We start from the raw sequence: 56,032 nt of genomic DNA, 5'->3' as shown, positions 1-56,032 counted from the left end.
CGGGCATATGCGTCGCCCTGTGCAGCCGACAGCTCAAAGGTTTCGCGCCACACTGTCTGTTTGTGAAACCGACGCGTGCCGCCAGTGGCGCGGGTCCTGGCCAGGGGGCGGGGCCAGAGGGTTGGTTCGATGGCGGTGGGTGCCAAGGACGCAAGGGTTGCGTCAACGGCATCTGTCGCAAGCGTGTCGGACCCGCCGCCCGGCACAAAGACCGGGGCGATGCCGCGACGCTGGAACGCGACGGCCTGGCCCAGCAGGCGGGCCTGATCCGTTCCGCTCGCGCTATCCGACCACGCAATGCGCGCCGTTTGACCCCAGCTGCTGATACGGTCGCGCGGCGTTTGCAGCGGTTGATCGAGGGTCAGGAAAAGGGCGCTGGTCGTCTCGATTTCGACAATGGCGGCGATGCCGTCATCTGGACCACAGGGCACACTGGGGGAGGTGCCTTGCAGTGAAAAGGAGACGACCAGCTGGTGCCTTGCAAAATCCATCGGTGAAAGAGGAAGCTGCAAGGACCGCTCCGCCTCGCCTGGACGCAGCAACATCTCGCCCCGGCGGGTGTTGCGGATGGAGATGCGCAGCACCCCTTCCACACCGTTCAGGACTTGCGATGTTGCATCGATTTGGAGGTATCCAGACGTCGGGCGTGCATCCAAAGGAAGAGAGAAGGCAACGCTTTGATAGGCGGGCAAACCGGACAAAAGCACAGGATGGTTCGGCGTCGCACGCGCAAACGTGGCACTGTGTGTGCCGTCAGCCGCCGCGTCGTTGCGCTGTTCGAACACCAGTTGGGGACCCATGGTGATCTCACGCACATAGCGTTGGCCGTTTTCGAGGACGTTCATCGTAGACAGCAGGAGGGCGATGCCTGCGAGGAGAAATCCCATTAGCCCGATACCGATCATGCGCATTTTGTTCACCGATTGAGAGAAAGTTGGTCACGCAGGCCCGCACCGGATCCACCTCCAAGCAGATCCGGTGCGAGGTTTCCGTGTGACCTCAGGCCGCCTTGTGGGTTGCCGCAGTGACAACGCCGGGGCGTTGGTTGTCCGTCCACGTGGACACGCAGGGGATCATCTTGTGGATGCAGCGACGCGCATATTTGGCCGCGATTTGCTGTGTTTCATCCATCAGCCCTTCGGCCAGCGTGATCGGTTTCAGACCCAGCGACAGGAAGGTCTTGTTGGACACACGCAGATCGTTTTCCGCCGCTTCGTTGCGCGGGTTGTCGACATTGGCGATCTTGGCGCCGGATGCTTTGGCAACCAGTGCGGCCAACTCGCGGACTGTGTGGGTCTCGGTCATCTGGTTCAGGATTGCCACCTTGCCGTCACGGGCGGGCGGGTTTTCGACTGCCAGAGCGAGGCATTTCACGGTGTCCTGGATGTGGATGAACGCGCGGGTCTGGCCGCCTGTGCCATGCACGGTCAGAGGGTGGCCGACCACAGCCTGCATCAGGAAACGGTTGAGCACGGTGCCATAGTCGCCATCATAGTCGAACCGGTTGATCAGACGCTCGTCGAGCTTGGTTTCCTCGGTCTGTGTGCCCCAGACGATCCCCTGGTGCAGGTCCGTGATCCGCATCCGGTCGTTCTTGGCATAGAATTGGAACAACAGCTGATCCATCGACTTGGTCATGTGATAGACGCTGCCCGGATTGGTCGGGTAGAGGATGTCACGCTTGATGATCTGCTTGTCATCGGCGGGGATGTAGACGGGCAGGTAGCCTTCGGGGATCTCGAGCCCGTCATCGTCGTAACCGTAGACGCCCATGGTGCCCAGGTGAACGAAATGCGGGTCGAGGCCCAGTTCAACGGACGCGGCCAGCAGGTTGTGCGTGCCCGAGATGTTGTTGTCCACGGTGTAGCGTTTCTCGCCCACACCTTTCATCGAATAGGGTGCGGCCCGCTGTTCGCCAAAGTGGATGACTGTGTCGGGTTGCTTGGTCGCCATCAGGGCGCAGATCGCGTCAAAGTCGCGGGCCACGTCGATGTTTTCAAAACCGATGGTGCGGCCTGTCTGTTCTTTCCATGCAGCCAGACGGTCTTCCATGGATGCGATCGGCGTCAGGCTGTCTGCGCCCATCTTGGCGTCGATGTCGCGGCGCGACAGGTTGTCGACGATCGTGACGTTGTGGCCGAGGCCCGACAGGTGCAGTGCCGTGGGCCAGCCGCAGAACCCGTCTCCGCCAACCACGATGATTTCTTTTGTCTGTGTCATGTCTTTCTTCCTTTGCTTGAGGACCCCTCCAGGCGGTCCGTGTTGATGAACAAAGGTTTAAGACGCCCCGACCCTCAAAAGGGCGGCGCGGGGGGATAGGTTGGGGCGCATTGGAAGTGGTGATCTATCCCGAAGGATAGGGGGTCACGTCTTTGGGTGTGTTGCCAGGGCCTGATCAAAGGCATTGCGCGCCTGCGCGGCAATCTGTTCGAGCGCATCGGCGCGGGCCGACGAATCGTCGAGAGCGCCTGCGCGCGCTGTTTTTTCAAAATCCGCGAGGGGCGATTCGAGGCTCGATTGCCCTAGAAGGGCCGCCGCCCCCTTCATCTTGTGCGCGTGTTCGGCCAGCGTGTTGCCATCGTCTGTCGCGCGCGCCGCGGCAATGAACGCGGCCAGTTCGGCAAAGAAACTGTCGGCGATATCGCTGACCTTGGCGGTGCCAAGCGCGTCCATCAGTTCGGTCAGCGCGTCGGGCACGTTCAGCCCGTCATTGGACGGGAACGCCGCCGCCGTGATGTCCGCGAGGATGCTGTGCAGCGCATCGAGGCGAATGGGTTTCGTGTGGAACCGGTTCATCCCAACCCGTTCGGCGGCATCACGATATTCCTCGCGCCCATGCGCGGTAAGGCCCACGATATGCGTCAGCGCGTTGGGGCCGTCGCCTGCGCGCAGTTTCTGCGTGGCCTCGATCCCGTCCATAACGGGCATGCTGATGTCCATGAAGATCAGGTCAAAGGTCTCTGTCGCGGCCAGCTCCAGCCCTTCGGCGCCGTGCACGGCTTGCAGGACACTGTGCCCCATCCCCTCGAGCATGTCGCCCAGCACCTTGCGGTTGATGGCGTTGTCCTCGACCACCAGCACGGAACAGGCGCGGACCGGTTCGGCAGGCACCTCGGGCGGGACGGGTGCCTCGGGTGCGTCGGACTTGGGCCGCGTGACCGGCAGGGTCAGGGTAAAGGTGGACCCGCGCCCCCTTGCGCTGGTCAGTGCGATGTCGCCGCCCATTTCACGGGCGATGCGCCGCGAGATCGACAGGCCCAGACCATCCCCGCGCGTCTGCCGTCCCTCGCCATGGGCAAGCGCCACGAAGTCCTCGAATATCTGGTCCTGCTGATCGGGCGCGATGCCGGCGCCGGTGTCCAAGACCGCGATGCGCAGCGCAGTTTCGCCGGCCCCGTGAATGCCGCTGACATGGACAGAGACCCGGCCCGCGTCGGTGAACTTGATCGCATTGCCGATCAGGTTGGTGAGGATCTGGCGCAAGCGGTTGCTGTCGCTGTGGAAGGCCATTTTGACCGCGTCATCCATCTTGAGCGATAGCCCAAGCTGCTTTTCGCGCGCGAGCGGCCCGAACACATCCATCAGGCCCGCCATCAGGTCGGGCAAGTCGAAATCCTGTGGCGTCAGTTGCAAGGCGCCGGTCTCGATCCGGGTGATGTCGAGCGCCTCGTTGATGTGTTCCAGCAGGACCTCGCCCGAAGACGTGGCGATATCGGTGTAGCGCTTTTGCCGCGCATCAAGTGTCGTGGTCTTGAGCAAGTCGAGGACGCCCAAAATACCGTTGAGCGGGGTGCGCATCTCGTGGCTCATCACCGTGAGGAACTGGGATTTTGCCCTGTCCGTGCGCTGCGCCTTGTCGCGGGCATCGATGAGTTGTTGTTCGTTGATCTTGCGGGCGCTGATGTCACGGATATAGGCGATGAACGTCGTACGGCCGGCATCTTCGGCGGTTGTGATGTTCAGCTCGACCGGGAATTCCTCACCGCTTTTGCGCAAGGCGGCCAGTTCGACGCGCCCGGCATCGACCACGCGCGGCTTGCCCGTGGACAGATAGCGTTTCATGCCATTGTGATGGGCGTCGCGCATCCGGTGCGGGATAAAGGTGTCTTCCATTGTCAGGCCAAGGATCTCGTTGCGGGACCAGCCAAAGACCTGTTCAGCGGCGGCGTTGAAGCCGATGATCCGGCCTGCGTCGTCGGCCGTCACGATCGCGTCGAGGGATGCGCCGACGGTCGCTTCAAGTTGGCGCGATGAGGTCAACAATTCGGAATCGCGCCGTACCGCGCGCTGCAAAAGCCGGTCCAGCACGATCAGGAACGCAGCCATGGCGATCAGAAGGGCGATGGCGATGCCCCCCGTCCGCGACAGTTGCTGCGAGAACTCGGCCCGCCGTGCCTTGGATTGTTCAGCGCCCAGCCGCACACCTAGCAGCGCGATGCTGCGCACTTCGGGCCGGACTTCCCTGACCTTGTCGCGGATGATGCGGATGTCTTCGATGGCGAGCGGGCCGGGGCGGTCGACAATGTCGATCACCTCCGCTGCGAACTGATTGATCGGGGCGATCAGGGCCGGGGCGTCGTCGTTCTTACCAAAGATCTCGGCGGCCCGCCCGGAATTGATGATGGCCAGACGGCTGAGCGCGATGTCGATGCGCAACCCGATATCGTCAGCGGCGAGATCCTGATCGGACAGCTGATCAGACAGGGTGGCGTTGAGATTGGCAAACTCGGTGTCGAGTTGCGCAATGCTCCATTGTGTGTTGTCGCCTGCCGCCATCGACAGATCGCGCAGTTGCGACACCAGATTTGTCGCCATGATCCCCAACAGCAAAATCAGCAGGCCGAAGCCTGCCAAGATCGCCACGCGGTACCGGTTTGGTCCTGCCTTCACACGCGCCCCCTGTTTGCGCGTCACATTAGGCGGCATTGCCCGGTCAATCCACGACCTTCAAGCGGTTGAGCTGCCAAATACTCAGCGCATATATCGGCTCGCTTCGGTATTTGGGATCGCTATCATAGGGGAACACGACCCAGTAGGGCCCCTTGTCACGCACCGACATGGTTTCGCCATTCATGCGGGTGGCGACGATGGGGGCGGTGTCCTCGAGTGCGTCGATCGGCATCGAGACCGCATAGTCGTTCAGCGCAACCATTTCGACCGTGCTGCCATCGGCCTCGACATGATCGAGTAGCGCCTTGAGCGGCACGCCGGAGAACTCCACATCGCCATCCGTCCAGATGGTCGTTGTCGTGAACGTCACCTGGTCCATGGCGTCCAGCGCCTCGAGGCTCAACTCTGTCGGTTCGGTGTGTGATGGGGAAGCAGTCACCTGCAACCCCATCACGTTTTGCGCAAATGCGGGAAGTGTCCAGCACATGAGCATACCGAAGACAAACGCCCATGTCCGTGAGTGGTGATACTGAGCCATAACCGTTCCTTCGATTCAGGGTTTCAATTGTAGATAACCCGACCGGATCGCTTGCGCTTGGGGCATTGGCATAGTTACCTATACCAAAGTATAGGACCGCCTCTTTTTTGATGCGGTTTGTTGTTATGCGTTGTGCAAGATCAAGGACCGCCGCCATGCCCAATATTCTTCTTGCCGACGACCACGACCTGGTGCGGGACACCATCGCGGCCTATCTGGAGGCGAGTGGTGAATTCAAAGTGCTGACCGCCCCCAATCTGGACACGGCGCTGGAAAAGATGGGCGGGCTCGACGCGATTGACCTGCTGATCCTTGATTACAATATGCCGGGTATGAACGGGTTGGATGGTCTGGACCGGGCGCACAAGGCCTTTCCGGCGGTCAAGCTGGCGCTCATGTCGGGGGTCGCCAATCGCGAGGTCGCCAATGCGGCGATGACGCGCGGTGCCAATGGGTTCATTCCGAAATCGTTGACCGCGGCCTCGATGGTCAATGCCATTCGCTTTGTCCTGTCGGGCGAGCGGTACTTTCCCTTCGACTTTGCAGCACCCGAAGCGCCGACCGCCCGCGATGAGGCGTTTGCCGATCTGTCGGACCGCGAGATGCAGACGCTGGAGCAGCTGTGCATTGGCCTGTCCAACAAGGAAATCGCCCGCAACCTCGGGATTCAGGAGGTCACGGTCAAGCTGCACGTCAAGAACCTTCTGGCCAAGCTGGGCGTGTCGAACCGGACACAGGCCGCGTTGCTGGCCAAGGAACGGCAGCTCTTCTGATCAGGGTGCGTGTGTGTGTGCCGGCTCCGTATCGGGCGTGTCCAGCGTCGACCATGTGTCATCCACCGACGGCGGCGGGGGCATGTCGCAGGCCCGGCGATGAATGTTCACCTTGGCGATGAAATTGGCCGACACCGGCGCGGTCACGAACAGGAAGGCCATGATCAGCAGCTCGTGCAGGGACGTCTGCCCCAGCGTGAAGGAATGGATCATCGACGCCAGAAGCAACATACCGATGCCGACGGTGCCCACCTTGGTGGGTGCGTGCAGGCGCGTCATCGGGTCGTTGAACTTGAGCAGACCGATAACGCCCACGATGACAAAGCCCGACCCGATCAGCAGGCACAGGGCGGTTGCATAAAGTCCGATCACATCACCCGTCATTCGATGATATCCCCCCGCAGTACAAAGCGCGTCAGCGCAACAGTCGAGACAAAGCCCAGCATCGCAATGAGCAGCGAAACCTCGAAATAGATCTGCACACCCTGCCGGATGCCCAGCACGATGACCATGCCCAGCGCGTTGATCACCATGGTGTCCAGCGCGAGGATCCGGTCACCCATGCTGGGGCCCAGAATGAGACGGATCATGGAAAAGATCTGCCCGATCGCGAGGGCTGTAAAGGCCACGATGATGGCGATGTCCAGAAATTCGACAGCAGACGTCATGTGAAGATCTCCATCAGGCGCGCCTCGTAGCGGGTTTTGATCTCGTCCCGGATGGCGTCCGGGTCATCGGTGTGCAGCACATGGACCAGCAGGCAGTGCCCTTCGTCCGACAGATCGGCAGAGACCGTGCCGGGGGTCAGGGTGATGGTCCCGGCCAGCACGGTGATCGCTTCGGGCAGGCGCAGATCAAGCGGGATGTCGATCCACGCAGGCTTTAGTTTCGAATTGGGCACGGTCAACACGATCCACGCGACCTGGATATTGGCGACCATGATGTCCCACAACACGATCACCATGTAGCGCACCAGCTTGCCCATGCGCAGACCCGTCGGTGCATCGGGCCACCAGATCGCTGTGCCGCGCGGGATGATGATGCCGAGGATGAGGCCAAAGACAACCATGCCCGCCGAGACCTGATTTTGCAGCAGGATCCAGACCAGCGCCAAAAGCAGCGTCAAAAGGGGATGTGGCAGCAGCCAGTTATACAGGCGCATCATGTCAGTATCCCTCCTTCGGTGTGCTCAGCTTGCCCGGGGTGTCCACTACGGTCGAGATATACTCCTGCGGCGCAAAGAGCTGCTGGGACATGGTGGTTGTGTATCCGTGGACCTGTCCGGCAAAGACCGTGTGCGCAATCAGCAGTGACAGAAGCGCACCCACCGCCACATAGGACAGTGCGGCGGGTCGGGTCATCTCGGCCTCGGTCGCAGGCATGCTCTGGGCCTTCCAGAACACGATGCTGCCTGCGCGGGCAAAGCCCAGGATGCTGATCAGGCTGGAGCTGAGGACAATCACCCAGACCCAGACCATGCGGTCGCTGCCAAAGGCGGCGTCAAGCACCAGCAACTTGCCCAGAAAGCCCGACAGGGGCGGCAGGCCCGCCATGGCAATGGCGCCCGCAAAGAACAGTGCAGCGGTCAGAGCGGCCCCGGCCATGGCCGGTTGCGCAGTCAGGTCCAGATTGCCACGCCCCGTGCGCACCAGATCCGAGATCAGGAACAGCGCGGCACCTGCAAGCGTCGAGTGCACAATATAGTAGAGCGCCGCCGCGATCCCTTCGGGGGTAAACAGCGAGATCGCGACCATCACCATGCCCATGGAGCCAATCACCGAAAAGGCCACCAGCCGGTCCAGCTTGCGCGCGGCCAGCACGCCGGTCATCCCCAGCGCAAGGCTCACAAGTGCTGCGGGCAGCAACCAGGTGTCGTGCAGCCCGGCGGTTACTTCGACCTCGGGCGGGAAGACAAGGGTGTAGACACGGATGATCGCGTAGGCTCCCACCTTGGTCATGATCGCGAAGAGCGCGGCCACGGGGGCGGGTGCCTCGGCATAGCTGGAGGGCAGCCAGAAGTGCAGCGGCACAAGGGCGGCCTTGATCGCAAAGACCAGCAGAAGCAGGACGGCGGCCACGCGGATGCCCACCGTCTCGTCCGGGTCGATCAAGGCCACACGATTGGCGAGATCGGCCATGTTCAGCGTCCCGGTCTCGGCATAGATCGATCCCAGCGCAAACAGAAACAGGGTCGAGCCGATCAGGTTGAAGAGCACATATTGCACGCCCGCGCGCAGCCGGTCATTGCCGCCCGCGTGGATCATCAGCCCGTAGGACGCAATCAGCAGGACCTCGAAAAAGACGAAGAGGTTGAACAGGTCGCCGGTCAGGAACGCACCCATGATCCCCATCAGCTGGAACTGGAACAGCGCGTGGAAGTGCCGCCCGCGATTGTCCCAGCCCGATCCGATGGAATAGAGCAGAACGCAAAGCGCCAGAAGTGCCGTCAGCAGGACCATCATCGTCGACAGGCGGTCGCCCACCAGCACGATCCCGAACGGTGCGGCCCAGTCACCCAGTTGATAGAGCATGACCGTCCCGTCCGAGGTCTGCCATGCCAAACCGATGGAAATCGCGATCAGGGCCAGAACGCCCACGACGGAAAACACCCGCTGGATGCCGATGTGATAGCGCGCGGCCAGCACCACGGTAGGCGCCAGCAGGGCAGGCAGGATGACGGGGGCAATGATCCAGTGCATCATGTCCGGTCCTCCGATCCTGCGGGCTGGTCATCGACATGGTCGTCGTTGGAGCCCAGGAATGCGCCGAGACCGATCATCACCACCACCGCTGTCATGCCAAAGGAGATCACGATGGCTGTCAGCACCAGCGCCTGCGGCAGCGGATCGGCATAGACCGTCATGTCATCGCGCAGCACGGGCGGTGCCCCGACCGTCAGCCTGCCGGAGGCAAAGAGGAACACGTTCACCGCATAGGTCAGCAGCGAGATGCCGAGGATCACCGGAAAGGTCCGCAGCCGCAGCATGAGGTAGATGCCCGCGGCGGTCAGGATGCCGATGGCGGATGCAACAAGCAGTTCCATGTCACACACCCTCCTTTGCGGCGTCGTCGGGCGTGGTGTCTTCGTTTCGAGAAGGGTCAATATCCATTGGGTGATCAGGGTCGTCCGTATGAGCGCGGCGCGCCAGCCGCGAGAAGCTTTCGAGGGACAGCATCACGGCGCCCACGACGGCCAGGAACACGCCCACGTCAAAGAGGGCAGCGGTGGCCAGTTCAAACTCGTTGAACGGCGGGATGCGCACATAAGTAAAGTCAGAGGTCAGGAATGGTTTGCTGACGAACCACGACCCGATGCCGGTAAAGCCCGCCACCAGAACGCCCGCGCCGATCACCCCGTGGTAAGGGTACTTGAGGCGGGCAGAGGCCCAAGAGAAACCGCTGGCCATGTACTGCATCACCACGCCGATCGACACGATCAGGCCGGCGATAAACCCGCCGCCCGGTTCATTGTGGCCGCGCAGGAAGATGTAAAAGCCCACCATCAGCACGACCGGCATGATGACGCGGGTCAACACGACCATCATCATCGGGTGCATGTCACCCGCGCGTGGCTGATCCGGGATGCGGTTCAGCAGCCGCGCACGCACCGGCCCGTCCAGCAGGGTTTCGGTCAGGGCATAGATCAGGAGCGCAGCAATCCCCAGCACGATGATCTCGCCATAGGTGTCAAATCCACGGAAATCGACGAGGATCACGTTGACCACATTGGTGCCGCCACCGCCTTTGTAGGAATTGGCAAGGTGGAATTCAGAGATCGGTGTGTCGACCGCATCGCGCAGCAGGTAGTGGAACGCCAGAGCAAAGGTCGCAAGCCCGCCCGCAACGGCGGCCGTAACATCACGCACGCGCCGCAGGACAGAGCTTTCCACCGGGGTGCTGTTAGGCAGGAAGTTGAGCGCCAGCAGCAACAGGATGATCGTGACGACTTCGACCGTGAACTGGGTCATGGCAAGGTCCGGCGCGCTGAAGAACACAAATCCGATGGACACCATCAGTCCGACAATCCCGATCAGGATCAGCGCGAGGAACCGGTTGCGATGCAGGAACAGGAGCGCGACGGTCGCCGCCACCAGCAGCGCCCAGCCCACGACAGGCACCACGCCCGCAGGCTGGATCGCCCGCGTCGGTGCCCCCACGGTACCGGTTGTCCATGCGTAGAACCCGGCACCCACAATTGCCACGGTGCCCACGGCGGCATAGCGGGTGAACGACCCGTTGTGCAGCGGCAGGATGATGCGCTGCGCCAATGCGGCGGCGGCTTCGACGATGGCCTCAAAGATGGTCTTGGCTTCGGGCCGCGGTGTCGCATCCCACAGGCGCAGGGCAGGGTTGAAGATCGCCATCATCAACAGGCCACCAACGACCGCCGCGATGGACATGAACAGGGCCGGAACAAGCCCGTGCCAGATCTTGAAATAGGCCTTGGGCACCTCGGCCGCGTCACCCAGAACGGATGCCGTGACCAGTTTGACAAAGGGCTCGGCCAGGAACGGTGCCACACCGATCACCACGACAAGCGTGACAAGGAAGGCAGGCGGCAGCCACAGACCCGCGCCGGGATCGTGCGGCTTGGCCGGATAGTCATCGCGCACGGGCCCAAGGAACGTGTGACCGATCAGGCGGAAACAGTAGGCCGCGGAAAAGAGCGAACCGAAAGTCGCGAGCGCAGGCACCAGCCATGGGGAGCCGAAGAGCACCGTATGCGTGGCCTCCTCAAGCATCATTTCCTTGGACAGGAACCCGTTGAGCAGCGGTATGCCCGCCATGGACAGGGCTGCGAGGGTCGCGATGGTGAAGGTGATCGGCATCAGGCTGCGCAGGCCGCCCAGTCGGCGGATGTCGCGCGTATGTGCTTCGTGATCGACGATGCCTGCGGACATGAACAGCGCGGCCTTGAACGTCGCGTGGTTCAGGATGTGGAACATGGCCGCCATCGCGCCAAAGGCCGTGCCGGTGCCTAGCAGCATGGTGATCAGGCCCAGGTGACTGACGGTGGAAAACGCCAAAAGCGCCTTGAGGTCATGTTTAAAGAGCGCGATGACCGCGCCCAGTACCATGGTTACCAGACCCGCCGTGGTGACGATCACGAACCATTCCGGCGTGCCCGACAGAACGGGCCACATCCGCGCCATCAGGAAAATCCCCGCCTTCACCATCGTGGCCGAGTGCAAATAGGCGGACACCGGCGTCGGCGCGGCCATCGCATGGGGCAACCAGAAATGGAACGGGAACTGCGCGGATTTGGTGAAACATCCCAGCAGGATCAGGATTAGTGCGGGCAGGTACAGCGGATCGGCCTGAATCAGTTCGCGGTTTTGCAGGATGACGCTGAGGTCATAGCTGCCTGCGATCTGGCCAAGAATCAGCATCCCCCCGATCATCGCCAGCCCGCCCATGCCGGTCACGGTCAGTGCCATCCGCGCGCCTTGCCGCCCCTCGGGCAGGTGTTTCCAGTATCCGATCAGCAAGAAGGACGACAGCGACGTCAGTTCCCAGAACACCAGCAAAAGCAGGATGTTGTCGCTGAGCACGATGCCGACCATCGCCCCCTGGAACAGCAGCAGGTAGGTGAAAAATTCACCCATGTTGTCATTGCGGCTGAGGTAGTGGCGGGCATATGCGATGATCAAAAGCCCGATGCCGAGGATCAAGAGCGCAAAAAAGAAGCCCAGTCCATCGAGCATCAAGGTAAAGTTCAGGCCCAGCGTCGGCATCCAGTCGACCCGCGCCATCACCACGTCTCCGGCCAGAACAGCGGGCAGGTTCGTCAACAATCCGATGAAGGCGGCCAGCGACACTGTAAACGTCACGCCAGCACAGGCCGCACGCCCCGCTTGGTTCATCAACCCGGGCAACAATGCGCCCAGGAATGGCAAGGCAACGATGATGAAAAGGGACACGGACGCTCCTGATCCAGAAATTTTGGTGACATGCAAGAAACTGCATCAGAATGCGGCGAGTGCAAGGGCAATCGACCTTGTTTTGTCCAATATTGCGACGCTCGGTCGCGCCGGACTGTGTGTGGGCTGTTGAAACGCTTGGGCAGGGCGCGATGCCATGACCCAGCGCCGCAGACGCGTCCGTCTGGCGACACGGCAAATCCGACTTGCGCGGAAGTGGCGGAGAGACAGTCCGAAAAGCGTTTAACACATAGTCTTAAGTTATTGTATTTGTTGCAGAAAACTATTTTGGGTGCTGCAACTTGTGCAGCAAAAAGTGCAGCAAGAAGTGGTAAAGATGGTGGTCCAGCGAAATTCGGCTGACGCCAACCATGGCTTGGCATGCACCGCACTCTCAATGCTCGGCTCCAAACCAGCCTTTCAACTGTCGCGCAGCTAACGACTGCCCCGAGCCGATTGTGTTGAAAACTCTTGTTTTTGCGAAAACTGGCGAAAATCCTGCCCGTTCAGAGGCTGTCGAGGTTTGGGCCAGGGTGTCGACCAAAGCGCCGGTTTGGCGATGTGAAAGGCAGTCTGGCCTGCTCGGGGCAATTGGCGTCACTTCCGATGGCCGACACACAAAGAAATGAACGGCAAACTCGAAAAATGCGTCGTGAACCATTGTTGGTGCCGCTTTTTGAACAGACGCGCAAAGAGCACTGCGCATGCTCGGAGGCATACTTCTAGGCCCCTTAAGAGATGTTTGAGCGTCGAATCCCCGAATGGCTGCGACACGCGCCTGCACCATCTGTGCAGGGTTTCGCGACCTTGGCTGCGTTTGAGGCGGTTGCACGCGGCATCCTGATTTCCGTCTTTCCGATCGCGATGTACGACGCGCTTCAGGACGCGGCCCTGATCAGTTCAGTTTATTTCTTGATCGGGATCATCTCATTGCTGACTGGGCTTCTCGTTCCCTTTCTCAATCGCTGGATAGCGAGGCGGTGGATGTACGGCATCGGGGCGACGGGATTCATTGTCGGATCGGGCCTCGCAGCTCTGGGGTCCCCGGAGATGGTCGTTCTGGGGCTTGTTTTAAACTCGCTGGCCACTGTCGTCACCTTTGTGTGTTTCAACGCCTATGTGCTGGATTACATCTCCCGGATTGATCTCGGAAAATGCGAAACGCTGCGCATGTTCTATTCGGCCCTTGGATGGACCGTTGGCCCCATGCTGGGCGTACTTTTGTGGGAATGGTGGCGGCCCGCTCCATTCGTGATTTCCGGCGTGGCCGCTGCAACCATGCTGGGCGTGTTCATCTTTCTACGGCTGGGGAATGGCAAACTGATTACCCGGGCGCAGCATGCACCAGTTAATCCGTTGGCATTTCTGGGGCGTTTCTTACAACAACCCCGCCTGATCGCAGGTTGGCTATTTGCGGTGATCCGCTCCTGCGGGTGGTGGGCCTATGTTGTTTATCTGCCCATCTTCGCTGTTGAGAATGGCCTTGGAGAAACGCTGGGCGGGACGCTCTTGTCCATCACAAATGCTGGATTATTTTTGTCGCCGGTGATGCTGAGATGGATGCAGAAACACTCCGTGCGCAGCTCGGTTCAAACCGGCTTCATGGCTTTCGCATGTCTGTTCTGTACCGCCAGCTTGGTTTCAGCAGCCCCGTCTGCAACAGTATTTGTTCTCTTTGTCGGCAGTTTCTTTCTGATCCTTTTGGACATTTGTGCCGGATTGCCGTTCCTGATGGCCGTCAAACCATCGGAACGCACCGAAATGTCGGCAGTCTACTCATCCTATCGGGATGTGTCCGGCATCCTGACACCGGGTGTGGCCTGGCTGATCCTTTTGGTGGCACCGATATCCGGCATTTTTGCCGCCGCCGGAGCGGCAAGCCTGCTGGCCTGGGGCATTGCCGGGCGGCTGCATCCGCGTCTGGGCGAAAATCGTTTGAAGCCTGTTCCACCATTGCAAGTAGAGCGGCAGGTACCTTTTCCCGAGACCTGAGGCCAGTCTCCAGCTGACCCCTATTCGCCATAGCGGTGTATCGGCACAATGGCCTATGCGTTGGTCTGCCGCGCGTATTTGATAGCCAGTGCCAGAGTGACCGCACCCTTCGGCTTAAGATGTTGGGTTCAAGAGGAGCGTGGGCGGCTGAACGCTGATGTCGGAATGTGGACGACACCAAAATTACTTAACAAGGCGGGGGTTCTAGGAACTCTCATTCAGGTAAGTCTTCCAAGGTAGAGAAACCAAATGCAGGTCAGTGTTCGCGACAACAACGTCGATCAAGCACTCAGAGTTTTGAAAAAGAAGCTCCAGAGCGAAGGTGTTTTCCAGCAAATGAAGCTGAAGCAACATTTCGAAAAACCCTCTGAGAAAAAGGCCCGGGAAAAAGCTGAAGCAATCCGCCGTGCCCGCAAACTGGCGCGGAAAAAACTGGAACGCGAAACGTAACTCTACGTTCTTCTATCTACCGAAACTTAGGGCCGTGCGCCCAGACGGTTAAAGAATGTCGGGTGCCTCGTGACACAGGCGTCACTTGATGCAGATGAAAACTTGGGAAAATAGTGATAGACCCCTGCGTCCGGTTTGCCGCGATAATGTGCGCGCCCGGCATAACTTCCAGATCACCGCCATCATAGCTTCCGGGCTTGGAAAGCTGCGCGACCAATGTCAGTTTTCGTTTTTGTGCCATTGGGCCATCACCGATGTCGGAATGCCATGTAAAATGACCGCCATCCGTGGCATCGTAGCTGGCAACCTGTGGGCTCTCGGCAAATTCTCTGAGATCAAAGTCGAACCAGTTTCGGTTTGAGGTTCTCACAACGTCGATAAGTCGCTCCATGACCCACGCCATGCCGTCGATCTCATCCAGCCAAACGAGCTTGGCGCGGCGCAGATTATGATCCCGGTTCTGGCCGACAAGCAAAGCTTCTCTCGCTGGAGCTGATGCCATGGCGTTGACGATTGCGCTGCATTCGGCAGGCGTAAATCCATCGTCAATAGAATGTACGTTCACCTGCTAAGCCCCTTGTCCTGAATTGTACTCGACAATGCAGGTCATTTTGCACGCCATGCTTATCCATTTTCGACCAAAGCGCGGGAATACGACCTAAATCCAAAGCAGTACCCTGCTCTTTAAGTGGAAAGAGATTGCTGGCGGCTGATGAGGTGACGGCGGCCTGGAGCGGCTGCAGAGATCAATGGTCGGGCGCGTCCAACTCTGTACTAGGCCCTAAAATATTTACGACTAGTCTATTGTAGCCGACCTCAACGATAGCCATCTCAGTCGTATTGGCACTCAGGTGTGGCGAGTGCCAATGTGTCCCTACGCACGCCATCCACCCCCGTAAATCTTGAAAGGCAGCATATCTATGTTGTTTACCCCACTCCACGACCGCGTTCTGGTTCGTCGCATTGAAAGTGACGAAAAGACATCAGGCGGTCTGATCATTCCCGATACCGCCAAGGAAAAACCACAAGAAGGCGAAGTGGTATCTGTTGGCGCAGGTGCAAAGGACGATGCTGGCGCGCGTATCGCAATGGACGTCAAAGCTGGCGATAAGATTTTGTTCGGCAAGTGGTCCGGTACAGAGATCAAGATTGACGGTGAAGACCTCATGATCATGAAGGAGAGCGACATCTTGGGCATTATGGCCTGAACGACGCTGAACCCTCCCCCATTTTTCATTTAGGAATCCCGACATGTCTGCAAAAGACGTCAAATTCGGCACGGACTCCCGTAACCGCATGCTCAAAGGCATCAATACGCTCGCAAACGCCGTCAAGGTCACGCTTGGCCCCAAGGGCCGCAACGTGGTTCTCGACAAGTCCTATGGTGCGCCACGCATCACCAAGGACGGTGTTACGGTCGCCAAGGAAATCGAGCTTTCGGATGCGTTCGAGAACATGGGCGCACAGCTCGTCAAGGATGTTGCATCGCGCACCAACGATGAGGCAGGCGACGGCACAACAACCGCCACGGTTCTCGCTCAGGCCATTGTCAAAGAAGGCATGAAATCAGTCGCAGCGGGCATGAACCCGATGGACCTCAAACGCGGTATCGACAAAGCGGTCACCGCCGTTGCGGCGGAAGTAAAGGCAATGTCGCGGCCAGTGGGCGATACGGCCGAAATCGCCAAGGTCGGCACCATCTCGGCAAACGGTGAAGCTGCTATCGGTCAACAGATCGCGGACGCCATGGCCAAGGTCGGCAACGAAGGTGTCATCACTGTCGAAGAGAACAAAGGGCTGGAGACCGAGACCGAAGTGGTCGAAGGCATGCAGTTCGATCGTGGCTATCTCAGCCCGTATTTCGTCACGGATACCGCCAAGATGACGGCGACCCTGGAGGACTGCGTGATCCTCCTGCACGAGAAGAAGCTGACGTCTCTGTCCCCCATGGTGCCGCTGCTTGAGGCTGTCATGCAGGCGAACAAGCAGCTTTTGGTGATGGCCGAGGACATTGACGGCGAAGCACTCGCAACCCTTGTTGTGAACAAACTGCGCGGTGGTCTGAAAGTGGCCGGTGTCAAAGCGCCCGGTTTCGGGGATCGCCGCAAGGCGATGCTGGAAGATCTTGCCGTCCTGACAGGCGGACAGGTGATTTCCGAAGAACTGGGCATCAAGCTCGAAAACGTCACGATGGACATGCTTGGCGATGCCAAGAAGATTACAATCACCAAGGACACTACAACTGTGATCGACGGAGCAGGTGACAAAGAAGCTATCGCTTCGCGTGTCACCCAAATCCGTTCGCAGATCGAAGAGACCACCTCAGACTACGACAAGGAAAAACTGCAAGAGCGACTGGCCAAACTGGCGGGCGGCGTTGCGGTGATCAAAGTTGGTGGTGCGACCGAGATCGAAGTGAAAGAGCGCAAGGATCGGGTTGATGACGCCTTGAACGCAACACGTGCGGCTGTACAAGAAGGCGTCGTACCAGGCGGTGGCGTTGCACTTGTCCATGCAGGCAAGGTTCTGGAAGGTCTCAAAGGAGAAAACGCGGATCAGGATGCGGGTATCAAGATCATCCGCAAAGCTCTTCAGGCCCCGTTGCGCCAGATCGCTGAAAACGCCGGTGTCGATGGCTCAGTCGTTGCTGGAAAAGTACTTGAGAACACCAGCAAGACGTTTGGTTATGATGCACAACTGGACCAGTACGGCGACATGTTGAAGGCCGGTGTCATCGATCCGACCAAGGTCGTTCGGATTGCGTTGGAATATGCCGCATCGGTTGCAGGCCTGCTGGTCACCACCGAAGCGATGGTGGCGGACAAACCCGCCAAGCCGAACCGCCACGGCATACCCGACATGGAGGGTATGGAAGGCATGATGTAAATCGCGAACCACTGGCCCGCAGGCAAATGCCTGTGGGCCAACTTTTGTTCTTCAATGCACGCGCGGTTTTGAAGTCAATCCTGCTCAGGAACAGACCCAAGTCTCACTAAAAATGTAGGGTCTCCTACTTCGCCGCTACTGCTGTCTTCAACCACCATATAGGCATCGGCACCGACGCAATTTTCCGCGCGAAATTCCCGTTCTGCCCGCTCTTCAGCTTCACGGGGCGTAGAATACTGCAACTGCTTGTCGATTTTCAGGGGGCCTTGCTGCCCCCGCGCAGTCGTCTTGGCAATATATGTCTGGCAGATATAGTGAATCTTTGTGCCGGACTCTTCTGTTTCGCTCATTGGGTCTTCCAAATCTAAATTATAGGCGTTTTGGGACAAGTCTCGGACGCCGCCCGTGCCAAGGTGCGCAACTAAAGCAAGCTGAATACCTCAGACGGACGAAATCCGAAACGTTCCGGCTACTTTACCTTTTTGCCGCCAATTGCGAGCGCGGGTTTTCCAGCCAGAGAATTGGCCGTCGCAGAAACCTTTGGTTTCTCTTGCTTGGGTTTTTTGGCTTCTTTGTTGCCACGTTTGCTGTTGTTGCCTTTGGCCATGAGAGGTCCTTTCAAATGCAGCGATCCTGTGCCGGGATGGCAAGGGCTTCACTGCGCCGTACACCGCGCGCCGGAATTGCGGCGCAGGGCAGTAGATGCATCAGACGTGCGTCTGAATGGCCGCTTCTTCCACAGCCTCGTCCAGCACCTTTTGCTGGCCACGGGATATGGTAGTGACAGGGCTGCTGAACATCGCATTTGCAGCGACAAAGTCTTCGGCTGTGTCGATCTCCGTCCAGTCCAGGCCGCTGATATCAAGAGCATGGAACTGCGTACCTTTGTCGACCAATTGCGCGTAAGCCGCCTCGTAATACGCCTGAAGGTTTCCACGGCTCTCCATCATTTCTGAAAGCTCTGCGAACAGCAGTGCACCCGTACCGGCGCTGATCTTCTCAATGCCGATTGATTCACCCAACGCGCGCTTCGGATCGACGGACTTGCCAACTTCAAGGACCTGCATCTGTTCGTCTGCGATGACCTTAACTTCTTCGTCCTCAAGCGCGATGTTGCGGTCAATGCACAAGACGTTTGCGTGGTCGCTGTCCAAAAGCTGGCGCAGGATTTTGACATCAAACACGACGTCCGCATCGAATTTGACAAACTCAGCTGTGCCAATCGCTTTGGCCGCCAGCATCAGGGAGTAGCCTGTGTTCGTCTCGCGGTATCGGTCGTTGATCACATAGGTGACACGGATGCCGCGAAATGCCTTGTCTACAAATTTCTCAATCTCATCAGCCCGGTGACCCAGAACCAGAACGAATTGCGACATTCCGCAGCTCAGGCAATTGCGGATCATGCGTTCAAGGATGATCGATCCGCCCACAGTCAGCAGGCTTTTGGGGCAACTGTCGGTCAGTGGGCTGAGGCGCGAGCCAATGCCAGCGGCCAGAATGACGGCAACCGGTGCACGGTGTTTTTCGTATTTCATTATGCTTCAATCCTGAATGAGCCGCGTCGAAGCGGGCTATTTTTGCGTTGGAACCCTCAGATTTTCGTCGATGTTTTTTCCGCGAAGCCATGATTTGTAGAGGCCCAAGAACACCTGGCTTGCCGCAAACACCCAAAGCATCGGAATGAGTTGATCAAAGATCAGCGCCGCAGAGAGCATGAAGATGAAGACGCCTTCATCAAAGGCGAGCACCTTGCTTTGTTCTCGCCGGAACCAGACTAGATTTGCCTTTAGACCAAACCCTGGTCCTGAGGTGGTCTGTACCTGTTTCATTTGCGCGATCTGAGCAGGATAATCCGGGTTGCGTCCCGTTTCGATCTCCAGTGCCACGTATTTGGCGTATCCGCGCAAGCCATAGAACGCGATGCCGAGCAGCGACAGAAACACCGGCGTGACGCTGTTTGTCTGCGCAAATGCAGCAAAGCCTGCCGCCCCGAACCATAACGTGACCTGTACCTGATCCGTGATACGGTCGTAATAACTGCCGACGGGGGACGAAACCATTCTGTAGCGTGCCAACTGACCGTCCATGCAATCAAGGATATGGCTGACATGGATCAGGATGGCCGCCGCGATGAAATACGCGGTCCCTCCGATCAGAATTGCAACGGTTGCCGCGATGGCCACAAGGAACGACGCCGCTGTGATCCGGTTGGGCGTGATCCAAGCGATGTCGACAACGCCACAATTGGCAACGATGGCGATCGGTGCCGTGACAAAAGACGACCACCATTCGTCATCGCGGGTCTTGGTCGCCCACAGGCGTGTCAGCATATCGTTCATGACACTACCCGCACACGCGCGGGCACCGGCACTGGCACTGGCACAGGCAACAGGGCAGGGCGCGCGCGTCAGCCTGACCGGAGTGACAAGGTCTGCCGCATCCGCTTGAAGCGTCAGCAACACGTCCTTGAGGGTCGACAGGAAGTACAGGATGTCGCCATCCGCAAGCTCCCCGAAATTACCGACCTGAAAAACCTTGCCCGCAAAGCATCCCTTTCCTTCGTAGATGATGATGGACTTTTCACGCAGACGGGCACGCAGATCATGCACAGATACCGATGCTGGAATGTGCACCGTCGTCAGCATCGAACACATGTCCGCCTCATCAACCAAAAAGTCGAGATTGAGCCTGCGCATGCCGTTCCGCAGCAGATCAGCCCGCGCCTTGATGCGGGCATGTCGCTTAAGGACGCCCTCGCTCAGTATGTCCGTGAGCGCTTGGTTCAATGCAAAAAACAACGGTACGGCCGGTGTGTTTGGCGTCTGACTGTGGGTCTTGAGGAATGCGTAGAACGTTGCGAGATTCAGGTAAGTGGTCTTGGCTGCGTGGTGTTTGAGCCGTTTGAACTGTTTCTTGAGCCCCACGACAAAAGACAGGCCGGGATAGGAGCCCAAGGCCTTGGAGCTGGAACTGGACACAAAAGCGATATGACACGCCTCCATGTCGATCACCTCGGTGCCAACCGAGCTGACCCCATCCACCACAAAGAGTGCGCCGCTGGCTTTTGCCAGGGCCCCGATCTGCGCCGGCGGATTCAACATTCCCGAACAGGTCTGATGGTGGACCATGGCCACTAGGTTGATCTTATGTTTTGCAAGGTAAGTTGCGATTTCCGGTACATCGAAGGCGGTGCCCCAAGGCATTTCGATCAGATGGGCCTTCTTGTCATGGATCACCGATGTCTTGTGCAGTCGCCCGCCAAACTCTCCGTTCGACAGGATCAAAATGGCACCATCTCCGACCACCGAGGACAGTATCGCCTCATTCGCCGCTGTCCCGGAGCCGGTGATCACCACCGCGCGGTAGCGTCCTCTTTTTCTTATCTGAAAAAGGGAGAGTAATTTGTGCTCAATACCTGCAAGAAGGGCATCAAAATCAGTTTCCCGATGGCAGATATCCTCTTTGCAAATCGCGGTATGCAGGGTCTCGGCCACATTCACAGGGCCGGGGGTGAAAAGCAGATGTTTATCCAAATTCAGGCCATGCTCCAACGACGCTGCAACCCCTTGGTTGCAACGCCGGTACGCCCATGATGTGCCTCTGAGCGCGAACCGCGCAGAGACGTCGAGAGGGCACAAATCGAGTTCGAAAACACAGCCCGATCAGGGGGCGGTTGTTGTGTCGTCCGAAAATTGAACGGGTATGGAAAATTTGGGAAATCTGATCCTGTAAATGTAAGCGGACCAGAAGCGCGACAGGTGCTGCTTGGCAGCATCTTGGCAACGGTATCGTAGGGTCGAACAGAAATGGTCGTCAGCTATGCGGCCAATTTATCGTCATCTGACCAGCGTCGCCCGGGTGCAAATGCTTGGGTCAACGCTGGACGAGAAGGTGAGCGATCAAGATTGGCCGAAAAAATATTGTCTCACGGCGTATTAGCGATCCAGAAATAAAGCCGTAGGGCTAAAGCCGCGCAAAAGCAACACGTATCATGCGCACATGGATCGGATCACACATGCAACGCACCCACCCACGGCAGCTCCATCAGAAATGAGTTGTCCCCGATCCCCTATGGTGAGGTGATCGGCGGCGGCTTGCGTCGCTTGCCTGACAGCGCGTTTCCAGCGATGGCCGCAAGCAAAACTGCGCCTCCAGACAATGTGTTCAGCGTGGCCGTTTCGCCGATAAACAACCAGACCCATAGAGGACCAAGCAGAACTTCAGCCAGTGACAACAGCGCAAGTTCCGCAGCGGGAAGGCTGCGAGACCCCAGAGTATACAGGATCAACCCTGCGCCGACCTGAAACACCCCCATGCCCATTGCAATGCCGCCATCCCGGACCGACAACACCAGAGACAATTCCAAAAACAGACATATGCCGGATGTCACGATGATGCCGAATATTCCGGACAGAAAAACCGACGGCAGCATTTCACCTGATTTCCCCCACCGAAGCGCCACGGTGAAGACCGCAAACCCAAAGGCGGACCCCAAAGCCGCAAGACTGCCCGTCAAGGCAACGCCTCCGGATTTATCTGCGACCATGATCGCGATACCGGCAATGGCAACGGCGATCGCCACCCAGGTGGCAAGGCGTACAGGTTCACGCAGGACAATCCACCCCAGAACTGCCGCCATGAAGGGTGCTGTTGCAAACAAAAGCATGGCGTTTGCCACGGACGTCGACTGGATCGCGTATATCCCGCCGGAATAGGCAGCAACGAGCGACAGCCCCGCGATCACCGCTGGAAATCCCGTGCGGCGTATCTGGGCAAAGGGGCTTTCTCCGGACCGCATGCGAATGAACACGTACAGTAGAAGTGACAGGCTGACCGAACGGTAAAGCAATATCTGCCACACAACTGCGTCTTCGATCAGCCGTATTCCAAGCCCGACGGTCGACCAAAGCACGCCAGCGCCAAAGACAAACAGGACACCGAACCGGTGCCCGTCAGTGCCGAGTGACGATTGGTTCATGGCAGTCATTCAGGCTCCGTAAGACATTTCTGTCTCATTGCTAGCGATACGGCTGCCGCATTAGCCTTCCATTTGCGACACCGAAACTGTTCGTGGAACATAGATGCCAAGGAATGGCCTCAAACCAAGCATTTGCTGCCGACTGACCTACGGAACAGTACAAGAATGCCTACGGGTTTAGGCCGAGGCAACCGATGGAGAATTGAAAAGATTGTCCCTTTGCATCAGTGTTTTAACCGCTAGTTGTTTTTGCTTCGTGTGCAATCCAAGGTGAAGGTCTGCAAGGCGTGTGGAAGCAGCCTTCTGCGCAAACGCAGCGAATTCACCCTTCGTCCAGCCATGCGGGCTTTGACGCGGATCACGCCGAAGGTCCGCAACCCGCGCTTTCGTGACAAACTCCGAACCTTCCTCTAGCCTGGCGTAATGTCGAGCCAAGCGTGGACAGATACTGAAAATGATCTGATCGTCGCGGATTACTTCGCGATGCTGGCTGACGATGTGGCGGGCCGTCCCTACAACAAGGCTGCCCATCGGCGGCAGCTTCTACCGCGCCTGAACGACCGCTCGGACGGATCGGTCGAGTTCAAACATCAGAACATCAGTGCCGTTCTCAAGGGCCTCGGCAAGATTTGGATCACCGGGTACAAACCGGCCTTCAATTTCCAGACCAGCTTGATCGACGCCGTCGCACGATGGCTGGCTATTAACCCCGGCTGGACGCACCGCACCCTCTCTTCCCGGCCCGTTGATGGCATGGCCGAGGCGGCGCAACTCTGGGTCGGGCCTGCACCGACGTTGACCAACCAACCGCCGCCGGACGAGCTTGAGCAGATGCGCCACATCGCCAAGAAGTTCGACGTGGCCGCGCGGGATGAACGCAACCGCGCCCTTGGCAAGGCTGGAGAAGAGCGCGTCTTGAAACACGAGCGTAACACTCTGACTGCAGCAGGGCGGGAGGACTTGGCGCAACAAATCCGCTGGGTTTCCGAAGAAGAAGGGGATGGCGCGGGCTATGATATTGCCAGTTTCGATGCTGACGGACGGCAGCGTCTCATCGAGGTGAAGACCACAAACGGGTGGGAACGCACGCCGTTCCATGTCTCGCGCAATGAACTTGCAGTGGCAGATGAACGGCGCGAGGAATGGTGCTTGTTTCGCCTTTGGAACTTCGCACGAACGCCCAAGGGTTTTGAGTTGCGCCCACCGCTTGATGCGCATGTGTCGCTCACGGCGACCAGCTTTCAAGCTAGCTTTCACTGAATTGTTTTGGCGAGAGATGGCCTGAAAGCAGCGCATCAATGGAGCGCGAGATAAAAGGGGTGCCGCATTCGGCCCGCAACTGATTGTTGTGACTAACTTTATTCAGCCGCACCCCGGTACGCGATGCGGCAACGATACGGTTAACGCACTAACTTCGCGGGAATAATTCAGCGGCACATTTCCAATGGGCGTTTTTGGGCGGCGTCAAATTTAACGCTAAATTAAATATTTAGGTGCCATTAAGCGGCAAGGGTTGGAGGGTAGTCGTGCGATTTCTTCATCAACATCAGACACCGAGGCACGTGTTGCCGCACCTCTTTTATCTTGCGCTCCCATTGTTGGGCGCAAGATACCAACTCTTGATGCTCGGACTCGTCGCCTCGCCGAGGTGAATCAGATCCTTTTTGGCCGAGTTTGCCGTGACGTCACCCGCCTCGATCCGGTCGAGCCAGTGCCGGCGGAAGTCCAGCATGTCGTCGCGGGTGATGTTGGCGATTTCCTTGTCGCCGACGACCGCGACGAAGTTCTTCACCGCCTTCTTGCGCGGCGCTTCCCAACGGCGCAGCTGGTCCTCGCTCTTGCCGAGGGTCTTTTCCTTGGCGAGGCCCCAGGAGAGCTCCAGTGCCTTGGTGATCGACATCCGGGGTTCCGGGGCGGTGCCGAGAAGGGCCGCGGCCTCTACCGCATCGGGCTGGTTCGCAGGCGCAGGAATGGCCTCGACGCGCTCAATTACATCCTCGATCGGCAGCTTGGCCACAACCCCCGCATCCAGATACCGAAACCCACGCTCCCGGGCGAGGTCTCGCGCGGCTTCGTAGCGGGCCTCTGGATCTTCACTGTTCCCGGCCAGCCGCGCCTCCCAGGCCTCGATCATCTGGCTCCACGCCCGATCCGCCTTGCTGGGGGCGACTGTCTCCGAGTCGGTGTGCAGGCTGATCCAGACAGTTTCGCGCGGCTCGATACCCCGATACCGGCGCGGGACGCGGCGGCGGAGGTGGTAGAGACGGCCTCGTTTGGCAATGCTTATGGCGGAGAACCCACCGTTTGTGCAGCAAATCAAGCGGACTAAGGACCGACATAAGCGCGAAAACGCCGAATTACGTTCTACTATCAGTATGTTGGGAATGGTCGTCTAGAGCCGAAAATGGCGGAGAGACAGGGATTCGAACCCTGGGTGGGCTTGCACCCACAACGGTTTTCGAGACCGCCCCGTTCGACCACTCCGGCACCTCTCCGCGGGGGTCTGGTGCGCCCAATTAGAACCAACGCGGTCCGAGGGCAAGGCAGTTTTTGCGCAAACTGACGCACACGGGAAATTTGGTGGACCTGCGGGCCAAATTGCATACGGTACGAGGGACCTGCTGCGCGAATTGCACGTGGCCTGGGCTGACCGAAGGGATCATTATGCGCGTTTTACGTCTGTGTCTGTTGTCTGTGTGGTTCGTGGCGGCCCTGCCGGGACTTGTTCTGGCCGCGGACCGGACCAAGCTTGAGGAGTTCCTCGAAGTTACGGGATTTGACGTGGCCCTTGAGAGCATCCGCCTGACCGCCGGATCTGCGCCCCAGATCCTGGGCATGCAGGCCGAAACCTTTGGCACAGAGTGGGCGCGCCTGACCGAAGAGGTCTTTGCCACCGACATCATGCACGACATGGCGCTCGATATCCTCGAAGAGACGCTGGACGACGAGATGCTGACCCATGCGGCGGACTTCTATGCCTCGGATCTTGGCCAGCGGTTGGTTGTGGCAGAGAACGCATCGCACATGACCGAGGATGATGGCCTCAAGCTGGAAAGCGGCGCGGACATCGTGGCGGCACTGGAAGGTATCGACAGCCCGCGGCTTGACTATATCCGCCGGATGAACGCCGCCTCGGACAGTGCGGGAACCGCCGTTCGGGCCATTGTGGAGGTGCAGGTGCGGTTCATCATGGCCGCCGCCGGGGCGGGCGTGATCGAGTTGCACCGCGACGAGGACGGGCTGCGCGCGCTTTTCAAGGCCGACGAAGAGGCGATGACCGCCGAGATCGAGGCGGGTGCGCTGACCGGTGCGGCCTATACCTACCAATCCTTTTCCGATGCCGAGGTGCTGGCCTATGCCGAGGCGCTGGAACATCCGCGCATGCGCCATGTCTATGACCTGATGAACGCGGTGCAATACGAAGTGATGGCCAACCGGTTTGAGGCGTTGGCCACTGCGATGCAACGCCTGCAACCCAGTCAGGAACTGTGATGCGGGGGCTTGCACGGACCGCGGCTGGCCTCTGGGTCGCTTGCGCCAGCACCGTTGCCGCGGATGTGGATGCGATGGTGGATGCGCTTGGCGTGCCGCAACTCATCGCCATTTTCGCGAGCGAGGGCGCGCAATCCGGTGCGTTGATCGATCAGGGCATGCTGAACGGGCAGGGCGGCGATGTCTGGGCCGAGACCGTGCGCCGTCTGTATGACCCCGCGCGGATGGAGCAGGAAATGCGTGCCAGCATGGCGCGGGAAGTGGACCCGGATGTTGCGGCTCAGGCGCTGTTGTTCCTGCAAAGTGACATTGGCACCAAGGCAATCGACCTGGAGGTGCAGGCGCGCCAAGCCTTTACCAACCCGGATGTGGAGGCCGCCGCACGGGCCGCCCCGGCGGTACAGGCAGACGCGGTCACGGACTTTCTTGCCACACGCGACCTGATCGACCGGAACACCGATGTGGCCGTCGATGCCCGCATCGCTTTCTTCGAGGGGCTGATCGAGGGATCGGGGCGGGGTGAAATGCCGGACCTTGACGGTCTGCGCGCAGGCATTGCCACCGAAACCGAAGGGTGGCTGCGTGGCTATTACGCGCTGACGCAATCGGCAATGACTGCCGACGAAGTGGCGGTTCTGACAGCGTTCTGGGAAACGGATGTGGGTCAGGCGGTGGATGACGCGCTGTTTGTCGCCTTTGGCCAAAGCTATGTGACGCTGTCCTACGGGCTTGGGCAGGCCGCAGGACGGTTGATGCCGCAAAACGAACTCTAGCCGCTTTGGCCCTTGACTTGACCCGGTGATCTGCGGATAAGCCCGCATCTCTGGCCAGCACGACGCTGGCCGGTTTTGATTCAATGATGTCCCCGCGGGGACACGCTGTTCGAGGCGGTCGTGCGCAAGGCACGCTCACAAACACCGGGACCCCGGGGCCACAGGACGCGGTAGACAAAGGAACGACCATATGTTCGCGGTTCTGAAAACCGGCGGCAAACAGTACAAAGTTCAATCGGGCGACACGCTCCGCGTTGAAAAACTGGCCGCAAATGCAGGTGACAAAGTCCAATTCAACGAAGTTCTGATGATCGGTGGCGACAGCCCCGTTGTCGGATCCCCCGTTGTTGACGGTGCAGGCGTGCAAGCCGAAGTCATCGAACAGATCAAAGGCCCCAAGACGATCAACTTCGTCAAGCGCCGCCGGAAGCACAGCTCCAAGCGGACCAAGGGCCACCGCCAGCAACTGACGCTGGTGCGCGTGACCGACATCCTGGCCTCTGGCGCGGACAAGTCGGGCGTGATGGCTGCTGAAAACGGCGCAGGCTTTGGCGTGGCCGCCGTGGTTGCCGCTGCTGCTGCACCGAAGAAAGCCAAGAAAGCCGACGCTCCCAAGGCCGAAGCACCCGCCGAGGCCCCCAAGAAAGAGGCCAAGAAGGCAGCCCCCAAGAAGGCCGCAGCCGCCGCAGGCGCTGACGATCTCAAGGAACTGTCCGGTGTGGGCCCCGCGCTTGAGAAAAAGCTGCATGAAAACGGTGTCACCACGTTCGCACAAATCGCGGCATGGACGCCCGAGGATGTTGCTGATATGGACGAGAAACTGTCTTTCAAAGGCCGGATCGAGCGCGAAGGCTGGATCGCTCAGGCCCAGGAAAAGACCAAAGGTTAAGGAGAGAGACGCATGGCACATAAAAAAGCAGGCGGTTCATCCCGTAACGGTCGCGACTCCGCTGGCCGCCGTCTTGGCGTGAAGAAATATGGCGGCGAAGCTGTCATTCCCGGAAACATCATCGTGCGTCAGCGCGGCACCAAGTTTTGGCCAGCCGAAGGCGTTGGCATGGGCAAGGACCACACGATCTTTGCAACTGTCGACGGCGCTGTGACCTTCCACAAGGGTCTCAAGAACCGTACGTTCATTTCCGTGCTCCCAGTCGCGGAGGCCGCTGAATAAGCCGGACCCAAAAGGTTTTGAAAATCAGGGATCGGCGGACACCGCCGGTCCCTTTTTCTTTTTAAAGCGAGGGCACATCATGGCCCAACACGACAAACCCATTCTGACCGGCCCGCGCGTAACATTGCGCGACGCGCGCCCCGATGACGTTGACGCACGCTTTGCCCTCGGCAACACGCCGCAAATTCAGGCGATGTTCGGGGCTGACCCGAGCCAGGTCCGTGACATCACCCGCGAGGCGGCCGAGTTCTGGGTGCAGTCCCAGATCAACGAGGCCTATGCGTGGATCATCGAAGTCGGCGGCGCGCTGATCGGTGCGATCCGGTTGCATACGGTCAACCATGCAGACAAGCGGGCGCAGATTGCCATCGGCATTCTGGACCCCGACGCGCTGGGTCAGGGCCATGGCACGGAGGCGATGCAGCTTTTGTCGATGCATGCCTTTGACACGATGGGCCTGCACCGTCTGGGCTGCCGGGTGCTGGATTTCAATGCGCGCGCCATCGCGTCCTATGAAAAGGTCGGTTTCGCCGTCGAAGGGCGCGAGCGTGAAGCGGCCCTTATCGGCAACGCGTGGCATGATGACCTGATGATGGGGCTGCTTGACCGTGATCTGGTGCGGCTGGGATGAGCGTCGCGGTCGCCACATTCGCAGTCTTTGCCGCCAGTCAGGTGGGCACGCCCGGCCCGGCCAACATGGCCTTGCTGGCCACAGGCGCGCGTTATGGATTTCGCGCGGCCCTGCCATTCGTGGCGGGCGTGGCGCTTGGCAAGCAATTCGTGATCTGGCCCGTGGGCTTTGGGCTGATGGAGCTGGCAACACGGGCCCCTTGGGTGTTCGAAACGCTCAAATGGGTGTCGGCGGCCTATATCCTGTGGCTGGCGTGGAAGGTGGCAAACCTGCGTCTGGGCCCGTCGGATGCGGCCGCAAAGGCACCGGGCTTTGCCGCGGGCCTTATCGTGCACCCGCTCAACCCCAAGGCGTGGGCGATGATCGTCGCGGGCTTTACCGGCTTTGTCAGCCCCGGCACGGATCCTGTTATCGCGACCGCAACAATCGCCGCGGTATTGCTGGCGACACAGCTGGTTTTGCATCCGCTCTGGACACTTGCAGGCGATCGCATCGCGCGCACCCTCGCAGGAACGTCCGCGGAACCCTATCTGATGTACACCCTCGCAGGGCTGACCGTCGCGTCGGTGCTGTTTGTTCTGTTCGGAGGAGGAACATAACAATGGAGATGGAGAAGATCGTGACCCAACCCGTGATCGAAACCGAGCGGTTCGTGCTGCGTCCGCTGCGCAAATCGGACATGGGGCTGATCGACATGTATGCAAGCGACGCACGCGTGGCTCGCATGACGACATCGATCCCGCACCCGGTCCCGCCGGGCATGACGGAGGCCTATGTCACCCGCGCTATGGCGGACGAGCGTGACGAAGACGTTTGGGCGATGGATGGGCACAAGACCGGCGGCGCCGAGGTGATGGGGCTGATTTCGCTGGAACGGATGGACCGGAACCAGTCCGAGGTCGTCTATTGGGTGGCGCCGCCGTTCTGGAACACCGGCCTTGCCTCGGACGCGGTGCAGGCGCTGGTCGAGGCGAACCCGATGCAGCATGCCAATATGTTCGCATCGGTGTTTCAGGACAATCCGGCCTCGGCGCGGGTGTTGACCCATTGCGGGTTCGAATACCTGGGCGATGCGGAATCGTTCTGCGTTGCGCGTGACGCGGCCGTGCCGACCTGGACCTACAGTCGCAAACTCTGACCCCAGCACATCCGCCGGGGGGGAGGCGCGCGAAACGCCGTTCCCTTTGGCCGCGATCTGCACTAGGACGCACGCCATGAAGTTTCTTGATCTGGCCAAAGTCTACATCCGCTCCGGTTCGGGCGGGAACGGGTGCATCTCGTTCCGGCGCGAAAAGTATATTGAATACGGTGGGCCCGATGGCGGCGATGGCGGCAGCGGCGGGTCGGTCTGGGCCGAGGCGGTCGACGGGCTGAACACGCTGATCGATTTCCGCTACCAGCAGCACTTCTTTGCCAAGAACGGCGTGCCCGGCATGGGACGGCAGCGCACGGGCAAGGATGGCGACGACATTGTGCTGCGTGTCCCCGTGGGGACAGAGATCCTGGACGAGGATCAGGAAACGCTCATTGCCGACATGACAGAGCTGGGCCAGCGTGTCGAACTGGCGCGCGGGGGCAATGGTGGTTGGGGCAACCTGCACTTCAAATCCGCCACGAACCAGGCGCCGCGCCGCTCGAACCCCGGACAGGAGGGGGTGGAGCGCACGCTGTGGCTGCGTCTCAAACTGATTGCCGATGTGGGCCTGCTGGGCCTGCCCAATGCGGGCAAGTCGACCTTTCTGGCGACCACATCGAACGCGCGCCCCAAGATCGCCGATTACCCGTTCACCACACTGCACCCGAACCTGGGCGTTGTGGGGGTGGACAATGCGGAGTTCGTGGTGGCCGACATCCCCGGCCTGATCGAAGGCGCGTCCGAGGGGCGCGGCCTGGGCGATTTGTTTCTGGGCCATGTCGAACGCTGTGCGGTGCTGTTGCACCTGATCGACGGCACATCAGAGACGGTGGCCGAGGATTATGCGACCATCATCGGCGAGCTCGAAGCCTATGGCGGCGATCTGGCCGACAAGCCGCGCATCACCGTTCTGAACAAGATCGACGCCCTTGATGACGAGGAACGCGCCGAGGCGCGCGCCGCTTTGGAAGAGGCCGCGGGCGGCCCGGTGATGATGATGTCCAGTGTCGCGCGCGAGGGTGTCACGGACGTGCTGCGGGCTTTGCGCAGCCAGATCGACGATGACCGTTTGCGCCTGGCCCCTCAGGCCGAGGCAGAACCATGGCGTCCCTGACCGACGCCCGGCGTCTGGTCGTCAAGATCGGGTCGGCGCTGCTGGTGGATCGTGACACGGGCGCGTTGCGCGCCGATTGGCTGGACGGGCTGGCCCAGGATGTGGCGTGGCTGAAATCGGCGGGCGTGCAGGTTGTGCTGGTGTCCTCGGGCTCCATCGCGCTGGGGCGCGGCGTGCTGAACCTGCCCGCAACTGATCTGGCGCTTGAGCAATCGCAGGCAGCGGCGGCTGTAGGCCAGATCCGGCTTGCCCGCGCCTACGAAGAGGCAATGGCGCCTCATGGTATCACCACCGCGCAGGTCCTGATGACGCTCGAAGACAGCCGGGATCGGCGGCGCTATCTCAATTCCCGCGCAACGCTTGAGACACTCGTGTCCTTTGGCGCGCTGCCCATCGTGAACGAGAACGACACCGTTGCCACGGACGAGATCCGCTTTGGCGACAATGACCGGCTGGCCGCCCAGATCGCGGCGACCATCGGTGCCGACCAACTGGTGCTGCTGTCAGATGTGGATGGGTTCTATTCGGCGAACCCGGCGCAGGACGCGACGGCCACCCGCTATGATGTGATCGACCAGATCACGCCCGAGATCGAGGCGATGGCGGGCGATGCGGGGTCGGGCCTGTCCAAGGGCGGGATGAAGACCAAGATCATGGCGGCCAAGACGGCGACAGCGGCGGGATGTGCGATGGCGATCTGCCACGGTGCGGCGCATCGGCCGCTGCGCGCGCTGGACACGGGTGCGCCGGCCACATGGTTTACCGCCACGCTGGACCCGCAGGCCGCGCGCAAACGCTGGATCGCGGCGATGAAGCCGTGCGGCACGCTGGTTCTGGACGCCGGTGCAGCACGCGCCCTGTCGCGTGGCAACAGCCTGCTGCCCGCCGGGGTGCAGGCCGTATCCGGCGCGTTCGGGCGGGGCGAACCGGTGGCGATCACCGGCCCCGACGGTCAACAACTCGGCCTCGGGCTCAGCCGGTACACCGCCAAGGAAGCCCGCATTATCGCAGGCCATCAAAGCGGAGAGATCGAAGCGCTTTTGGGCTATCCGGGGCGCGCGGCATTGATCCACCGCGATGATATGGCGCTGTAACCCGGAATTGGATTAGGATCAGGGTCGCCGGACCCGACGCAACAAGGACGCGACAGATGAAAGACTTTGCCGACATTCCCAGCCTGATGGCAGAGATTGGAACACGCGCCAAGGCGGCCGCGGCGGAGCTGGCCTTTGCCAGTGCCGAACGCAAGCATGCGGCCCTGATCAGCGCGGCAGAGCATGTCTGGAACAGCCGCGAGACGATCATCGCGGCCAATGCGCGGGACCTTGAGTTCGGCCGCGAAAAGGGGTTGTCGGATGCGATGATGGACCGCCTCGCGCTGGACGAAAGCCGGATTCAGTCCATTGTGGACGGGCTGCGCGCCGTGGCCGAACAGGCCGACCCGGTGGGCGAGGTGCTGGCCGACTGGACCCAACCGACGGGCCTGCACATCCAGCGCGTGCGCACACCGCTGGGCGTCGTCGGTGTGATCTATGAGAGCCGCCCCAATGTCACGGCCGATGCCGGGGCCTTGTGCCTGAAGGCAGGCAATGCCGTGATCCTGCGCGGCGGGTCGGAGAGTTTTCATTCGTCCTCTGCCATCCACGCCGCGATGGTGGCGGGGTTGCGTGACGCGAACCTGCCAGAGGACGCGATCCAGCTGGTGCCGACGCGCGACCGCGCCGCGGTGTCCGAAATGCTGACCATGGTGGACACGATCGACGTGATCGTGCCGCGCGGTGGCAAGGGGCTGGTGGGGCTTGTGCAGCGCGAGGCGCGGGTGCCGGTCTTTGCCCATCTCGAAGGGATCGTGCACATCTATATCGACAAGGATGCGGACCCTGAAACCGTTCTGAAGGTCGTTCTGAATGCCAAAACGCGGCGCACTGGGATCTGCGGTGCGGCGGAGTGTCTGTTGATCCACGAGGATGTCGCCACCACGATTGGTCAGGGCGTTGTGCGCGCCTTGATGGATGCGGGTGTGACGGTCCATGCGGATGTGGCGCTGCAAACACTTGAGGGTGTCATCCGGGCCACGGACGCCGATTGGGGCAAGGAATATCTTGATATGGAGATCGCCGCGCGGGTTGTGCCGGATCTGGACGCGGCGATGGCCCATATCCGCACTTACGGGTCCAATCACACCGACTGCATCCTGACCGAGGACGCCGCCGCCGCCGCGCGGTTCATGCGCGAGTTGGACAGCGCCATTCTGATGCACAACGCATCGACCCAGTTTGCTGATGGCGGAGAGTTCGGGATGGGCGCGGAGATCGGTATTGCAACGGGCAAGATGCACGCGCGTGGCCCGGTGGGGGCTGCGCAGTTGACCAGCTTCAAGTACCTGGTGCGGGGGCAGGGGACGGTACGCGCCTAGAACAGGATGCGCATCCGCTCTGCCTCGATCTCGCCGGTGACGGTGCGTTCGGCATCGTTGGCCACGGCGGGCAGCAGTGCAAATTGCACATGCGCCGGAGCCAGGTCCTCCGGCTCTGTGCCGTCAAGCAGCGACCACAGCGTGTCGTCCGGGTTGGATTTCTGCGAATAGCCGGTGATCGTCCAAGCCCCGTTGTCGCAATTGACCTCGATCCGTCCGCCATAGGGCATGCTGGTTTCAAGGCACTGGATGGCGAGAAAGGCCATGCGGACCGCCCAACGCGGTTTTTCATCCAGGGGGCCGTAAGCCACCGTCAGGCGGCCACCTTTCATTGTGTCATTGAGGATCGACACGACCTCTGCCCGGCCCATGGCCTGATCGCTGGCCGCGCCATAGGCGATTCTGAAGAACCGGATCCGCGCGCTGGCGTTGCCGACACTTTCCGAGATCAGGTCAATCTCGGGGCCGTCGCGGTCATCGGACATGCCCAGAAGTTCGAGGCCGTTGTTGATCGCACCGATAGGCGATATCAGATCGTGACAAATGCGGCTGCCGATCAGGGCCGCCAGGTTTACATTAGTTTGGCCCATGGGCACCCCGCGCGCTGAACGAACCGGAAGGGTCGAATATGGAAGATCTAAACGCCATTCTGGCCCCCGGCATGTTGGTCCGCCATCCCGACCATTCGGAGTGGGGAATTGGTCAAGTACAAAGCAATGTCGGCGGCCGTGTCACTGTCAATTTCCCGGATACGGGAAAGATTGTCATCGATGGACGACGCATTGCACTGGTTCCGGTGTTTGATGCCTGATTATCCTTTCTGAAACCTTAACGCGATGCAACTGCTCACCATGCGGCGTTTCGCGGGGCTTTACCTTTGTGGGCATCGCCCGCTACACCCGCCGCGATGACACTGACCCACGATCCTGCCTTTCGCATCGCGTTGGCCAGCAGCGAAGAGATGCTGCGCGCGGCACAGGCGTTGCGCTACGAGGTCTTCGTGACCGAGCTGGGCGGCGATGGCGCGATGGTGGATCACGCGGCGCGCCTTGAGCGGGACCGGTTCGATCCGTTCTTTGATCACATGCTGCTTTACGACGACGCGATTGGCGCTGTCGTGGGCGTCTATCGGATGCTGCGCAGCAGCCAGGCTGCGGCGGCGGGCCAGTTCTATTCGGAGGATGAATATGATCTGACGCCGTTGCGCGCCACGGGGCGGCGGCTGCTGGAACTGGGGCGGTCCTGCGTGCGGGCCGAGTACCGGGGCGGGGCGGCCCTGTACCATCTGTGGAACGGGCTGGCGGATTATGTCGCGCGCCACGAGATCGAGGTCCTGTTTGGCGTTGCGTCCTTTCACGGCACCGACACACAGGCCTTGGCACAGCCCTTGTCACTGTTGCATCAGCGGCATTTAGCGGGCCCAGAGTTGCGCGTGGTGGCGCGGGCACCCCATGCGGTGTCGATGGATCTGCTGCCCGCGGGCCAGATCGACCGGAAGGCTGCGATGGTGAAGATCCCTGCCTTGATCAAGGCCTATCTGCGGCTGGGTGGCGTGGTGGGCGAGGGGGCGTTTGTGGATCATCGGTTCAATACCACAGATGTCTGCCTGATCATGGACACCAATGCGTTGTCGGCCCGGCAGCGGCGGATTTACGGGGCCGTCGCATGAGTGTCATCTGGGACGGTGCGCCGCCACCTGACGAGCCGCGGATCGGCCCTTTGGGGTGGGTGCGTATTGCGCTGCGGGGCCTCTTGATCCTTGTGACGATCCTGCTGGGCCTAACAGTGCTGTTGCCCTTGCGGCTGATCGAGCGGCCGTTTTTCGGGGCGGGTCGGCCGTTGAGCCCATGGGTGACGCAGGCCGTTTGCCGGGTGTCGCTCATGTGGATGGGGCTGTCTTATGGCCGGACGGGGCGGCCGATGACGATGCCGGGGGCGGTTGTCGCCAATCATTCAAGTTGGCTCGACATCTTTGTGCTGAACGCGTCGGATCGGGTGTACTTCGTGTCGAAATCCGAAGTGGCCGCGTGGCCGGGTATCGGGCTGCTGGCGCGCGTCACGGGCACGGTGTTCATCGCGCGCGACCGGCGCGAGGCCAAGGCGCAGACAGCTCTGTTCCGGCGCCGGATGGAGGACGGGCACCGGCTGCTGTTTTTCCCCGAAGGCACAAGCACCGATGGTCTGCGGGTTCTGCCGTTCAAGACAACGCTCTTCGAGGCGTTCTTTGCGCCCGGTCTGCGGGAGGGGATGTGGGTGCAGCCGGTATCGGTGACCTACCATGCACCGAAAGGGGCGCCTGTGCGCCTTTATGGCTGGTGGGGGGATATGGAGTTTGGGCCGCATTTGCTGGTGACGTTGGCGCAGCCGCGTCAGGGGCGTGTCGAGGTGGTTTATCATGCACCGATCCGCGTGGCCGAGATGCGCGACCGCAAGGCGCTGGCCGCTGCGGCGCAGACAGCGGTTCTGGCTGGGCATGGTCTGGCGGCTGTGCCGCACGAGAGCTGATTTTGACGTGATCCTGCGGCCACGGCCAAGGCCGTGACGCGATTCTACCGGCGGCGGCTGGACCCTGAGCCCGCCGGCATCCACGCCTGCGCGCTTTGCTTGGTTTGGGGATCGGGTCGCGTGTTCGGGGGCGCTGTGCATTTGGGGCTTGCCATTTGGCTGTGGGTGGCCTAATGCGCGCCCATCAATCCGCAGTCCGGGGCGGGCAGGTCGGGGGAGACATCCCCGCGTTGTCCACCGGTTGGTGCATCCGCACTGATACCCCGGGCAAGGCGAAAACCGGAAAAAGGATAAAGCACATGGCTCTTCCCGAGTTCTCCATGCGTCAGCTGCTCGAAGCAGGCGTTCACTTTGGTCACCAGACACAGCGTTGGAATCCCCGTATGGGCCCGTTCATTTACGGCGCGCGCAACGGCATCCACATCATGGACCTGACACAGACGGTTCCCATGCTGGACCAGGCCCTGCAGGCGGTGCGTGACACCGTTGCCAAGGGTGGGCGCGTTCTGTTCGTGGGCACCAAGCGTCAAGCGGCGCAACCCATCGCGGAAGCGGCGGAGAAATGCGCGCAATACTACATGAACCACCGCTGGCTGGGCGGCACACTGACCAACTGGCAGACCGTGTCCCAGTCGATAAACCGTCTGAAGTCGATTGACGAGCAGTCCGAGCGCGGGTTCGAAGGCCTGACGAAGAAAGAGCGTCTGGGCATGGAACGTGACCAGGGCAAGCTGCAAGCCAGCCTCGGCGGTATCCGCGAAATGGGCGGTCGTCCTGACCTGCTCTTCGTCATCGACGTCAAGAAAGAAGCGCTGGCCGTGGCCGAAGCCAACAAGCTGGGCATCCCGGTTGTGGCCGTGGTTGACACCAACTGCTCGCCCGACGGTGTGGACTACATCATCCCCGGCAACGACGACGCGGCCCGTGCCATCGCCCTGTATTGCGATCTGGCATCGCGCGCAGCCCTCGACGGCATGAGCGCCCAGCTGGGTGCGGCCGGTGTTGACCTCGGCGCCATGGAAGAGGCCCCCGTCGAAGAGGCCGTTGCCGAAGAGAGCACCGGCGTTGAAGTGGGTGCCGCATCCTCGGAAACGGTATCCAACGACGCGATGTCCAAGGACGCACCGCTGGATCTGGAATCCACGCAAGAGACTGTGGCCAAGGCCGACAGCTGATCGCTGTCACACATCTGACATATGCGGCGGGCGAAAGCCTGCCGCAACCACACCTATTTGAGGAGAGCCAAGAGATGGCAATCACAGCAGCATTGGTGAAAGAACTGCGCGACAGCACGGGCGCAGGCATGATGGACGCGAAAAAAGCGCTGACCGAGACGGATGGTGACATGGAAGCTGCCGTTGACTGGCTGCGCACCAAGGGCCTGGCGAAGGCCGCCAAGAAATCCGGTCGTACCGCAGCCGAGGGCCTCGTGGCCGTCGTTGTGGACGGTGGCACGGGCGTGGCTGTCGAAGTGAACTCCGAAACCGACTTTGTCGGCAAGAACGCCGAATTCCAGGAGATGGTGTCCGGCATCGCAAAGACGGCGCTGACCGTCGACGACGTCGACGCGCTGGTCGCGGCAGACATGGGTGGCAAGTCCGTTGGTGACGTCGTGACCGACAAGATTGCCACCATCGGTGAGAACATGAGCGTGCGCCGTATGGCCAAGCTGTCCGGTGACACGGTTGTGTCCTATGTCCACAACGCCGCAACCGCCGGCATGGGCAAGATCGGCGTTCTGGTGGCCATGAACGGTGGCGACGAAGCGTTTGGCAAGCAGGTTGCGATGCACATCGCCGCCGTGAACCCTGCCGCATTGGGCGAAGACGATCTGGACCCGGCCGTGGTCGAGAAAGAAAAGCAGGTCCAGATGGACATTGCCCGCGAAAGCGGCAAGCCCGAGCAGGTGATCGAGAAAATGATCATCGGCCGGATGAAGAAATTCATGTCCGAGATCACCCTGCTGAACCAGCAATTCGTTGTGAACCCTGACCTGACCGTCGAAGCGGCGGCCAAGGAAGCGGGCGCGACAATCACCGGGTTTGCGCGCCTCGAAGTGGGCGAAGGCATCGAAGTCGAAAAAGAAGACTTTGCTGCCGAGGTGGCCAAGGCGGTTCAGGGCTGAGCCTGACCGTTCCAACTGTCTAAGCAAGCGGCGCACCAGCGATGGGGCGCCGTTTTGCATTTGTGGTGGAGGGATGTTCTGTGATGCTGGACGTAGGCGAAGGGCACCGGATCCATATTGAGCAAGCCGGGCAGGGGCAGCCTGCGCTCGTGCTGCATGGGGGGCCGGGATCCGGGTGCACCGATGCGCATTACGACCTCTTTGATTTGTCTCGGTATCGGGTGACGTTGATGGACCAGCGTGGATGCGGGCGCAGCACACCTGCCGCCGCGCGTGACCTCGCGGCGTTGGACAGCAACACAACCCAGCACCTGATCCGCGATATCGAGGCCGCGCGCAGGCACTATGGTATTGAGAAATGGGTCGTGTTCGGAGGCTCTTGGGGATCAACCCTTGCCATGGCCTATGCGCAAGCGCATCCGGCGCGGGTGATTGCTCTGGTGCTTGCGGGCGTCGCGACGACCAGCGCGCGTGATCTCCGGTGGCTCTATGGCGATATCGGGAACATATTCCCCGAAGCCTTCCAAGCCTTTGCAGGCCATGTCCCGGATGTGGGCGGCGGCCCCGAACATACACCGGACCGGATCGCCGCCTATGCCGCGCGTCTGCGCGATAACGCCACGGCGCAGGCCGCCGCGGATGCGTGGTGCCAATGGGAGACGGCAATCTTCGGCGGGGATATTTCCGACCCGGGATCACGCTATGCCGATGCGGCCTTTCGCCTGGGATTTGCGCGTATCGTCACGCATTTTTTCACCCACGGTGCGTGGCTCGACGACGGCGTGCTGTTGCGTCAGGTCGAGCGGATGGCCCACATCCCCTGCACCATGATCCACAGCCGGTACGATCCGTCATGTCCCCTGCGAGGTGCATGGGAGTTGAACCGAGACTGGCCGGCCAGCACGTTGCACATCCTTGACGGGTCGGCGCATTCCGCGCTGGACCGCGACATGCGACGGGCGATCCGCGCGGCGACGGATACATATGCAGGTATCTGAAAGGGATTGGCGGGACCACGTTTGGGGTCGCAATCCCGCCATTTGTCGGCGTCCTTGGCCACGGGGATGAGACACGTGGACGCTTTCAAGAGTCCGGCCCACCCATGGATCAATACACAGGTGAGCCGGGTCCGGTTAGACCGGTCGGAACGGACTACCTCCGGTATTGCGAAGGGTCCGTCCCGTTGTTCCCTGGCTAAAGCCACCACTCACGGAACATCACTAGAATGACAAATTTACCCGCCGTTAAGAAGTGGGGGATTCCTTACCCGGTGGTCAAAAATTGCGAATGACGCGGGGTCGTTCGGTGTTTTATGTCGCCAACGCTGCATTTTCCGGCAATCATTTGGCCGCATCACTGCGGCCCGAGGTATGGTAACTATCTGTTTCTTAGTAATAAAAACGAGATTACGGCACGTGTAACAGCGGATGAGCTGGTCTGGCGTCGCCAATCGAACTGTTGAGCAAGACTTCGTTTCGATTTCGCCGTCTCTTCAACGCTGGCATGTAGCTGCCGCCTGTTTTTTGTGCAAATTGGCTGTTTTCAGAGCGAGGAATTTCGAGGATCGACAGTCACGAAAGTTCGAAATTGCAACCAAGGCGTCGCATGTTCGCATATTTCCGTGATCGCAAACGCTTGGGTTGTAAACGCCTCCGGCGTGCGGAGAATCATCAAATTCAGCTAGGCTTCGAGGATGAACATCTGGTTGGCAAAGGCCGCCTTGAGCACGGCTTGTGCCGTTGTTTCAACCGCAAGTGCCTCGCGCGCGAGCCGCAGATGTTTTTCCACCGTGGCCGAGGTCAACCCCATCAAAACGGCAATATCCTGCATAGTCTTGCCGTCGCCTACCCATTCCAACGCCTCACGCTGACGCTTGGTCAGCGATCTGTTGGGCGCTGTATAGGGCAGGGTGAGAATCTTGAGGTGGGCGACGTTGTTCATCAAATGGATATCACGGCCATGCTCGGCCCAGATGGCGTCGACCTCGTCTTGGGTCATGCCCTTGCGGGCTGTCAGGGCGATGGCACCTTTTGAGCGCGCGGAAACGGAGCGGAAGCTGATCGTGAAGCCCGCTGTCACGCCCATGGAATAGTTGAATTCCAGCACCCGCTGTTCGGCAGGTGTCAGCGTTTTGGTCGACTGCATTTGCGACAGGATACCCCAGCTGCACGCGCCCTCGTTGTTGAGCGCCCAGTTGACCATGGGAGCATGGACATAGTGCTGTTCCCCCATGAAAACGTCCGTGTAGGCCCGGTCGTGGTTGGTCAGGATGATGAAATCCTCTGGATCGCCCAGCGAATTGCCCGACCGATAGCGGGTAAAGCCGTAGATCAACCGGTCAAAGCCGAACTCCGCCATCTTGCGGCTGTGCGCTTCCCAAAGTTCTTCAATGGTTTGGCAATTGGACAGACGGTGCAGATAGCTTTTCACGATGTCCCCCCTAAATGACCGATCAGCGCATCAAGTGCCAAAATATATCCGCGCGCTCCGAACCCGCAGATCATGCCGACCGCGACAGGCGCGATGAAACTGGTGTGCCGAAAGGTCTCGCGGGCGTGGATGTTTGACAAGTGCAGTTCGACCACAGGCAATTCGACGCCGACAATTGCATCGTGCAGCGCGATGGAGGTGTGCGTGTAGGCGCCCGCATTCAGCACCACACCATCGTAGACGCCCTTGGCGTCTTGGATCGCATCGACAAGCGCGCCCTCGTGGTTGGACTGAAGGCAGGTCACTTGAATACCAAGTGTCTGGCCGTGGGCCGCACACATCGCCTCGACATCCGCGAGGGTGGTCTTGCCATAAATTTCGGGCTGGCGCGTCCCCAGCAAATTCAGGTTTGGCCCATTGAGAACAAGGACAGAAGTCATCGAAAATACCTTTGAGTTGCAACGGTGTTAGCGACTGAGTGGGTGGTCTGTCCAGTGTCAGGTTTGGGGCATTCAATCAAACACGGCGAGGCCAAGCCAATCTGCAACAAGCGCAGGGGTGTCCTGACCGTCGATATCGATGGTGAGGCGGGTTTCGCGCATCAGGGTTTTCGCGTCCCTTTTGTGCACGCCAGTGAGGGTAAAGCGCCCCCGCAATGAGCGACCGGCGCGCACCGGCGATAGGAACCGGATGCGATCAAACCCGTAATTGATCCCCATCGTCTGGCCCGGCAGCATCGGGAAACAGTCATAGGCAAATCGTGACGCGAGGCTGAGCGTGAGGAACCCATGCGCGATTGTGCCGCCCAGCGGCGTTTGCGCCGCACGGTCGGGGTCGGTGTGGATCCATTGGGTGTCCTGCGTGGTGTCCGCAAACCGGTCGATCATCGCCTGATCAACGAGGATCCAGCGCGATGTGCCTACCTCGGTGCCAATCTGTGTCTCCAACAGGGCGAGGGCTGCATCGATGCTCATTCGGGATCTGCCCCCACGCGTACCATGCGCTTGCCGGTGTTGTCGCCGGCGAGAAGGCCGATCAGGGCGGCAGGCGCGTTTTCGAGCCCGTCCACGATATCTTCGGTCACCTTGATCTGTCCCGCTGCGACCCACGCCCCCAACGCGCGCGTCGCCTTGGCATCGTCATGGGCAAAGTCCATCACGATGAAACCTTCCATGCGCAGACGCTTGACCACCACGACGCCCGGCAGGTTGCGCGGACCGGTCGGGGCGGTCGTGTCATATTGGCTGATTGCGCCGCAGCACACCACGCGTCCGCGTTCGTTCATCAATGCGAGAGTGGATTCGAGGATCGTCCCGCCGACATTGTCGAAATAGACATCTACACCATCAGGGCAGGCGGTCCTAAGAGCCTTGAACACGCCGCCCGCGCGGTAATCCACACAAGCGTCAAATCCGAGGGTGTCGGTGACGTAGGTGCATTTCTCAGGGCCCCCGGCAATGCCCACGACCCGGCATCCCAGCGCCTTGCCGATTTGCCCGACATAGCCGCCGACGGACCCGGCAGCCGCACTCACCACGATGGTTTCGCCCGCCAGTGGCCGTCCGACACTCAGCAAGCCATGGAAGGCCGTCTTGCCCGCGATGCCATAGACGCTCAGCAGGTGGCTGAGTGGCGCGACCTTGGGCAGCTTCTGGACCTTGTGCGCGGGGCGCGTGACGTGATCGGCCCAGACGCTTTCTGCTGCGACGATGTCTCCGAGGGACAGGCGGGGTGACTTGCTCTCGATCACCTCGCAGATCGCATAGGTGGGCATGGGATCGCCTGCCTGTACTGCGTCGCGATAGGTGGCGCCCTGCATCCACGACCGGTTCGCCGCATCAATGCTCATCAGGATGGTGCGCAACAGCACCTCGCCATCGCCGGGTACAGGCATTTCCACATCCTTCATGGCAAAGTGTTCGGGGCCAAGCGTGCCTTGGGGCAGGGTGGCCACAACGATCTGGCGGTTGGTCATTTCAATGGTCCTCGTGTAAGGGTGCGGGCATGACAAAAGAGTATCGACAGCCCGTTTATACACCGCCCGCGGGGGCGGCTGATCTGTTTCTGATCCGACACGGAGAAAGCGCGCCCGCGCGCCCTGGTGTCAGCTTTCCCATGAAAGACGGGCACGGAGATCCGCGTTTGCATCCTGTCGGAGAGAAGCAGGCTGTGGCCGTTGGTGAACGGTTGAAAACCGAAGCGTTTGCAGCGATTTACGTGACGAAGTTGACACGCACGCACCAGACGGCCGCACCCTTGGCCGCGCACCTTGGCTTGACCCCGGTCGAGAACCCGGATCTGCACGAGGTCCATCTGGGCGACTGGGATGGCGGCCTTTACCGGATCAAAGCCGCCGAGGGTGATCCGATCTATCGCCATGTGACCGAAACGCAGGACTGGGCCGCGATCCCCGGCGCCGAGACGCGGGATGCGTTTTTTGGACGTGTGCGCAAGGGGTTGCGCGACATAGCGCATGCGCACCCCGACGCATGTGTGGCCGTCTTTGTTCATGGGGGTGTGATTGGCGCAGCGCTCGCGATGGCCACGGGATCGGAGCCGTTCGCCTTTCTGGGCGCAGCCAATGGATCGATCAGCCGGCTGGTTGTGCACGGGGACCGCATGATCGTGCGCGGGTTCAATGAAACGCAGCACCTCGACACCCTCTAGTCCAACGTCAGGACCACCTTGCCCTGCACCTTTCGGTCTGAAATCAGCGCGAGCGCTTGGGCGGCTTCTTGCATCGGGAACCGGGCGGAGATGTGGGGTTTGACCTTTCCTTTTGCATATAAATCAAACAATTCCGAAACGTTCTGCATGTGACCTGCTGGGTCACGGTAGATCGAGGCGCCCCAGAACACACCCACGATCTGGCACGACTTCAGCAGCGCGAGGTTCAACGGGATGGATGGTATCCCTGCGGGGAAACCCACGACAAGAAAGCGGCCGTTCCAACCCATGGACCGGATCACCGGGTTGGCATAATCGCCGCCGACCGCATCATATGCGACATCGACACCATTCGGGCCCGCAGCGGTCTTGATCGCGGCACCCAGCGCCTTTTGCGCGTCGCGGTCCATGTCGCGGGGATAGATGATCGTGTCATCCGCGCCCAGCGATGTGCAGAACGCGGCCTTTTCTTCGGAGCTGACAGCGGCAATGACCCTCGCACCTGCGGCCTTGCCCAGCTCAATCGCGGCGGCACCAACGCCACCCGCCGCGCCAAGGATCAACAGCGTCTCGCCCGGCTGCAACAGCCCACGGTCCTTGAGCGCGTAGTGCGACGTGCCGTAGGTGAACAGAAAGCACGCGGCCTCGTCAAAGGGCATCGCGTCGGGGATTTTCACGCAGGACGTCGCAGGCGTGCAGATATGCGTGGTGAACCCGCCAAAGCCTGTCATGGCCAGTACCCGGTCGCCTTGGGCCAGCGTGGTGACACCGTCGCCCACCGCCTCGACCACGCCGGACACCTCGCCGCCGGGCGCGAAGGGACGTGGCGGTTTGATCTGGTACAGGTCCTCGATGATCAACGTGTCGGGAAAATTCACTCCGGCCGCACGCACCGCGATGCGCACTTCGCCCTTCTTTGGCGCAGGCGTGGGCAGGTCAGTCCATTCGAGGGTGTCGGGCCCGCCCGGGGCGGTGCTGAGCATGGCGTGCATATCGGGTCCTCCCACCCATGACGTTACGGCAGGGGTGCAATGCACCCGCCTTTGTCACATCCTGCAGTTGCGGGTACGGTGCTGTAAACCCGCACGCTGCGCGACATCGCGGTAAGGCCCGAGGAGGAGAGACAGATGGACCCCAAGACCTTGTTTTCGCTGGAGGGCAAAGTGGCCCTTGTCACGGGGGGTGCCACGGGCATCGGGCGGATGGCCGCGACGGGGCTGATGATGGCCGGGGCCCACGTGCTGATTGCCAGCCGCAAGGGAGATGCCTGCGAAGCGGTGGCCGCCGAGCTGAACGCGATGGACGCGCCCGGATCGGTCGAGGGGTTTGCCGGTGACATTGGCAGCGAGGCAGGCATCGACACGCTGGTGGCCGAGGTCAAGGCCCGCACGGGCGCTCTCCACATCCTGATGAACAATTCCGGCGTCACTTGGGGCGCGCCCATGGGCCAGTTTCCCCACGCCGCATGGGACAAGGTGATGAATGTGAACGTGGCCGCGATGTTTCACCTTACGCAATCGCTATTGCCGATGCTGATCGACACGTCCACGCCCGATGATCCCGCACGTGTGGTCAACGTGGGTTCCGTCATGGGCGAGGCACCGATGGGGGACGGCGCTTATTCCTACGCGGCATCCAAGGCGGCGGTGTTGCACATGACCAAGATCATGGCCAAGGAACTGGCCCCCCATCACGTGACGGTTAACGCGCTGGCACCGGGGCCGTTCGTGTCCAAAATGACCGCCTTTGCCACCGCAGACGAGGGGATGCGCGACAAGGTCGGTGCTGATGTTCCGCTGGGCCGTGTGGGTCGGGATGAGGATATCGCCGGGTGCATGCAGTTCCTCTGCGGGCGCGGTGGGGCCTACCTGACCGGCGCGGTTCTACCGGTATCCGGGGGCATTCAGGTCATGACCGGCCCCAACCTGTTCCGGGCGGCACTGGGCGGATGATCCGGTTCGACGATCAGGTGGCAATTGTCACCGGGGCAGGGGCCGGGCTGGGCCGCAGCCACGCGCTTGGGCTGGCCGCCCGCGGCGCGCGGGTCGTGGTAAACGACATGCATGTGGCCGATGATGTGGTGGCCGACATCGTCGCCGCTGGCGGCGAAGCGATGGCGGTCGCGGCTGATGTCTCCAATGCCGCCGATGTTCAGGCGATGATCGACACGGTCATGGCCCATTGGGGCCGTATCGACATTCTGATCAACAACGCAGGCATCCTGCGCGACAAGACATTTGCCAAGATGGAGATGGCGGATTTCGCCAAGGTGATCACGGTGCACCTCATGGGCACCGCACTCTGCTGTCATGCGGTCTGGCCGATCATGCGCGCGCAGCGCTATGGGCGGATCGTGCTCACCTCGTCGGGGTCCGGGCTCTACGGCAATTTCGGGCAATCCAACTATGCCGCTGCCAAGGCGGGCATGGTCGGCCTGATGAACACTCTGCACCTCGAAGGGGTGCGCGATGATATCCGCATCAACACCCTCGCCCCCACGGCGGCCACCGCCATGACCGAAGGGCTGCTGCCCGAGGCCGCCCTGGAGCTTTTGCAGCCCGAGACGATCACGCCCGGCGTTCTTTATCTGGTCAGCCGCGATGCGCCCCGCCGCACCATCCTCGCCGCGGGCGGCGGGTGTTTCGCTGTGACGCAGATCACCGAAACCCAAGGCGCACTGCTCACAGGCGACATCACACCCGAGGCGGTGGCAGACCAGTGGGCCAAAATCTCGGATCCCTCGGATGCCGAGGCGATGGAAAATGCCTTTGCCCAAACCCGAAAATACGCGCTGCGCGCGGCCCAGGCGAAAGGTGTGGCGCTTGACTGGTAGCGGACGATCCCCCTTCATCTTGCCAAATAAACTTCGGGGTCCGGGGCAGCGCCCCGGTCCATACCTCTCAATTCAAAAGGATACCTGATCATGCGCGACGCCGTCATCGTCTCCACCGCCCGCACCCCGATTGGCAAGGCCTATCGCGGTGCGTTCAACGCCACCACGCCGCAGGCATTGGCCGCCCATGCCATCGAACACGCCGTGTCGCGGGCCGGCATCGACGGGGCCGAGGTGAGCGACGTCGTGATGGGGGCGGCGCTGCAACAGGGGCACACGGCCAGCAACATCGCGCGTCAGGCGGCAATCCGCGCGGGCCTGCCGGTAACCGTCGCGGGGATGAGCCTTGACCGTCAATGTGCGTCCGGCATGATGGCCATCGCCACGGCGTCCAAACAGGTCGCGATGGACGGTATGGATGTGGTTGTGGCGGGCGGTGTCGAATCCGTCTCCATGGTGCAGACGCCGGAAATGCGCGCCCATGGCGATCCATGGCTCAAGGCGCACAAGCCAGAGATTTACATGACCATGCTGGAAACCGCGGAAACCGTCGCCGCGCGTTACGGCGTCAGCCGCGAGGATCAGGACCGCTATGCGGTGCAATCGCAAGCCCGCACCGCCGCCGCCCAAGAGGCCGGTCGGTTCGACGATGAAATCGTGCCCATGACCACAGTCATGAAGTTTCAGGACAAGGAAACCAAGGCGATCTCGGAACATGAGGTGACCCTGGCCAAGGACGAGGGCAACCGGCCCGGCACCAGCTACGAGACGGTTGCAGGTCTGAAGCCTGTGTTTTCGGGCGGCATCCATATCGATCAGGGTGGGTTCATCACGGCCGGGAACGCGTCGCAATTGTCCGACGGTGCTTCTGCGGCGGTGGTGATGGAAGCCTCCGTTGCCGCGCAAAAGGGACTGGCGCCGCTGGGCCGCTGTGTCGGTGTGATGGCTGCGGGTTGCGAGCCGGACGAAATGGGTATCGGACCGGTCTTTGCCGTTCCAAAACTGCTGGCGGCCCACGGGCTGGGTATGGATGATATTGGCCTGTGGGAATTGAACGAGGCCTTTGCGGTGCAGGTCCTCTATTGCCGCGACACGCTTGGGATCCCGGACGATCTGTTGAACGTCAACGGTGGCGCGATTTCCATTGGCCACCCCTACGGCATGTCGGGCGCGCGCATGGTTGGTCATGCGCTGATCGAGGGCAAACGCCGCGGTGCGCGCCATGTCGTGTGTACCATGTGCGTTGGCGGCGGCATGGGGGCCGCTGGCCTCTTCGAAGTGCTATAAGTCGTGAAGCTCCGAGCCATACACCGCGCTACGGCGCATCCGCGTGAAGGCCGAAACGATGCGACCTGACCACCATTTGCCGTCTGCATTGCAGGGTTTGCGCCTGCCGCTGATCGCGGCGCCGCTGTTCATCATCTCTGTCCCCGAGCTGGTGATCGCCCAGTGCAAGGCGGGCATCGTCGGGTCGTTCGCGGCGTTGAACGCGCGCGAGGCCGAGGGCGAACCGCCCTTGCTCGACGCGTGGCTGACGCAGATCACCGAAGAACTGGACAGGCACAATCAGGCCAATCCCGACACGCCCGCCGCACCGTTTGCGATCAACCAGATCGTGCACCGGTCCAATGCACGGCTGGAGCGCGACCTCGAGATTTGCGTCCGCCACAAGGTGCCGATCTGGATCACGTCGCTGGGCGCGCGGGTCGAGGTGAACGAGGCCGCGCACAGCTGCGGTGGCGTAGTGCTGCATGACGTGATCAACAATACGTTCGCCCGCAAGGCCATCGAAAAGGGCGCGGATGGTCTGGTTGCGGTCGCGGCGGGTGCGGGCGGGCATGCAGGGCAACAGTCGCCCTTTGCGCTTGTCCGCGAAATCCGCAGCTGGTTTGACGGCCCGCTGGCTCTGTCCGGCGCCATCGCCACAGGCGAGGCCGTGCTTGCCGCGCAGGCATTGGGGGCGGATTTCGGCTATGTCGGATCGCCGTTCATTGCGACCCGTGAGGCCAACGCGGTGCAAGGTTACAAGGACATGATCGTCGACAGCGGAGCCGAAGACATCGTCTATTCGTCACTTTTTACTGGTGTGTGGGGCAACTACCTACGCGGATCCGTGGCCGCCGCGGGCATGGATCCCGACAACCTGCCCACGGCGGACGCGTCTTCGATGAACTTTTCTGGCGGATCGTCCAAACCCAAGGCCTGGAAAACCATCTGGGGGTCGGGGCAGGGTATCGGTGCCGTTACGTCTGTCGAGCCTGCTGGCGTTCTGGTGGACCGCATCGCTGCCGAATATGATGCGGCCCGCAAGCGCATGGCAGCCGCAATCGGAGGATAGGATGGACACGCAAACGCTCGATATTCCTGCCGTCACGGCACACCTCCGGGACAAGTTGCCCGGATTTGATGGGGCGGTCACTGCGACCAAGTTTGCAGGCGGGCAATCCAACCCGACCTTTCTGCTGGACACGTCCGCCGGACGGTACGTGCTGCGCCGCAAACCGCCGGGGCAGCTGTTGAAATCCGCCCACGCCGTTGACCGTGAATTCCGCGTGCAAAGCGCGTTGGCCGGATCAGATGTGCCCGTCGCGCGGATGCATCTGCTATGCGAGGATGCGGATGTGATCGGGTCGGATTTCTATGTCATGGACCATGTGGCTGGCCGCAATTTCAATGAGCCGACCATGGACGGCGTCAGCAATGCTGACCGGTCGGCCGTCATCGGTGACATGAACCGGGTCCTTGCCGCACTGCACAGTGTGGACGTGGATGCGGTCGGCCTGGCAGATTTTGGTCCCCCAGGCCACTACCTCGAACGGCAGGTGGGCCGCTGGTCAAAACAGTATCGCGCTTCCGAAACCCAAGACATCCCCGCCATGAATCGGCTGATGGAACGGCTTGTGTCCGAGATGCCCGAGGATGACGGCCAGCGCACATTGGTGCACGGCGACTACCGGATCGACAACATGATCTTCCAGGCGGATGGCACCCGCTGTCTGGCCGTCCTCGATTGGGAACTGAGTACAATCGGCCACCCCTACGCCGACCTCGCATCGGTGATCATGCAATGGCAATTGCCCGCCGGAGCGCAGGGGCGCGGGTTGATGGGGGTGGACCGCGCCGCTCTGGGCTTGCCATCGGATGCGGAGTTTGTCGCGGAATATTGCAACAGGCGCGGGTTGGAGCGCATTGATCGCTTTGGTTTTTTCGTGGCGTTCTGCTTTTTTCGCATGGGCGCAATCATCCAAGGCGTGCTCAAGCGTGCACTGGATGGCAACGCGTCGAACCCGGAGCGGGCCAAGCAGCTGGGTGCTTTTGTACCCGTGTTTGCCAAGAATGGGATCGAGGCGCTCGAAACCGATATCTAACAATGGGATACGCGCCACAATTTATGTGACACATGAACTCTGAGTGCCGACCTGGCCCATTCCGCAACGCAGCGACCTAGACGCTTGACTTATCCCGTGCGTGTGCAACGCTGGACCTATACCGCTCGAAAATCTGGTCCGAAGAGGCCGCAAGGGCGGGTCGCGTTCTAGGGAGGAACACATGCTCAAATCCATCACGCTTGGCGTGGCAACCGCGTTGACCCTGTCGGTCAGTGCTTTGGCTGCCTCCGCCGATACCATCAAAATCGCCTTCATCGATCCGCTGTCAGGTCCGTTCGCGGGTACGGGCACGAATGGCCTGCACCAGTATGAATTCGCGGCCGAGGAACTGGTCAACAAACAGGGCGGCGTCCTTGACGGCGACATGTTCGAGATTGTCGCATTCGACAACAAGATCAGCCCCAAGGAGTCGCTGATCCAGCTGCAAGTCGCGATTGATCAGGGCATCCGCTACATCGCCCAAGGCAACAGTTCGGGCGTGGCCAACGCGCTGACCGAGGCGATCGACAAGCACAATCGCCGCAATCCGGATGACAAGGTCCTGTTCCTGAACTACTCCGCCGTCGATCCGGCGCTGACCAATGACAAGTGCAACTTCTGGCACTTCCGCTTTGACGCGAACGCCGACATCAAGATGGATGCGCTGACGGATGTGATCGCCGAAGATGATGGGATCAAGAAAGTATACATCATTGGGCAGGACTATTCCTTCGGCAAGGCCGTGGCTGCGGCGGCCGTGCGTTTCATCGGTGAAAAGCGCCCCGACATCGAAATCGTCGGCAACGAATTGCACCCCATTGGCAAGGTCAAGGATTTCACCCCCTACAGCCGCAAGATCGTGGCCTCGGAGGCCGACGCGATCATCACCGGAAACTGGGGTGCGGACATGCTGGGCTTGGGCAAGTCCGTGCTGGAAAACGGTTATGATGGTCCAATCTTCACCTATTACGCCGCCGCAGACGGCATCACCGCGGCCTTTGGCGAAACCGGCGAAGGCAGCTTGCGCCTTGTGGCCGAGGGGCAGATCAACCCGCCCGCCAATGACAGGGCCGCGGCCTATTACGAGGCGTTCAAGGCCAAGTATCCTGATGGCAATATCAGTCAGGCGCGCATCACCAACGTGATCGAGATGCTGGCCCGCGCCATCGATGAAGCGGGCAGTGCCACGGATGTGGTCAAGGTGGCATACGCCCTTGAAGACATGGAGCACGAAAGTCTCTGGGGTGGGTCGATCAAGATGCGTGCCATCGATCACCAGTTGATCCAGGACGTGCACATCCACGCCCACACCGATGATGGCATCACCTTCGACTACGACAATTCCGGCTACGGGATCAAAGTCGAGAACACGGTGACCATGGCCGCCATGGACTCCGAGACCAGCTGCAAGATGCGGCGCCCCTGATGCACAAGCGCCTTCCCCTTCCTTTCGCTTGAAATACCTCGGGGGAGGCGCGGCACGCGCCGGGGGCAGAGCCCCCCGGTGACGCAACAGACGTCTTTCGGACACACTGCCCCTTTCGGAGCCGATTTATGGATCTCATCCTTGTCAACCTGATCGACGGCCTTGTGACGGGGCTGTTGCTTTTCATGCTGTCGGCCGGGCTGACGCTGATCTTTTCGATGATGGGCGTGCTGAACTTTGCCCATGCCAGTTTCTACATGCTGGGCGCCTATTTCGCCTTCCAGATCAGCCTGGCACTCGGCTTCTGGATGGGGCTGCTGATCGCGCCGCTGGTGGTGGGCGTCATGGGGGCAGGTGTCGAACGGTACGGCCTGCGCCGGGTGCATCAGTACGGCCATGTGCCAGAGTTGATTTTCACCTTCGGGCTTGCCCTGCTGATCGAGGAACTGGTTCAGTTCATCTGGGGCAAGAACCAGATGCCCTACGAGGCGCCCGAGATCCTGCAATTCACGGCCTTTGCCATCGCGGGCAATTCGATCCCGGCCTACAAGATCTTCATGATTTTCATCTCGGTGGCAATCTTCATCGGCCTGCTCTGGGTGCTGACCCGCACCCGTGTGGGCATGATCATTCAGGCCGCGCTGACATATCCCAAAACCGTCGAGGCTCTGGGGCACAATGTGCCGTTGATCTTCATGGGCGTCTTTGGCGTAGGCACGGCCCTTGCCGGCGTTGCGGGCGTGATCGCCGGGCCAGTGCTGGGCACGTTTCCCGGCATGGCCTTCGTTCTCGGCTCCATTGTGTTCGTGACGATCGTCATCGGTGGTCTGGGCAGCCTCTGGGGCGCTTTGGTCGCATCACTGCTGATCGGGTGGATCACCACCTTCTCCAAAGCCTACAACCTGCGGATGGAGGATCTGTTGACTACCTTGGGCTTTACCAAGCCCGAACCGATCTGGGACAGCCCCTGGCGCGATTTGTGGAGCATCACAAGCCCGCAGATCGCGGATATCCTGCCTTACATCCTGATGGTCCTGATCCTGATTTTTCGCCCCTACGGCCTGTTCGGAAAGCGTGACGCATGACCGATCAGCTGACCACCGACCCAACCAAACCCGCCCAGCGTATGCGCGCGGGATCGATGGTGCTGCCGCTGACCCCGTGGGTCATTGCCGCCATTGCCCTGCTGATCCTGCCGTTCATCTTTACCGCCAACTCCGCCATCACCATCATGAACCAGATGGCGATCACGATCATCTTTGCGCTGGCTTACAACATGTTGCTGGGGCAGGGTGGCATGCTGTCTTTTGGGCACGCGGTCTATGCCGGGGTGGGCGGATTTGCCTGCATGCACATTATCAACAATGACGCGTTCTTTTCGAACCTGCCACTGCCGCTGTTGCCGATCTTTGGCGGGCTCTTTGGCATGGGTCTGGCGATGATCGTCGGCTCCTTTTCGACGCGCAAGGCGGGTACCGTCTTTGCCATGATCAGCCTCGGCGTGGGCGAATTGATCGCGGCTTGTTCAGTGATCATCGTCGCATTTTTCGGCGGAGAAGAGGGAATTTCCGGCGACCGCACCTATGGCCTGCCGTTTCTGGGGGTCGAATTCCTGCAACAGATCGAAGTCTATTACCTGATCGCGGTCTGGCTGATGGTGTCGGCGGCGCTGATGTATCTTTACTCGCGCACGCCACTGGGGCGCATGGCCAACGCTGTACGGGACAACCCCGAACGGGCCGAGTTCCTTGGCTATTCCGCGCGCTGGGTGCGGTTCTATTCCTTTGTGGCCAGCGGGTTCTTTGCAGGCATCGCAGGCGCGCTTTTCGCCATCAATTACGAGATCCTGACCGAAGAAAACCTCAACACAACCCAGTCGGGCATCATCCTGTTGGTGACCTTCCTTGGCGGCGTCGGGTTCTTCTTTGGCCCGATCCTTGGCGCGATTGTCTTTACGTTGGTGCAAACCGTGCTGAGCCTTCAGACTGAACTGTGGGGCTTCTACCTCGGCATCGTCTTTGTGGTGACAGTGATGTTCTTTCCCGGCGGTCTGGCGGGGTTGATCATGATGCACGTGCCCGCCAAGCGGCTTGGGAAACTGGGCAGATTGGGACTGCCATATCTCAAGACACTGGGCGCAGGCGCGCTGGGATGCCTGGGTGCTGCGGCATTGATCGAAATGGTGTTCCATGTGCGCCATGCCTCTGTCGGCGATCACGAGATCACCGTGTACTGGACGACATTCGACACCCATGGCGTTCTGCCATGGGTTCTTGCGATTGGTGCGACGGTCATCGGGTTCGGACTGGCGCGCGCAACGGCACCGGGGCTGGTGGCCGCCTGGAATGACGCCAACACACCGGATGGAGCCGCACGATGACGGCTGCGCTGCAACTTTCCGGGCTGCGCAAGTCCTTTGGCAAGACCGAGATCATCCGCGGCGTGGACCTGTCCATCGGGCGGGGGGAACGCCACGCCGTGATCGGTCCGAATGGTGCCGGCAAATCCACGCTGTTCAACCTGATCACGGGTCGTTTTCCGCAATCGGCGGGCACCATCACCCTGCACGGCGAGGATCTGGCCGGAAAGGCCCCGTTCGAGATCAACCGCATGGGCCTGTCGCGCAGCTTCCAGATCACCAACATCTTTCCCAAGATGACCGTGTTCGAGAACGTGCGCTGTTCGCTCCTGTGGTCGATGGGCTACCGTTACAACTTCTGGTCCATGGTGGGGCGCAGCCGCGCGCTGACCGAAGGGGCCGAACAGATCCTGGAACAGATCAACCTGACCGCCCGGCGCGATCTGCCCGCCGGTGTGCTCAGCTATGCCGAACAGCGCGCTTTGGAGATCGGTATCACCATCGCGGGCGGCGCGGACGTGATCATGCTGGATGAACCCACCGCGGGCATGAGCCATTCCGAAACAGACTATATCGTCGACCTCATCCGCAAGGTGACGACGGGCAAGACGCTGGTGATGGTCGAACATGACATGGGCGTGGTCTTTGGTCTGGCCGATCAAATCTCTGTCCTGGTCTACGGCGAGATCATTGCGACCGGCACGCCGGAGGCTGTGCGCGCCAACCCGAAGGTGCAAGAAGCCTACCTGGGTGCGGCATTGGAGGACCATTGAGATGCTGGAGGTCGCGGATCTGCACGCCTATTACGGCAAGTCCCATATTTTGCAGGGGGTCAACATCACCATTGGCGAGGGCGAGATCGTCGCCCTTCTGGGTCGCAATGGGGTGGGGCGCTCGACCACTTGCAAGGCCGTCATGGGCGAGGTGCCGCCGCACGGCTCGGTCAGGTTCAAAGGGCAGGAGATCGCGGGCAAAAAGGCGTTCGAAGTGGCCAATCTGGGTATCGGGTACGTGCCCGAGAACCGCGACATCTTTCCCGGCCTGACCACGCGGCAAAACCTGATCCTCGGCCTGAAGCCGGGACAAAAGGACGGTGCCGGGCGCTGGTCGATGCAGGACATGTTCGAGATGTTCGAAAACCTCGATGCGCGTGCGGATGTGGAGGCGTCTGTACTGTCGGGCGGGGAACAGCAGATGCTGACCATGTGCCGTACGCTGATGGGCGATCCGGATCTGGTGATGATCGACGAACCCACCGAAGGGCTCAGCCCGCAGATGGTGCAGCGCGTGGCGCAACTGCTGCAAGAGATCGCGCGGCGGGGCATTGCGACGCTGTTGGTGGAACAGAAACTGTCGATCGCGCTCGACATCGCGCACCGGGTCTATGTCATGGGCCACGGGCAGGTCGTTTTCGAGGGCACCCCGGCAGAGCTCAAGGCCCGCGATGACGTGCGCAAGGAATGGCTTGAGGTCTAGCGGATCAGAGCGCCGCGGCCTTGATATAGGCCGGCCTCTGCGACAATCGGTCGATATAGGCCGTGAGCTGCGGCAACTCTGACATTTCCACGCCAATGGTGCGCGCGGACATCACCGCCGATCCAGTCATGATATCCGCGGCAGTGAATTCGCCCGCGAGATACGCGCGATCCTCCAGCCCCGCCTCGACCGCGACCAGCATGTGCCCCAGCAGCTTTTTGGCACGTTTGGCGTGCACCTCCGATTGCCGTTCAGGCGGCAGGAAAAACGTCTCGACCATGTAGGAATTGACGGGCGGCATCAGCATCCCCTCGGCATAGTGCATCCATTGCAGGTAGGCCGGGAAATCGGGACTGTCCACGTCCGGGCGAAAGGCAGACCCGCCGTACCGGGAAATCAGGTACTCAAGGATCGCGCCGCTTTCCATGATACGCACATCGCCGTCTTCCAGCACCGGCACACGGCCCATGGGGTGGATGGCGCGGAACGCAGGGCTGCGCATCTGCGGATCACCCAAGGCATAAGATACGAGTTCGTAGGCGAGCCCCATTTCCTCCAGCATCCATGCGGCGCGGATCGCGCGGCTTTTGGGGGCAAAATGAAGCTTGAGCATGTGTCGTCCTCCGGTCTCCGCCGCAGCTTAAGGGCGCGTGAATTGACTTGGCAACAGGCGACGGGTCGGTATCGTGGGCAAAGATCCCGCGCACAGGAATTACCATGTCCCTCACCCTTGCACCTGACCGGCTGTCCCGCATCGGCACATGGGTCGACGCCTATATCGCGGAACGCAAATTCGCGGGTGCCTCCGTGCTGATCCATCAGGGTGGCAGGGAAGTGTTTTACCATGAGGCAGGACCGCGCGATCTGGAAAGCGGCGCGCCCTTTGCACGCGATACGGTCGCGCGCATTTATTCCATGACCAAGCCGATCACCTCCATGGTACTGATGATGCTGGTAGAGGAGGGGCGGTTGCACCTCGATGCTCCCGTGTCGCGGTTTCTGCCGGAATTTGCAGACCCCGTGGCACTGGTGCCAAATGCCGCGCATATCGATGATGTCGCACCCGTGCCGGTGCCCACGCTGCATCAGCTTTTGACGCACCGCTCTGGCCTCAGCTATCCGTTCAACCCCGGCCTCGTTCCATCTGCGATGGAAGCGGAAGATCTGCTGTTCAAACCGGGGGCGCACACGCTTGCCGATCAATGCCGCGCGCTGGCCCGGTTGCCACTGGCCTTTGTGCCGGGGGCGCGGTGGGAGTACTCGGTGGGCATTGACGTGATCGGGCGCGTGATCGAAGTCGTGACCGGTCAATCGCTGGGCGACGTGTTTCAAGCCCGTATCCTTGACCCGCTGGGTATGACCGAAACCGCGTTCTCCGTGCCCATATCGGCGCGGCATCGCTTCGCGGCGCTCTATACCCCGCTCGCCGGGGACGCGATGGCCCTGGGCGGCGGGCAGGCAAGCGACGATCCTTTGCGGCTGGTGGATACGCCAGAGGGGTCACCGTTCCTCAATGCGACGTGCCTTAGTGGTGGGGGCGGGCTTGTTGGCACAATCGATGACTACATGCGCTTTGCCGAATGTCTGCGGCGCGGCGGCGATGGGCTCGTCTCCCCGTCAACGGCGGTTTTCATGATGTCCAACCACCTGCCCGGAGACATCGCGAGCCTCGGGCCATCGAGC

The 56,032-nt window shown here is 60.8% G+C and carries 58 protein-coding genes and 1 tRNA gene (2 of these 59 running past the window's edge); 34 read left to right on the top strand and 25 right to left on the bottom strand.

The features are described 5' to 3' along the window. The 4 genes from Q0949_RS06215 to Q0949_RS06200 form a co-directional block, all read right to left on the bottom strand. A protein-coding gene (locus tag Q0949_RS06215) for a cellulose biosynthesis cyclic di-GMP-binding regulatory protein BcsB (RefSeq protein ID WP_299369750.1) crosses the window boundary here: on the bottom strand, positions 1-911 show its 5' portion. It extends 628 nt beyond the left edge of the window; only the first 911 of its 1,539 coding nucleotides appear in the window; the start codon lies at positions 909-911; its stop codon lies off the left edge, out of view. Positions 912-999: 88 nt separating this feature from the next. Next, positions 1,000-2,220, bottom strand: a complete 1,221-nt coding sequence (locus tag Q0949_RS06210) for an NAD-dependent epimerase/dehydratase family protein (protein WP_299369749.1) — start codon at positions 2,218-2,220, stop codon at positions 1,000-1,002. 144 nt (positions 2,221-2,364) lie between these two features. Beyond that, positions 2,365-4,890, bottom strand: a complete 2,526-nt coding sequence (locus tag Q0949_RS06205; RefSeq protein ID WP_299369747.1) for an ATP-binding protein — start codon at positions 4,888-4,890, stop codon at positions 2,365-2,367. 43 nt (positions 4,891-4,933) lie between these two features. Next, positions 4,934-5,329, bottom strand: coding sequence for a molybdopterin-dependent oxidoreductase (locus Q0949_RS06200; protein ID WP_299369745.1), 396 nt, complete (start codon positions 5,327-5,329; stop codon positions 4,934-4,936). Positions 5,330-5,583: 254 nt separating this feature from the next. On the opposite strand from Q0949_RS06200, the gene Q0949_RS06195 reads away from it, so the two are divergent. After that, positions 5,584-6,201 (top strand): response regulator transcription factor, encoded by a 618-nt coding sequence (locus Q0949_RS06195; protein ID WP_299369742.1) that lies wholly within the window; start codon positions 5,584-5,586, stop codon positions 6,199-6,201. Here the strand turns inward: Q0949_RS06195 and mnhG are convergent, their stop codons facing one another. From mnhG to Q0949_RS06165, 6 genes are read right to left on the bottom strand one after another with little or no spacing between them, the layout of a single operon-like run. Further along, positions 6,202-6,585 carry a monovalent cation/H(+) antiporter subunit G gene (mnhG, locus tag Q0949_RS06190; protein WP_299369740.1) on the bottom strand — a complete coding sequence of 128 codons (384 nt, stop codon included), beginning with the start codon at positions 6,583-6,585 and terminating at the stop codon, positions 6,202-6,204. Further along, the gene (locus Q0949_RS06185) at positions 6,582-6,869 is read right to left on the bottom strand and encodes a K+/H+ antiporter subunit F (RefSeq protein ID WP_299369738.1); all 288 of its coding nucleotides are present in this window, start codon (positions 6,867-6,869) and stop codon (positions 6,582-6,584) included. Before Q0949_RS06185 ends, mnhG begins: the two co-directional genes overlap by 4 nt. After that, complete coding sequence (locus tag Q0949_RS06180) at positions 6,866-7,366, bottom strand: Na+/H+ antiporter subunit E (RefSeq protein WP_299369736.1); 501 nt, start codon at positions 7,364-7,366, stop codon at positions 6,866-6,868. Before Q0949_RS06180 ends, Q0949_RS06185 begins: the two co-directional genes overlap by 4 nt. Before the next feature lies 1 nt (position 7,367). Next, complete coding sequence (locus Q0949_RS06175) at positions 7,368-8,903, bottom strand: monovalent cation/H+ antiporter subunit D (protein WP_299369734.1); 1,536 nt, start codon at positions 8,901-8,903, stop codon at positions 7,368-7,370. Beyond that, on the bottom strand, positions 8,900-9,244 hold the full coding sequence (locus Q0949_RS06170) for a Na+/H+ antiporter subunit C (RefSeq protein ID WP_299369732.1): 345 nt from the start codon (positions 9,242-9,244) through the stop codon (positions 8,900-8,902). Before Q0949_RS06170 ends, Q0949_RS06175 begins: the two co-directional genes overlap by 4 nt. A 1-nt stretch (position 9,245) precedes the next feature. After that, the gene (locus tag Q0949_RS06165; protein ID WP_299369730.1) at positions 9,246-12,122 is read right to left on the bottom strand and encodes a monovalent cation/H+ antiporter subunit A; all 2,877 of its coding nucleotides are present in this window, start codon (positions 12,120-12,122) and stop codon (positions 9,246-9,248) included. A 738-nt stretch (positions 12,123-12,860) separates the two neighbouring features. Between Q0949_RS06165 and Q0949_RS06160 the strand changes: the two genes are divergently transcribed. Together Q0949_RS06160 and rpsU are read left to right on the top strand one after the other, a co-directional pair. Continuing rightward, positions 12,861-14,114, top strand: a complete 1,254-nt coding sequence (locus tag Q0949_RS06160; protein WP_299369728.1) for an MFS transporter — start codon at positions 12,861-12,863, stop codon at positions 14,112-14,114. A gap of 249 nt (positions 14,115-14,363) precedes the next feature. Continuing rightward, positions 14,364-14,564: a 30S ribosomal protein S21 gene (gene rpsU / locus Q0949_RS06155; RefSeq protein WP_090270699.1), complete on the top strand. Its 201-nt coding sequence runs from the start codon at positions 14,364-14,366 to the stop codon at positions 14,562-14,564. 16 nt (positions 14,565-14,580) lie between these two features. Here rpsU and Q0949_RS06150 read toward each other — a convergent pair whose 3' ends face one another. Next, the gene (locus Q0949_RS06150; RefSeq protein ID WP_299369724.1) at positions 14,581-15,129 is read right to left on the bottom strand and encodes a 2OG-Fe(II) oxygenase; all 549 of its coding nucleotides are present in this window, start codon (positions 15,127-15,129) and stop codon (positions 14,581-14,583) included. Between the two features lie 355 nt (positions 15,130-15,484). On the opposite strand from Q0949_RS06150, the gene Q0949_RS06145 reads away from it, so the two are divergent. Both Q0949_RS06145 and groL read left to right on the top strand, forming a co-directional pair. Further along, positions 15,485-15,772, top strand: a complete 288-nt coding sequence (locus Q0949_RS06145) for a co-chaperone GroES (RefSeq protein WP_299369722.1) — start codon at positions 15,485-15,487, stop codon at positions 15,770-15,772. Positions 15,773-15,815: 43 nt separating this feature from the next. Continuing rightward, positions 15,816-17,450 (top strand): chaperonin GroEL, encoded by a 1,635-nt coding sequence (gene groL / locus Q0949_RS06140; RefSeq protein WP_299369720.1) that lies wholly within the window; start codon positions 15,816-15,818, stop codon positions 17,448-17,450. A gap of 74 nt (positions 17,451-17,524) precedes the next feature. Here groL and Q0949_RS06135 read toward each other — a convergent pair whose 3' ends face one another. From Q0949_RS06135 to Q0949_RS06115, 5 genes are all read right to left on the bottom strand, one after another. Next, positions 17,525-17,800 (bottom strand): hypothetical protein, encoded by a 276-nt coding sequence (locus tag Q0949_RS06135; RefSeq protein ID WP_299369718.1) that lies wholly within the window; start codon positions 17,798-17,800, stop codon positions 17,525-17,527. Between the two features lie 119 nt (positions 17,801-17,919). Further along, entirely contained in the window at positions 17,920-18,057 is a 138-nt protein-coding gene (locus Q0949_RS06130; RefSeq protein ID WP_298938032.1) for a hypothetical protein, read from the bottom strand. 100 nt (positions 18,058-18,157) lie between these two features. Continuing rightward, the gene (locus Q0949_RS06125) at positions 18,158-18,985 is read right to left on the bottom strand and encodes a phosphocholine cytidylyltransferase family protein (RefSeq protein WP_299369716.1); all 828 of its coding nucleotides are present in this window, start codon (positions 18,983-18,985) and stop codon (positions 18,158-18,160) included. Positions 18,986-19,021: 36 nt separating this feature from the next. Beyond that, positions 19,022-21,001 carry an aminotransferase class V-fold PLP-dependent enzyme gene (locus tag Q0949_RS06120; protein ID WP_299369714.1) on the bottom strand — a complete coding sequence of 660 codons (1,980 nt, stop codon included), beginning with the start codon at positions 20,999-21,001 and terminating at the stop codon, positions 19,022-19,024. Positions 21,002-21,519: 518 nt separating this feature from the next. Then, positions 21,520-22,437: a DMT family transporter gene (locus Q0949_RS06115; protein WP_299369712.1), complete on the bottom strand. Its 918-nt coding sequence runs from the start codon at positions 22,435-22,437 to the stop codon at positions 21,520-21,522. 414 nt (positions 22,438-22,851) lie between these two features. Here Q0949_RS06115 and Q0949_RS06110 point away from each other — a divergent pair, with 414 nt between their 5' ends. Beyond that, entirely contained in the window at positions 22,852-23,688 is an 837-nt protein-coding gene (locus Q0949_RS06110; protein ID WP_299369710.1) for a DUF3883 domain-containing protein, read from the top strand. Between the two features lie 319 nt (positions 23,689-24,007). Here the strand turns inward: Q0949_RS06110 and Q0949_RS06105 are convergent, their stop codons facing one another. Both Q0949_RS06105 and Q0949_RS06100 read right to left on the bottom strand, forming a co-directional pair. Continuing rightward, complete coding sequence (locus Q0949_RS06105) at positions 24,008-24,748, bottom strand: DUF6538 domain-containing protein (protein ID WP_366524006.1); 741 nt, start codon at positions 24,746-24,748, stop codon at positions 24,008-24,010. An 85-nt stretch (positions 24,749-24,833) separates the two neighbouring features. Next, positions 24,834-24,923: transfer RNA gene (locus Q0949_RS06100), tRNA-Ser, on the bottom strand. 169 nt (positions 24,924-25,092) lie between these two features. Between Q0949_RS06100 and Q0949_RS06095 the strand changes: the two genes are divergently transcribed. The 10 genes from Q0949_RS06095 (at position 25,093) to Q0949_RS06050 (ending at position 33,160) form a co-directional block, all read left to right on the top strand. Beyond that, positions 25,093-25,920, top strand: coding sequence for a DUF2059 domain-containing protein (locus Q0949_RS06095; protein WP_299369707.1), 828 nt, complete (start codon positions 25,093-25,095; stop codon positions 25,918-25,920). Further along, positions 25,920-26,693 (top strand): DUF2059 domain-containing protein, encoded by a 774-nt coding sequence (locus Q0949_RS06090; RefSeq protein WP_299369705.1) that lies wholly within the window; start codon positions 25,920-25,922, stop codon positions 26,691-26,693. Before Q0949_RS06095 ends, Q0949_RS06090 begins: the two co-directional genes overlap by 1 nt. Positions 26,694-26,883: 190 nt before the next feature. Then, the gene (locus Q0949_RS06085) at positions 26,884-27,582 is read left to right on the top strand and encodes a 50S ribosomal protein L21 (RefSeq protein ID WP_299369702.1); all 699 of its coding nucleotides are present in this window, start codon (positions 26,884-26,886) and stop codon (positions 27,580-27,582) included. Between the two features lie 12 nt (positions 27,583-27,594). Continuing rightward, positions 27,595-27,864 (top strand): 50S ribosomal protein L27, encoded by a 270-nt coding sequence (rpmA, locus tag Q0949_RS06080; RefSeq protein ID WP_299145275.1) that lies wholly within the window; start codon positions 27,595-27,597, stop codon positions 27,862-27,864. A gap of 79 nt (positions 27,865-27,943) precedes the next feature. Beyond that, complete coding sequence (locus tag Q0949_RS06075) at positions 27,944-28,495, top strand: GNAT family protein (RefSeq protein WP_299369700.1); 552 nt, start codon at positions 27,944-27,946, stop codon at positions 28,493-28,495. Continuing rightward, positions 28,492-29,094, top strand: a complete 603-nt coding sequence (locus tag Q0949_RS06070; protein WP_299369698.1) for a LysE family translocator — start codon at positions 28,492-28,494, stop codon at positions 29,092-29,094. The genes Q0949_RS06075 and Q0949_RS06070 overlap by 4 nt, the downstream gene beginning before the upstream one ends. A 2-nt stretch (positions 29,095-29,096) precedes the next feature. Then, entirely contained in the window at positions 29,097-29,633 is a 537-nt protein-coding gene (locus Q0949_RS06065; protein ID WP_299369696.1) for a GNAT family N-acetyltransferase, read from the top strand. Between the two features lie 76 nt (positions 29,634-29,709). After that, positions 29,710-30,744 (top strand): GTPase ObgE, encoded by a 1,035-nt coding sequence (gene obgE / locus Q0949_RS06060; protein ID WP_299369694.1) that lies wholly within the window; start codon positions 29,710-29,712, stop codon positions 30,742-30,744. After that, positions 30,732-31,838, top strand: coding sequence for a glutamate 5-kinase (proB, locus tag Q0949_RS06055; protein ID WP_299369692.1), 1,107 nt, complete (start codon positions 30,732-30,734; stop codon positions 31,836-31,838). Before obgE ends, proB begins: the two co-directional genes overlap by 13 nt. A 56-nt stretch (positions 31,839-31,894) precedes the next feature. After that, on the top strand, positions 31,895-33,160 hold the full coding sequence (locus Q0949_RS06050; protein ID WP_299369690.1) for a glutamate-5-semialdehyde dehydrogenase: 1,266 nt from the start codon (positions 31,895-31,897) through the stop codon (positions 33,158-33,160). Here Q0949_RS06050 and Q0949_RS06045 read toward each other — a convergent pair. Further along, on the bottom strand, positions 33,157-33,750 hold the full coding sequence (locus tag Q0949_RS06045; RefSeq protein WP_299369688.1) for a histidine phosphotransferase family protein: 594 nt from the start codon (positions 33,748-33,750) through the stop codon (positions 33,157-33,159). The genes Q0949_RS06050 and Q0949_RS06045 overlap by 4 nt on opposite strands. Positions 33,751-33,788: 38 nt before the next feature. On the opposite strand from Q0949_RS06045, the gene Q0949_RS06040 reads away from it, so the two are divergent. From Q0949_RS06040 to pip, 6 genes are all read left to right on the top strand, one after another. After that, the gene (locus Q0949_RS06040; RefSeq protein ID WP_299369686.1) at positions 33,789-33,971 is read left to right on the top strand and encodes a DUF3553 domain-containing protein; all 183 of its coding nucleotides are present in this window, start codon (positions 33,789-33,791) and stop codon (positions 33,969-33,971) included. Positions 33,972-34,067: 96 nt separating this feature from the next. Beyond that, a complete protein-coding gene (locus tag Q0949_RS06035; RefSeq protein WP_299369684.1) occupies positions 34,068-34,829 on the top strand; it encodes a GNAT family N-acyltransferase in 762 nt (253 codons plus the stop codon). After that, positions 34,826-35,665 carry a lysophospholipid acyltransferase family protein gene (locus Q0949_RS06030; RefSeq protein ID WP_299369682.1) on the top strand — a complete coding sequence of 280 codons (840 nt, stop codon included), beginning with the start codon at positions 34,826-34,828 and terminating at the stop codon, positions 35,663-35,665. Before Q0949_RS06035 ends, Q0949_RS06030 begins: the two co-directional genes overlap by 4 nt. A 299-nt stretch (positions 35,666-35,964) precedes the next feature. Next, positions 35,965-36,840: a 30S ribosomal protein S2 gene (rpsB, locus tag Q0949_RS06025; protein ID WP_299369680.1), complete on the top strand. Its 876-nt coding sequence runs from the start codon at positions 35,965-35,967 to the stop codon at positions 36,838-36,840. 74 nt (positions 36,841-36,914) lie between these two features. Beyond that, positions 36,915-37,790, top strand: a complete 876-nt coding sequence (gene tsf, locus Q0949_RS06020) for a translation elongation factor Ts (RefSeq protein WP_299369678.1) — start codon at positions 36,915-36,917, stop codon at positions 37,788-37,790. 83 nt (positions 37,791-37,873) lie between these two features. After that, a complete protein-coding gene (gene pip / locus Q0949_RS06015) occupies positions 37,874-38,788 on the top strand; it encodes a prolyl aminopeptidase (protein ID WP_299369676.1) in 915 nt (304 codons plus the stop codon). 682 nt (positions 38,789-39,470) lie between these two features. Here pip and Q0949_RS06010 read toward each other — a convergent pair. The 4 genes from Q0949_RS06010 to Q0949_RS05995 all read right to left on the bottom strand — a co-directional run bounded on the left by Q0949_RS06010 (position 39,471) and on the right by Q0949_RS05995 (position 42,195). After that, positions 39,471-40,220 carry a LuxR family transcriptional regulator gene (locus tag Q0949_RS06010; RefSeq protein ID WP_299369674.1) on the bottom strand — a complete coding sequence of 250 codons (750 nt, stop codon included), beginning with the start codon at positions 40,218-40,220 and terminating at the stop codon, positions 39,471-39,473. Further along, complete coding sequence (gene aroQ / locus Q0949_RS06005) at positions 40,217-40,660, bottom strand: type II 3-dehydroquinate dehydratase (protein ID WP_299369672.1); 444 nt, start codon at positions 40,658-40,660, stop codon at positions 40,217-40,219. The genes Q0949_RS06010 and aroQ overlap by 4 nt, the downstream gene beginning before the upstream one ends. A 72-nt stretch (positions 40,661-40,732) precedes the next feature. Then, positions 40,733-41,194, bottom strand: coding sequence for a MaoC family dehydratase (locus Q0949_RS06000; protein ID WP_299369671.1), 462 nt, complete (start codon positions 41,192-41,194; stop codon positions 40,733-40,735). Beyond that, positions 41,191-42,195, bottom strand: coding sequence for an NADP-dependent oxidoreductase (locus tag Q0949_RS05995; protein WP_299369669.1), 1,005 nt, complete (start codon positions 42,193-42,195; stop codon positions 41,191-41,193). Before Q0949_RS05995 ends, Q0949_RS06000 begins: the two co-directional genes overlap by 4 nt. Positions 42,196-42,224: 29 nt before the next feature. On the opposite strand from Q0949_RS05995, the gene Q0949_RS05990 reads away from it, so the two are divergent. Then, a complete protein-coding gene (locus tag Q0949_RS05990; RefSeq protein ID WP_299369667.1) occupies positions 42,225-42,887 on the top strand; it encodes a histidine phosphatase family protein in 663 nt (220 codons plus the stop codon). Here Q0949_RS05990 and Q0949_RS05985 read toward each other — a convergent pair. Then, positions 42,884-43,879 carry an NADPH:quinone oxidoreductase family protein gene (locus Q0949_RS05985; RefSeq protein ID WP_299369665.1) on the bottom strand — a complete coding sequence of 332 codons (996 nt, stop codon included), beginning with the start codon at positions 43,877-43,879 and terminating at the stop codon, positions 42,884-42,886. The genes Q0949_RS05990 and Q0949_RS05985 overlap by 4 nt on opposite strands. A gap of 135 nt (positions 43,880-44,014) precedes the next feature. On the opposite strand from Q0949_RS05985, the gene Q0949_RS05980 reads away from it, so the two are divergent. The 10 genes from Q0949_RS05980 to Q0949_RS05935 all read left to right on the top strand — a co-directional run bounded on the left by Q0949_RS05980 (position 44,015) and on the right by Q0949_RS05935 (position 54,349). After that, positions 44,015-44,839 carry an SDR family NAD(P)-dependent oxidoreductase gene (locus tag Q0949_RS05980; protein ID WP_299369663.1) on the top strand — a complete coding sequence of 275 codons (825 nt, stop codon included), beginning with the start codon at positions 44,015-44,017 and terminating at the stop codon, positions 44,837-44,839. Continuing rightward, on the top strand, positions 44,836-45,720 hold the full coding sequence (locus Q0949_RS05975) for an SDR family NAD(P)-dependent oxidoreductase (RefSeq protein WP_299369661.1): 885 nt from the start codon (positions 44,836-44,838) through the stop codon (positions 45,718-45,720). Before Q0949_RS05980 ends, Q0949_RS05975 begins: the two co-directional genes overlap by 4 nt. Before the next feature lie 90 nt (positions 45,721-45,810). Beyond that, a complete protein-coding gene (locus tag Q0949_RS05970; RefSeq protein ID WP_299369659.1) occupies positions 45,811-47,007 on the top strand; it encodes an acetyl-CoA C-acyltransferase in 1,197 nt (398 codons plus the stop codon). 58 nt (positions 47,008-47,065) lie between these two features. Then, the gene (locus Q0949_RS05965; RefSeq protein ID WP_299369657.1) at positions 47,066-48,058 is read left to right on the top strand and encodes a nitronate monooxygenase family protein; all 993 of its coding nucleotides are present in this window, start codon (positions 47,066-47,068) and stop codon (positions 48,056-48,058) included. Position 48,059: 1 nt separating this feature from the next. Beyond that, entirely contained in the window at positions 48,060-49,088 is a 1,029-nt protein-coding gene (locus Q0949_RS05960; RefSeq protein WP_299369655.1) for a phosphotransferase family protein, read from the top strand. A 181-nt stretch (positions 49,089-49,269) separates the two neighbouring features. Beyond that, positions 49,270-50,514 (top strand): branched-chain amino acid ABC transporter substrate-binding protein, encoded by a 1,245-nt coding sequence (locus Q0949_RS05955; RefSeq protein WP_299369653.1) that lies wholly within the window; start codon positions 49,270-49,272, stop codon positions 50,512-50,514. A 128-nt stretch (positions 50,515-50,642) separates the two neighbouring features. Next, positions 50,643-51,599: a branched-chain amino acid ABC transporter permease gene (locus tag Q0949_RS05950; protein ID WP_299369651.1), complete on the top strand. Its 957-nt coding sequence runs from the start codon at positions 50,643-50,645 to the stop codon at positions 51,597-51,599. Further along, complete coding sequence (locus Q0949_RS05945) at positions 51,596-52,894, top strand: branched-chain amino acid ABC transporter permease (RefSeq protein ID WP_299369649.1); 1,299 nt, start codon at positions 51,596-51,598, stop codon at positions 52,892-52,894. Before Q0949_RS05950 ends, Q0949_RS05945 begins: the two co-directional genes overlap by 4 nt. After that, positions 52,891-53,646, top strand: coding sequence for an ABC transporter ATP-binding protein (locus Q0949_RS05940; protein ID WP_299369647.1), 756 nt, complete (start codon positions 52,891-52,893; stop codon positions 53,644-53,646). The genes Q0949_RS05945 and Q0949_RS05940 overlap by 4 nt, the downstream gene beginning before the upstream one ends. Position 53,647: 1 nt before the next feature. Then, positions 53,648-54,349, top strand: coding sequence for an ABC transporter ATP-binding protein (locus tag Q0949_RS05935; protein WP_299369645.1), 702 nt, complete (start codon positions 53,648-53,650; stop codon positions 54,347-54,349). 4 nt (positions 54,350-54,353) lie between these two features. Here the strand turns inward: Q0949_RS05935 and Q0949_RS05930 are convergent, their stop codons facing one another. Further along, on the bottom strand, positions 54,354-54,962 hold the full coding sequence (locus Q0949_RS05930; RefSeq protein WP_299369643.1) for a glutathione S-transferase family protein: 609 nt from the start codon (positions 54,960-54,962) through the stop codon (positions 54,354-54,356). A gap of 104 nt (positions 54,963-55,066) precedes the next feature. On the opposite strand from Q0949_RS05930, the gene Q0949_RS05925 reads away from it, so the two are divergent. Next, positions 55,067-56,032, top strand: partial view of a serine hydrolase domain-containing protein gene (locus tag Q0949_RS05925; protein WP_299369642.1) — the 5' portion only. It continues 243 nt past the right edge of the window; only the first 966 of its 1,209 coding nucleotides appear in the window; its start codon is at positions 55,067-55,069; its stop codon lies beyond the right edge, outside the window.

The organism is uncultured Tateyamaria sp. (genome assembly GCF_947487805.1).
In the GTDB taxonomy this organism is placed as follows: Bacteria; Pseudomonadota; Alphaproteobacteria; order Rhodobacterales; family Rhodobacteraceae; genus Tateyamaria.
Note: the sequence above shows the minus strand (reverse complement) of the source record. Positions and strands in the feature narration are given on the sequence as shown.

Bases quoted from the DNA above. Each gene is read 5' to 3' on its own strand.
- Q0949_RS06210 (WP_299369749.1), bottom strand. From the start codon at position 2,220: ATGACACAGACAAAAGAAATCATCGTGGTTGGCGGAGACGGGTTCTGC.
- Q0949_RS06195 (WP_299369742.1), top strand. From the start codon at position 5,584: ATGCCCAATATTCTTCTTGCCGACGACCACGACCTGGTGCGGGACACC.
- mnhG (WP_299369740.1), bottom strand. From the start codon at position 6,585: ATGACGGGTGATGTGATCGGACTTTATGCAACCGCCCTGTGCCTGCTG.
- Q0949_RS06185 (WP_299369738.1), bottom strand. From the start codon at position 6,869: ATGACGTCTGCTGTCGAATTTCTGGACATCGCCATCATCGTGGCCTTT.
- Q0949_RS06180 (WP_299369736.1), bottom strand. From the start codon at position 7,366: ATGATGCGCCTGTATAACTGGCTGCTGCCACATCCCCTTTTGACGCTG.
- Q0949_RS06175 (WP_299369734.1), bottom strand. From the start codon at position 8,903: ATGATGCACTGGATCATTGCCCCCGTCATCCTGCCTGCCCTGCTGGCG.
- Q0949_RS06170 (WP_299369732.1), bottom strand. From the start codon at position 9,244: ATGGAACTGCTTGTTGCATCCGCCATCGGCATCCTGACCGCCGCGGGC.
- Q0949_RS06160 (WP_299369728.1), top strand. From the start codon at position 12,861: ATGTTTGAGCGTCGAATCCCCGAATGGCTGCGACACGCGCCTGCACCA.
- rpsU (WP_090270699.1), top strand. From the start codon at position 14,364: ATGCAGGTCAGTGTTCGCGACAACAACGTCGATCAAGCACTCAGAGTT.
- Q0949_RS06145 (WP_299369722.1), top strand. From the start codon at position 15,485: ATGTTGTTTACCCCACTCCACGACCGCGTTCTGGTTCGTCGCATTGAA.
- groL (WP_299369720.1), top strand. From the start codon at position 15,816: ATGTCTGCAAAAGACGTCAAATTCGGCACGGACTCCCGTAACCGCATG.
- Q0949_RS06135 (WP_299369718.1), bottom strand. From the start codon at position 17,800: ATGAGCGAAACAGAAGAGTCCGGCACAAAGATTCACTATATCTGCCAG.
- Q0949_RS06130 (WP_298938032.1), bottom strand. From the start codon at position 18,057: ATGGCCAAAGGCAACAACAGCAAACGTGGCAACAAAGAAGCCAAAAAA.
- Q0949_RS06125 (WP_299369716.1), bottom strand. From the start codon at position 18,985: ATGAAATACGAAAAACACCGTGCACCGGTTGCCGTCATTCTGGCCGCT.
- Q0949_RS06115 (WP_299369712.1), bottom strand. From the start codon at position 22,437: ATGACTGCCATGAACCAATCGTCACTCGGCACTGACGGGCACCGGTTC.
- Q0949_RS06110 (WP_299369710.1), top strand. From the start codon at position 22,852: ATGTCGAGCCAAGCGTGGACAGATACTGAAAATGATCTGATCGTCGCG.
- Q0949_RS06095 (WP_299369707.1), top strand. From the start codon at position 25,093: ATGCGCGTTTTACGTCTGTGTCTGTTGTCTGTGTGGTTCGTGGCGGCC.
- Q0949_RS06090 (WP_299369705.1), top strand. From the start codon at position 25,920: ATGCGGGGGCTTGCACGGACCGCGGCTGGCCTCTGGGTCGCTTGCGCC.
- Q0949_RS06085 (WP_299369702.1), top strand. From the start codon at position 26,884: ATGTTCGCGGTTCTGAAAACCGGCGGCAAACAGTACAAAGTTCAATCG.
- rpmA (WP_299145275.1), top strand. From the start codon at position 27,595: ATGGCACATAAAAAAGCAGGCGGTTCATCCCGTAACGGTCGCGACTCC.
- Q0949_RS06075 (WP_299369700.1), top strand. From the start codon at position 27,944: ATGGCCCAACACGACAAACCCATTCTGACCGGCCCGCGCGTAACATTG.
- Q0949_RS06070 (WP_299369698.1), top strand. From the start codon at position 28,492: ATGAGCGTCGCGGTCGCCACATTCGCAGTCTTTGCCGCCAGTCAGGTG.
- Q0949_RS06065 (WP_299369696.1), top strand. From the start codon at position 29,097: ATGGAGATGGAGAAGATCGTGACCCAACCCGTGATCGAAACCGAGCGG.
- obgE (WP_299369694.1), top strand. From the start codon at position 29,710: ATGAAGTTTCTTGATCTGGCCAAAGTCTACATCCGCTCCGGTTCGGGC.
- proB (WP_299369692.1), top strand. From the start codon at position 30,732: ATGGCGTCCCTGACCGACGCCCGGCGTCTGGTCGTCAAGATCGGGTCG.
- Q0949_RS06050 (WP_299369690.1), top strand. From the start codon at position 31,895: ATGAAAGACTTTGCCGACATTCCCAGCCTGATGGCAGAGATTGGAACA.
- Q0949_RS06045 (WP_299369688.1), bottom strand. From the start codon at position 33,750: ATGGGCCAAACTAATGTAAACCTGGCGGCCCTGATCGGCAGCCGCATT.
- Q0949_RS06040 (WP_299369686.1), top strand. From the start codon at position 33,789: ATGGAAGATCTAAACGCCATTCTGGCCCCCGGCATGTTGGTCCGCCAT.
- Q0949_RS06035 (WP_299369684.1), top strand. From the start codon at position 34,068: ATGACACTGACCCACGATCCTGCCTTTCGCATCGCGTTGGCCAGCAGC.
- Q0949_RS06030 (WP_299369682.1), top strand. From the start codon at position 34,826: ATGAGTGTCATCTGGGACGGTGCGCCGCCACCTGACGAGCCGCGGATC.
- rpsB (WP_299369680.1), top strand. From the start codon at position 35,965: ATGGCTCTTCCCGAGTTCTCCATGCGTCAGCTGCTCGAAGCAGGCGTT.
- tsf (WP_299369678.1), top strand. From the start codon at position 36,915: ATGGCAATCACAGCAGCATTGGTGAAAGAACTGCGCGACAGCACGGGC.
- pip (WP_299369676.1), top strand. From the start codon at position 37,874: ATGCTGGACGTAGGCGAAGGGCACCGGATCCATATTGAGCAAGCCGGG.
- aroQ (WP_299369672.1), bottom strand. From the start codon at position 40,660: ATGACTTCTGTCCTTGTTCTCAATGGGCCAAACCTGAATTTGCTGGGG.
- Q0949_RS06000 (WP_299369671.1), bottom strand. From the start codon at position 41,194: ATGAGCATCGATGCAGCCCTCGCCCTGTTGGAGACACAGATTGGCACC.
- Q0949_RS05995 (WP_299369669.1), bottom strand. From the start codon at position 42,195: ATGACCAACCGCCAGATCGTTGTGGCCACCCTGCCCCAAGGCACGCTT.
- Q0949_RS05990 (WP_299369667.1), top strand. From the start codon at position 42,225: ATGACAAAAGAGTATCGACAGCCCGTTTATACACCGCCCGCGGGGGCG.
- Q0949_RS05985 (WP_299369665.1), bottom strand. From the start codon at position 43,879: ATGCACGCCATGCTCAGCACCGCCCCGGGCGGGCCCGACACCCTCGAA.
- Q0949_RS05980 (WP_299369663.1), top strand. From the start codon at position 44,015: ATGGACCCCAAGACCTTGTTTTCGCTGGAGGGCAAAGTGGCCCTTGTC.
- Q0949_RS05975 (WP_299369661.1), top strand. From the start codon at position 44,836: ATGATCCGGTTCGACGATCAGGTGGCAATTGTCACCGGGGCAGGGGCC.
- Q0949_RS05970 (WP_299369659.1), top strand. From the start codon at position 45,811: ATGCGCGACGCCGTCATCGTCTCCACCGCCCGCACCCCGATTGGCAAG.
- Q0949_RS05965 (WP_299369657.1), top strand. From the start codon at position 47,066: ATGCGACCTGACCACCATTTGCCGTCTGCATTGCAGGGTTTGCGCCTG.
- Q0949_RS05960 (WP_299369655.1), top strand. From the start codon at position 48,060: ATGGACACGCAAACGCTCGATATTCCTGCCGTCACGGCACACCTCCGG.
- Q0949_RS05955 (WP_299369653.1), top strand. From the start codon at position 49,270: ATGCTCAAATCCATCACGCTTGGCGTGGCAACCGCGTTGACCCTGTCG.
- Q0949_RS05950 (WP_299369651.1), top strand. From the start codon at position 50,643: ATGGATCTCATCCTTGTCAACCTGATCGACGGCCTTGTGACGGGGCTG.
- Q0949_RS05945 (WP_299369649.1), top strand. From the start codon at position 51,596: ATGACCGATCAGCTGACCACCGACCCAACCAAACCCGCCCAGCGTATG.
- Q0949_RS05940 (WP_299369647.1), top strand. From the start codon at position 52,891: ATGACGGCTGCGCTGCAACTTTCCGGGCTGCGCAAGTCCTTTGGCAAG.
- Q0949_RS05935 (WP_299369645.1), top strand. From the start codon at position 53,648: ATGCTGGAGGTCGCGGATCTGCACGCCTATTACGGCAAGTCCCATATT.
- Q0949_RS05930 (WP_299369643.1), bottom strand. From the start codon at position 54,962: ATGCTCAAGCTTCATTTTGCCCCCAAAAGCCGCGCGATCCGCGCCGCA.